Raw genomic sequence first — 57,671 nt, 5'->3', positions numbered from 1 at the left:
TTATGTTGATCACCGCTGGCTTGGTGGTATGTTGACTAACTGGAAAACACTTCGTCAGTCAATCACTCGTCTAAAAGAGCTTGAAAAGCAATCAGAAGACGGTACTTTCGCTAAGCTTACTAAGCGTGAAGCGCTAGAGCGTACCCGTGATATGGAAAAGCTTGAGCGTTCACTTGGTGGTATTAAAGATATGGGCGGCCTTCCTGATGCTATCTTCGTTGTTGACGTGGACCATGAAGCTATCGCTATTAAAGAAGCCAAAAACCTAGGTATCCCAGTTATCGGTATCGTTGATACTAACTCAAACCCAGATAACGTTGATTATGTTATCCCAGCAAACGATGATGCTATTCGTGCAGTAACTTTATACGTTACTTCAATCGCTGATGCGATCATCGCGGGTAAAGAGTATGCACAAACTCAAGCAGGCGGCGCGCCAACAGAAGCTGCGCCAGCAGCCGAAGCTAATGAGTCAGCAGATGCAGCTACTGAGCAGTCAACAGAAGCGTCAGCTGAAGCTCAAGCCGATCTATAATTAGTCAGTAAGCCGATTAGCAAGTCGGGTGGTCTAATCGCTTAGCAGTATGAATAAGCTGTTAGGCCTTAAGCCACTCGAACGTTAATTGTGACTACTGATCTGGTGGTTATTGATTGAAGTACTGTTAATTTAACTGTTATTAAACTAAGTACTATTAATACAGTAAGCCACGTTTTTATACGTTATGATGGGCATGATATAGGTAACTTATCATGCCTTGTCATTAATAGGTCATTAAGTAATTTTATACTTTGTAGTGCGCTTATCGCTAGCTATAGGGTTTAATTAGAAGAGCCAACGTGTGCAGTCAGTTAGCAGATATATCGCGCTCTTAATGACAGCCATATCAGTATGAAAAAACACTGTATACAATAATAGATATATTGATGCTATTGTTCGATTGCTTTTTAATGAGTAGCGCTCAAAGCTAACAGCGCTTAACTTAAATGGTGTAAACAGTACAAATATTGCATAGTTGCGATGGTTTATCCCCGAACTGCTATGTATCCCACATGATTTAAGCAATCTAAATCACCTAAGTAGCATCTCCCTTATTCTTCATAACAAAACAGAGGTATTCTCATGGCACAAATTTCTGCCAAATTAGTAAAAGAATTACGTGATCGTACAGGTCTTGGCATGATGGAGTGTAAAAAAGCACTTGAAGAGACTAATGGCGACGTCGAAATGGCGATCGACAATCTTCGTAAGTCTGGTCAAGCTAAAGCCGCTAAAAAAGCGGGTAATATCGCAGCTGATGGTGCTATCATCATCGCGCAAAACGACAAAAAAGCATTGCTATTAGAAGTCAACTGCCAAACTGACTTTGTTGCTAAAGATGCAAACTTCACTGCATTTGCAGAAAAAGTTGCTGATCTAGCTTTAGAAAATGACACTACTGATGTCGCTAAAATTGCTGAACTTCCTTATGGCGATGGTCAAAGCGTTGAAGAAGCTCGCGTGGCATTGGTACAAAAAATCGGTGAAAACATTCAAGTTCGCCGTGCCGAAACTATCGAAGGTGATAACCTTGCCTCATACCGCCATGGCCTACGTATCGGTGTGGTCGTGTCTTTCGAGGGCGGCAATGAAGAGACTGGTAAGAGCTTAGCGATGCACATCGCAGCCTTCAACCCAGTAGCAGTTGATGATACTGACGTTCCAGCTGACGTACTTGCTCGTGAAAAAGATATCATCGAAGCCAAAGCTCGTGAGTCTGGCAAGCCTGACAACATCGTTGAGAAGATGATCGAAGGTGGTCTTCGTAAATACCTAGACGAAGTAACGCTACTACGTCAACAGTACGTTATGGATAACGACAAAAAAGTCGGTGATGTATTAAAAGCTGACGGCGTAAAAGTACTTGGCTTCAAGCGTCTGGAAGTAGGCGAAGGTATTGAGAAAAAGCAAGAAGACTTCGCTGCTGAAGTTGCTGCGGCTCAAGCATCAGCTAACAAGTAAGCGCTTTATTAATTAAAGCTGATATAAAAAACCCACGATTATCGTGGGTTTTTTTATGTTGGCGAGCTTTTATTAAAAAAGGCTGATAGTCGTTAAGCCCAATGAAGTCTATAGAGTATCTAGGATGGTTTATACAGCCTAAGCCATTTATTAATTTAGCTGTTTAGCCACTTTATAACTGCTAGCCTATAAATGTAGCTTTGTCACTCAATTACCATGACATGGCAGATATTTAGTGATGATGGTGTGTTGGCAATGGCATAAAAAGGCCAACTTAATGATAAGTTGGCCTTTGCTTGCAGAGTATTGAATCAGATTTATTCTACTATAAATAGCAGATTAGCGGGGGTGGTTAACGCAGAGCATTATAAGCGGAGTTGGCATAGCTGGCACTGTTTCCTGAGCCAACGTTGTTGTTCATCGTGGCATAGCTAACCGGCTGCACATTATAGCTGCTATTATTAGAGGGTGTGTTGGTGCTACCAGTCATCAGGCCTGAGTCGTTCTTATACAGACTATGGTAGCGACTCATGACATTTTTGACATAGTTGCGTGTCTCACGAAATGGGGGAATACCGCCATATTTATCAACGTTACCCTCACCAGCGTTATAGCCTGCAACCGCGTATTCAACATTGTTATTAAAACGGCGTAATAACCAAGCGATGTACTTGGCAGAGCCTTCGATATTTTCGGCTGGATTCCACGGATTTCTGACAGAAAAGCGCCGCGCAGTAGCGGGCATCAGCTGCATCAGTCCCTGCGCGCCTACAGGAGAGCGGGCATTGGGGTTAAAGGCTGACTCAGTATGCATCATGGCTTTCATTAGGCCAGGATCAATGCCGTGTCGATTGGCAGAAGTACGAATCAGAGCATCGTAAGCATTACGCGAAGCGCTTTTACTTGCTGCGCTACTACCATAGCTGCTGCTAGCCCCATTATACATTTTAGAATCTGGGTAGTAAGTGACCTTAACCTTCTTGGTAAACTTCTCAAAGTTACCACTTGGGTTGACATTGGTTAAGAGTACTTGACCGCTTTGGTCTTTATAAATGTACATCTCTCCAGCTTGAGCACTAGCCATAGCGGTGATCGATAGGGTAGCAAAGAGGCTAATTCTAGGGATAAGTAAATGATTAGAGCGTACTCGTGCAAAACGGCGGCGAAGTATAGTCATAGGATTATCACTTATTAGGATTAGTACAATAGTGTCCGAGCGATCAAAACAGTAACATTATAGTTATCGGTTGGGATTAACGGGGATAAGAGGTAATAGTGAGTAATGAAATAACGCCTTCATATTCTGCTAATCATGAAAGAGTCGTAAAGTAGTCGTGTCAAATGGCAATAAGAGCGAAGGTAAAATATTGAAAATATTTACGATACCAGCGATATAGGAACATAAAAAATGAACAATACTTAAGACTCATTAATGATCCAATTTAGGCAAAATAAATATCTAAATCTCCCCATAGTTTAAGCATAATATACCATAAAAATTGACTTTTTTGCCAACCGACTGTCCTTTCAAAATGTCTACTAGCCATGTCAAAAGTCCCCTCAGAAGTCGAGACTGTAGCTAATACCAGTCGATTCAAGATTGCCGCTATTTAAGATAGTGACATAGCGGTGATAAAGATGGGGACCCAGACGGCGGTAATTAAACCATTAACAGCAAGTCCAAATGCAGCGTAACGACCTGCAGTTGTACTGATCTGCCAAGCTTCTACCGTGCCGAACGCGTGCGCGGTTAGCCCTAATGCCAAGCCCTTAGCTCGATCATCTTCTACTCGGCGAAATAAAAAGCGAGCGACACCTGCGCCCAGTAAGCCCGAGACGATAATAATAAGATTGGCCATAGCTAGAGGAGCTTTGATAATAGCGGCCACACTAAGACCAATAGGTGTCGTTACAGAACGTGTCGCAAAAGCCAAAAAGGTCTCGTGACTCATTGAAAATAAATAAGCCATACCCATAGGCAATAGTGCCCCTATGACGGTCGCTAAAGCAATGATAACCGATAGGCGCTTAAGCGGTAATCCTTTAAAATTCATCGCGGCTAAAGGAATAGCTAGTAATACGGTCACATAGCCTAGTAGGTGGTCAAAGACGGGCTTGGCGACTTGATAGTAGGCTTCATAATCCCACTGCAGGATGAATAAAAAGAGAATCACCAGCACCATGGCAGTAATGACCATCGGTAAACCAGGGATTCTCTTGGCCATTATCCGCGCAATAACGTGGGCGATAAGCGTTAAGATAAATGCAGCAATGGTCGATAATAATACTGAAGACTGAGCAATCATCATTGCTGCTCCTCCTGCGAAGGTTGGGAGATATCGTCTAGGCTATGCTTAGAAGCTTGAGAGGACTTGATTGTACTAGTAGAGCTGTGGCCGTTAGATTCAGTATTAGCATCTAGATTATGAGTAGCAGCCGCAGTAGCGTCTTCAGCCACGGGATTCAACCAGCGGTTAGCGAGCCGCGCAAAGCCCCATAATGGTATCAGCGTACTGACAATAATAGTGATTACAATACCCCAAAATTCATCGCCAAGCGCAAATAATAGCAATCCTGCACCCGCAGATACCGGTAAAAATGCAAAGCCACTGTCTACCAGCAAGGTGTTACTGGCCTGAGTCAGCCACTGCGGCAACCCTATGGTAAACCGCCATACCATGAGAATGACAAACATAACAATAAGACCTACGATATTGGCTGCACTAGCGATGCCAAAAGCTTGGCAAACAATCACCGCCCCTTCACGCACGATAATGACTAACGCTAAGGTAAGTACAATCGCGATTGGTAGTGACAAAGACGGTGTAGGGTGATGCGGTGGGCTAGTATTGGTCGTGGTCTTAGCAGCAGGCATGTTTCATCCTTGAAGGATAGATAATAAAAGAATAAACGCAATAGCAGTAGGCTTTTATGAGGGGGTAAGCGCTTATATCTATGATAGAGTCGGTTATGATTAATGGCAATAGCTCAGCCGTGGTTTTAGGGGTGTTTTAATAACTTATCTTCTAGGCAGTGGACCAAATAGAAGAGCAGAGGGATAAAGGATGATACTAGCAAAGCTAATGCCCCAATTCTATGAGAGTCATAGAATGAGGAAAAAAGCTGAACCGGTTTGTCGTGACAAGAATAGAATAGTCTACTTGCTTGAGTCGAATCCTTGTTATAGTCAATCCATTTTAGATTTGACACAAAATCGCTGGAATAGGTCTACGCTCGCCTCAGTCATCTTATGACTTCTAGCCAGTCGAATTATATCAGCGACTCTTTTACATATCAGTTTTAAATAGGATTAACCATAAGTATAGCTATTATACTGATGATATACGGCAGCTATCTTCCTCTATTGCCTCAATTCATAAAAAAACCTATTAAATCATATATCTATTAAGGCACAAATTGCAATAAAAATGGCATTGGCTACTCTCTAGTCGATCATAGCCAATGCCTACCCTAACGATGTTCAGTAGTCGTGAGGGTTATCTACTAATAGGGTCATCAAAGTGAGAGGGTAGCTCCGCTGAGATGTCTCCTTCCTCACTTAGCTGTTGGCTGTCTTCTTGGGCGGCTTGGATTTCTTTTTCAAAAGGCTCTAAAGTGGGCATTAGTAGTGTCGCTTGGGCAAGCGGTAAGACATCTAGTGGTGAATACCCCGCTTGACCCAATAGCTGCTTGAGCTTATCACTTTGCAGGCGAATGGTAAGCCGCTCGTGGCCTGTCTCGTCATAGCTCTCTTCTTCAATGACGCCCAATTCGTATAAAGCATTTTTGAGCTGACCAGCACCAAACGGCAGGGTCAAGTTAAAGACGGTCAGAGTACCGGTTAACAACTGCTGCACAGCCATGGATAACTGTTCCATACCTAGATTGGCTTTTGCCGAAACATAGACGCGGCTAGGCTTATCTTTTTCCGCGTAGCCAATATGCGCAGGTTCATCGGTTAGATCAATCTTGTTATAGACATTAAGTACTGGCACATCATTATTAATCTCTGCCAGCACGTTTTTGACGGCGGTAATCTGTTCATGCATATCAGGACTGGCTGAGTCAATCACATGCAGTAGCAAGTCAGCCTCTAGTGTCTCTTCAAGCGTCGCGTGGAAAGACTCCACCAACTCATGCGGCAAGTGGCGAACAAAGCCTACTGTATCGACCAATACGACGCGGCCCACACCTTGCCAGTCGAGACGGCGCAGCGTAGGGTCTAGCGTGGCAAATAGCTGGTCGGCAGCGTAGATATTCTCATCGACCAAGCGATTGAATAGGGTAGACTTACCCGCATTGGTATAGCCGACCAGCGAGATGGTCGGTACATCAGACTTTTGCCGTTTGGCTCGACCTTGCGCTCGAGTCTGCTTGACCTTTTCAAGCTTGGTCTTAAGCTGGCTGACACGGGTCTGGAGTAAGCGGCGGTCAGTCTCAAGCTGAGTCTCACCAGGACCACGTAGGCCAATCCCGCCTTTTTGACGCTCCAAATGCGTCCAACCGCGAACAAGACGAGTCGATAAGTGATTAAGCTGAGCCAGCTCCACCTGCAGCTTACCTTCGTAGGTTCGGGCGCGCTGAGCAAAGATATCCAAAATGAGTCCGGTACGGTCCAGTACTCGGCATTGAACCAATGTCTCTAAGTTGCGCTCTTGGGAGGGGGAGAGGCTATGATTAAAGATGACGATATCGGCTTCATGCTCGCGTACCAGCTCTGCAATCTCTTGCGCCTTTCCTGAACCGACAAAATACTTGGCATCAGGCTTGAGCCGTGAGCCGGTCACTAAATCTAAGCGCTGCGCGCCTGCAGAGTCGACCAATAATTCAAACTCTTCAAGATCATCTGGGTCCTGAATTTGCCGAATGTCTAAATGAACCAATATGGCACGCTCGCCACCTTCGTATCGATCAAAATATTCCAATGAATGTCACCTGTGTAAGTTAAAAGTTGAATGTGCTTAAGACTTAATGTAGTTAAAAGTATAAGAGGTAAAAAGTAAATATAAAGGTAATGTGGGAGCTTGTAGTTTGACTGTAAGAACGAATAATTACTAGAGAATAAGGGTATTAATGACTATAGACAATAGATGGTATTTTATTGTCAGTACCCTGTTACTATGGGGGCAAAGCTAAAATATTAAATACTTGGCGAATAATCTTTAGAATAATCAAAGAATTAAATAATTAAGAAATGAAAATAATAACGGTCCTCTTTATGCTTAGAGTCTCGGCAAATCTTGCTCTTAGACTAAGCTGCAATAAGTATATAGTCATATTTAGATACAACTTAGAGGGCGCATGTCATCAGTTTTCTATCGAATTGTCATCTGATAGACATACGAGTTTTTCATACTTTTGCTATATTCACTAATCCCAAGAGCAGGCATATGGTAGAGATTATAGCTCAATTATCACACCAGTCGGCAAGCCACTCCTTTAATGATCGTCATAGCCCAAAGTCGCTGTTGTTGCCGCATGGTATGGTCTGTCGATATGTCGATGGGCAAACGGAAGCGATCTTAGTCCCGTCAAGTGACAATGAGGTAGCGCATAGGGACAGTGTTAAAGACAGGAGTGAGGATTTATTAAGGCGCTCACAAGAGCTGTTATTGACTTCGCCCAATTTGGCCAGTGCAACCGCCCCCGTCAGTATGGATCAGGCTTTCTCAGCGCTTAGATGGGATGGTAGTCAGTTATTACATGAAGCCAAAAGACTCAGAACCCATTGCTTCACTAGCAGCTTTGGTGCTGTCTTCGAAGGTGATCTAGATAGTGATGAATATGATGAAGCATGCCTGCATATTATCTTGCAGGATAAAGGTAAGGTCATAGCCACGGCGAGAGTGTTAGACAGTCAGCGTGCGGCCTTGCTGGGCAGGTTTTATAGTGAAAATGAATTTTATCTAAGCCCCTTACTCAAGCATTATCCCTACCAAATCTTAGAGGTGGGCCGTACTTGTATTCATCCTGAATATCGAAATGGTAAAGTATTGCGTCAATTGTGGCAGGCTATTACTCATATCGCCAAATATTTAAAAGTTAATGCCTTTATGGGGTGCTGCTCAATCCCGATTGGGGCGGGAGATGTTGATGGTTGGCTTCGCCAGCTTGATCGCGCCCCTAAGCTAACTATTAAACCCAAATACCGCTTACCCGCCACACTACTGAGCACTGATATCGCCATTCCGCCGCTACTGAGCACCTATCTGAAGATGGGCGCTAGTGTCTCTGAGCAAGCCTGCTTTGATCTGGACTTCCACTGCGCTGATGTATTGGTCTGGCTACCCTTTGAGCAAGTCAATCCGCGCTATCAGCATCTCTTATAAGCGCTCGCAAAATATCGCTGACTGTTATCATGCACTTGTTATTAAGCTATCTTTAATCCTATCGCAATATCTATGTCTCAGTGAACGAATCGTCACTGGGATTAAAGTTTTGTTATACTAATCATCTTTTACATTTGGTATCTGACATAAATTATAAAAATAGGTAAGTTTAATGGCTGTCGTTGCCAGTGTAATGAGTAGTCTGCAATCTTGAGACGACTTTGCCCTAATCGTTAGGGTCATTAATAGCAGTATCGACAATACCATTGGTAAGAGTTTAATTGATAGCACTATAATCGGCAGGACAGTGGACAAGGGAACATTATGGGTAAGGCAATGAGAAAACTAGCACTCGCAAAACAGCTCAATCGTGGTAAGAAAGTCAGTGGTATGATGCGGACTATGGCAGGTGGTTACCGCGCTGCCTCTAAGATTGGCGCTTGGCAAGAACCCCCTCGTGAGATTCTACCGAAATATATTCAGGCCTTTTGCGGTAAGATGGCAGGGTCATTCGGTGTCAATATCGTAGAAGTTGAGCCTGTGCCGCAAACGCATGCACTTTGGGCATCAAATCATATCTCTTGGATGGATATCCCAGTGATAGGTAGCGTGAGTCCAGCATTCTTTTTATCGAAAGCAGAAGTCGCTGACATGCCTATCTTTGGCCGTTTGGCTAAGGCTGCAGGTACGCTATTTATCAAGCGCGGTTCAGGGGATGCTGACTCGGTCGCGCAGCAGATGACGACCTTTTTGCAAAAAGGCTATTCCATTTTATTTTATCCAGAAGGTACTACCACTGACGGCACACGTATCAAAAAGATTCATGGCAAGCTATTACAATCAGCTATTGATGCTGGCAAGCCAGTTCAACCTATCGTCCTGTGTTATGTCAATAGTGATGGCGAGCTTGATGATAAAGTCCCATATTTTGGCGGCTTGACCATGAAAGAAAGCTTGCTGCAGATTATGGATAGCTCAGCAGTCACCGCCTATGTCCTACCTCTAGAACCGCTAGCTACCAGTGGAAAGACCAAAGCAGCCCTTACTAAGGAGCTACAGGAGCGGATGCAAGAGGGGCTTAAAACTCTGCATAGCCGAGTATTAAAATCAGAGTCTGAAGGTGTGCCCAGTCCTACTAGCTCAACTGCTGAGCAAAGATTAAAGCAGCCGGCATAAAAGGTGGTTAGTTAAAACGAGTTTGATAAAAGAGTAGGCTAAAGGCCTATAGATGAATGACTTAAACTAAAAAGCGGGCGCTCAGATGAGTGCCCACTTTTTTGGTTCTATTTTTGGGTCCTAGCTTTGACGGCTAGTTTTTTAGGTTAAGGAGAAGGGTTGGGTTGCTTTGCGTGAACCTCATCAATAGCTGCTAACACATCTTTACTTAGGGTTAAATTAATACTATCGATGTTGGATTTAAGCTGCTGAATGGAGGTTGCCCCAATGATATTGGCGGTCACAAAATGACGAGAGTTTACGAATGCTAATGCCATCTGTGCCATATCCAGTCCTGCGTCGCTAGCAATTTTAGCATATTGTTCAGTGGCCCATTTGGCCTGATCATTAGTATATCGCTCAAAGCGATCATATTTGGTAAGTCTTGCTCCTTCAGGGCGCTTACCACCGAGGTATTTACCTGATAACACACCAAATCCCAATGGCGAGTAAGCAAGCAGACCGACATTCTCTCGATGTGAGATTTCAGCCAACCCCACTTCATACAATCGATTGAGTAAACTATAAGGATTTTGCACGGTAATAGGGGCGGGTAGATTATTTTTATCCGCCTCCCATAGATAACGCATCAGCCCCCAAGGGGTATCATTGGATAAACCGTACGCGCGAATTCGACCTTTTTTTATCTCATTGTTCAAGGCTTCTATGGTCTCCAAAAACGGCGTAAGATCGCTTAAATCTTGCTCCGCCATCTCTTCTGTATAGCCCCGAGTGCTAAAGTAGTTGGTCTGACGTTCTGGCCAGTGCAACTGGTAGATATCAATATAGTCAGTCTGAAGCCGCTGTAAATTACCATCTATTGCTTCACTAATGTGTTTGGCGTTAAAGCGAGTATTGCCACTGCGTAAGAAGCTCATGGGCGATATCTTACTGGCCAGTACTATCTCATCACGGCGACCTCTCGATGCCAGCCAGCTGCCTATAAAGCGCTCAGTATCCCCTTGCTTGTCCTCATCCGGCGGTGAAGGGTACATCTCGGCAGTATCCCAAAAGTTAACACCCTCTGATAAAGCAAAGTCCATCTGTTCATGCGCTTCGGTCTCAGAGTTCTGCTGGCCCCAAGTCATCGTACCAAGACAGATTTTAGATACCTTGTCCCCAAGTTGGGGCAGTTGATTATATTTCATAATTCGCTCTAGTTATGATAGTTGCTAACTATTATAAGAGCCACTATTGGGTGAGTATAGTAAATTTACCCAATCATGACACAGGTGATGATAAGAGCTTAGTTTAGACTTAATCGAAAATAAAGCAGATACAAATAAGTTCAGGCGCGATACTGGTATCAATTATTCTAGCTTGCTGCAAGCATGCTGATAGATGCTACAAAAAATCCACGCCAGTACGTTGTATGGTTGTTATAAAGAATTAACTACGATACAAAAGGAGGATGTTAACCAAGCAGTGTAATATTTAAGAAGTTACGAAAAGCAAGGCCGTCGAAAGCTACATAATCAGTACTTTTGTTATCAATAAGGGTTATATGCTTATCAGTCGCAAGGACTATAGTAGGTTACAAAAGTCTAATCATCACAACTAATACTGAATGATGATATTAACTATGACAAGATGAGCTATCAAATATTTTAAAGTTTAATTAATAAACGATAATCATGCCTACTATAGTTTTACACTGATAAAAACTATTGATGACTATACTGGTTGGCTTGTTTGTCTAATTAAATATTCACAAGGTTGATATTTAAGTCAAGTTTAGCCAGTTAAAATAATAGATCATAATTATATAAAGTCACGCATGAATTAGTAAACATAATTATTAATATAATATGTATGTTATTATAAACTATACTAATAATATTAAGAATAGACGGTATAAATAAATATATTAAAGGTTTATTCTTCTGCAAAAATCTAGTAAATTACGAAATTGATTACTTAGAAGATAAAACAGGTGTTTTATCTGTTGAGAAGTTCTTTCAACCTATAAGTAGTGATAAAAAAACCAACTTTGTCCAAGATATTCTCTTAAAAGAATAAGAATTCAGCATAGGTTTAGCAATTTAAAGAGATTTATTTCGTAAAAAAATTGCAATTAATTCGAATTCCTTATTTATTTTGTGGATTAATTCGTATATTCTACGGCAGGTTATCTTGATACCCCAAAAGTAGTATTAGAGCTCTAAAGTGACAGTTGGTTTTTTAATAATCTTTTTATATTCTGTTCACCCTATATGGAGATGAGACATGCGCACCGATATGTTTCAACAAACTTTAGACGATTTAAATGGGTCTTCAGCGGATGTAGAGGCTTCAGCCTTAATCTCGACTGATGGATTGATGATTGCTTCTGCATTACCGGCTGGTATTGACGAGGATCGGGTGGGTGCGATGTCCGCCGCTTTATTATCTTTAGGTGATAGAGCTGGTCGAGAGTTGGCACGAGGAAGTATCGATCGAGTTATGGTTCAAGGTGAAAAGGGCTATGTCATTATGACCTCGGCTGGCGAAGAAGCAGTATTAACGGTGATGGCAAAAGCCAATGCCAAGCTAGGATTGATTTTCTTAGATATTAAACGCGCCTCTGAAGCGTTATCAAAGTTACTCTAGCCAAGATTATGGTTAAAGGTGGAACAAGAGTCAGAATATATGCCTTGACCCTAGAGTGTTTAGTTTAACGATTAAGATCAATGGCTTTAATACATCGGCTTCAAAACTTCAGCTTTAATACGCTGGCTTCAATAAAAATACAGACTCGCCAAAAGCAGTATGATAATAAGTAGGTATCATACATTTAAGGGTGAAATCTGTTAATGATGATAATAAAGAGGAGGTTATTTTGGGTAACCAACTGCCAGACATGCCTAAACCTGACGATACAGCAACTGAGTATCAGCTTAAATTCTATGATGGTACGACTCGAACCGTGTATGACAAAGACGAAGAGCGACCTTATCCCGATGGCAAGCTTATCGTCTCGCGAACTGACCTAAATGGTATTTTGACCCATGCCAATGATGCATTTATCGAGATCAGCGGCTATGAGCGAGATGAGTTAATTGGTAGCCCTCACCATATTCTACGTCATCCGGATATTCCTGCTGCTGTCTACGCTGATCTTTGGAGCACTTTGAAAGCGGGTAACAAGTGGCACGGGTACGTCAAAAACCTGTGTAAAGATGGCACCCACTATTGGGTCTATGCGACGGCTGTGCCTAATGTTCGTCGAGGTGAGGTCGTTGGCTATACTTCGGTACGCCGCAAACCATCACGCCTAAAAATCGATGAGGCAGCTGCGATGTATGCTGAAATGCGGGCTCAAGAAACTAAGGAGGGTCAGTAATCATGACATACAATTTTTTAATCGCCCCTGACTTCTCTCCTGAACGCTTTGCTGGTTGGCACATGTTCAATACGCTATTGCAAAGACAGACAGAGGCAGGCGTCCATTTGCTTACCCCGTCATCACACGCAGAGCAAGAGGCGCTACTAGCAGAGCAAGATATCGACCTAATCTATGCCAATCCCTTTGATGCGGCGAAATTAATTCGTAAACAAGGGTACCGTGCTATTGCTCGGCCTATTGGTAAGTCAGATGAGATGGTCATTGCCTCATCGGCAAAAGGTGCTATCCAAAGCTTAGAGGACATAAAGGCTGGTAGTAAAGTAGCGATGGCTAATAATAGGGATGTCAAATTGATAGGGCTGCGCTTATTGGAGGCCGTAGATCTCGAAGAGCCTGACCTTAACTTTGAGATTACTGAGACTTACCAAGCGGCAGCTAGGCAGCTTATCCAAGGTGGCGCTGATATTGGTTTCTTTTTAGCTGAGGTGTTTGACAGCTTATCCAAACTCACCAAATCGCAGTTGACCCTACTTATTCAAAGTGATCTGGCAGATATTTGCCACGTTATTTTAGTTAAAGATGATCTAGAGCGAGCTGATCTTTTAGAAAGCGTTATTTTATCTTTGCAAGATATGGAAGAAGGCCAAAACGTCCTTAAAGAGCTAGGCATGCCATTAGGCTTTGAGGCGATGGATGAGGAGTCAGCAGAGTTTATGATTGATCTTATGGAAACTTTATTAGATTAAAGCTGATTTAGAGCATCAGTCAGCGAGCGACAGAACAGTCTACGGCAGTTTGGCTATGTTACTAAATGGCTAAACTGCTATTAGAGAATTGATACATTAATCTATCACCCAGCATAGCTATTGCTGGTATTGAAGAGACTATCACAAGCTAGGGCTGATTATCGTTTCTATGAGTTTTATAACCTATGAGTTTTATAACCTATGAGTTTTATAACCTATGAGTTTTATAACCTATGAGTTTTATAAGTTAGCAAACATTAAGAGCGTCTGCTATGACGGCATTATATTTTGATACCTCAGTATCAAGCGAAAAAGTATCGAGCGAAAAACAACAGTTTCGCTACTATTCAAGACAAATATTACAGCGCCCCAGTGAGCTGCAGTATCATAAGTGGCGAGTGCAGGTCGCAATGAGTTTTGTCGAAAATGAGCCATTACAAGGCGCACTCGCGGATATGTTTTACGGATGTTGGTATGAGATGCCCATTCAAGGCAGCTCAATATTGGCTGAAGTAGCAGGGCGCTTACCACCACATATTAGACAAGCTTTTGAGAGATATACTAAAAAACAGCTCTATATGAAGCGCATTAGTGAACTGGCCACACGCTGGAGCGTGCTGGTAGTGCCGTCTTTTAATGTGGCGTCGCATCGACTAAGGACTAGTAGCGATGACGCGCGGCAGCTCGCCACGCACATTAGTAATATTTTAGTAGAGCTGCAAACAGAGGGTGCGACTGAACAAATTGAGAAAATTGAAGCAGAGTTCTTCAGTCACTGCATCGCTTGTGTCGACCGTATTGCCTTCTCCTTGGTCTGGTTTCGACTGGCTAAACATGGTTGGCAATTTGATGAGCGCTGGGCACGCTGCCGCCAATACTTAGAGCAGCTGCCTAGCGAGAATGCCGGATAATTAGCATTAGCTGACTGATAAAAGCAAAGTAAAGACGTGGTCTATTGTCGTTATAGAGTACGGCGTATGAGTAAATGAGGTGTGAGATATATAATGAATCTATTGCTTATTGGTTTTTCTGATAAGGCTGGGACCGCTTTTAGTATGTTCTGCAGCAGAAATATGCCAGATATAAAATGCCATACAATAGAGCGCCAGTTTAACTCTCAGTTTACTTTAATGTTACCAAGATTGACTTCGGCAAGTTATCAGGCAGATGCGCTTATTATTGACCTAGAAGGGGTAGGAATGCCCAGTTATGACTCAAGTCATGAGCTGCCTTTGAGTCAGTTTATTCGTGATATACCAGTAGTCTTAATATCTAGACGCAATCTTGAAGAGTGGCAAGCGGCCGACTTTTTACCTGAAGCGACCACGTTGTATTTAGCAGCGCCTTATTCGATTGCAAGCGCCAAGATGATCCTAACAAAACTAAGTGAGATAGTTACTAAGCGACCAACCGAACCTACTCAACTAGAGCCTAAAGACAATAATAGTCTATATAACAATAGATCTGATCGAGCAAGGACAGAAGTTAACAGTACTCGACAAGAAGCATCACACATAAAAACAAGCAAAGTGAATGCTAGCAGTAGTAACGCCAAGTATAACAAGGCTGTAAACGCTACAGCTGCTCCTAGGCACACTAGTAGCGCAATTAGCAAAAATTCAGTCGCTACCCATCTAGATCCTATCTTAAAGCAATACTTTAACTCCCTATATGATACAGCGTTGGTCAAGAATATCTTGATGATCTTAGCTCAATCTCAGCCTTTTACTATAGGGTTTGGTCGGCGCGAGTTATTGATCAATCCTGCAGAGCAAAGCGTAATAAGTGATATTGGTAGTCGGCGCATCGTGGATTATTTTACCATTGTCGGTAGGCATGAGCAGACGGCAGTAAATACGCCTCAGCTAAGCTTGCTCTCTGAAGACGAGTACTATGATCGCTTGCAGCAGCTGTATGATAAAGGCGCTAAGAAGCAGGCATTAACAACACTACTTTGGCAAATAGCAGACGAGGTCATTCGGCAAGATGAGCCATCAGGGCAACACAATCTTGCTTTAAAAGTAAACTATATTCCCAACTTTAGCGCCATGCGTCAAGTGCCGAGCTATGTCAATTCTGTCATGTCGGCATGCTTATCGAAGCCGCGGCGTATTGATGAGTTGCAAGAATTATTTCCTCAGCTACGCTATCAGCATCTAAACCGTATCTTTATATTGTCGATATTGTCAGGGGTTAGTGACATCAGCGTATTGCAGTCATCTGCCGCTATCGATGCGACGACTCAAACAGAGCACTCAGCAATAGAGCAAGAGACATCAACCAATAATAAAGACATCAAAAAGGCCAATCGCACTGGGTTTTTTAAACGGCTATTAAGTAAATTAGCCATTTAATAGCGAGTTTCAATAGCCGCTGCTTTCAAGCGCTTAAGTCGTCTGTGCTTAAGCAGCTTTGGTAGCTAATATTATTTGAGCCTTAAAGTGTTGACATTAAACTAAGTTTAGCCAGACTTACTAGATTTACCAGACTTAAATGACACTTCTGTTAAGCAAGGATGACAGCTATGACTGCCACATCTGAATCAAAACACATCTATAAAATTATCGTCGCTGGTCCCGTGGGAGCGGGTAAGACCGAAGCGATTCGCGTGCTGTCTGACAAAGGGGTAGTGTCCACAGAAGCGCTTGCCTCTGACGAGGTCAAAAATATTAAGAAGACCACGACAGTAGCGATGGATTACGGCATTATGAAGCTTGACTCAAATGAGCAGGTTCGGCTGTATGGCACGCCCGGTCAAAAACGCTTTGATTTTATGTGGGAGATATTAAGTGAGAACGCGCTAGGGTTGATATTGCTAATCAATGCCGAAGATGAAGATCCAGTGGCCGATTTAAAAGAATACTTAGAGAGTTTTATGCCGTTGGTTAAAGGCAGTGCATTAGTGGTCGGTGTTACGCATGCGGAAAATATGGCGTGGGATCTGCATCAGCGGCTATCCGATTATCTAGTCTCAGTCAATGTACCTGCCAATGTCAGTGCAGTAGATGCAAGGGACAAAGAGCAAATGCGTCAGCTGGTGCGCTCATTAGTCTATACCATCGCCGATTAAGTCCGAGTATTATGCAGGTCTCTAATTCACATACTCTCTTAACATGCATATCCTAATAGTCGTACCAATTACATAATATAGGCCACGCTAATGACCAAACTACCCGTGTCTGCCCCTTATTTAATGCTAACGCCTGCTGGTGTCTTTGAAGCATTTGCCCATATCGATCCCAATGCTCAGCAGCAGTCTTTACAAGACTTATTGTCGGCCAAGTCTTGTCTTGAAGCTGATAGTTGGATAGATAAATACTCAAGTGAGTGGTTGGCAGACTTTATTGAAAAGGGCTGGGTAGAGCCGCTATCGATTAAGCTTGACGCGCCAAATATGCCCCTTGATCAATTTTTGCCTTATGTGGTGGCAAGCTTATCAGGTCAACGCCGTGCTGCTATCGGTTCTAATGAGGGGTTTTGTTTGGCCCGGACAGGGTATACTCAAGAAGAGGGGGAAACGCTAAGTGTCGCTGCCGCTGATTTCTTTGACTTTTTGACGCGGCAGCAGCAGCGTGGCTGGGCCGTTGAAGGTCAGGCAGTGTCTTTTTTTAACCAAATAGACTTGTTGATGCCGAGTACCAGCTTTGTGTTTTTATGGATTGATGGTAGTGGCTATGTCCTTATCTTGGACGGTGAGCCATTGACCAACAATCGCGCCTTTGTGGAGCTGATATGGGCCATCAAAACATCAGGGCTACGCTTTAATAGTGACCGTGACACTGAGCTAAATGGTGACAATTAAAGCACATAATGACGCAGCCGTAGCGGCAAGAGCTATAGTTAATCTACTTAAGATTAGGCACAACGCCGCTAGTATAAGTTCGCGCCTGCCTTGATCTCTCATAGCTGCCCCTGCCACCAGAACATTGATAGTAGTGATTCGCGGCGTAGCGGTTTTAAACAGGGTGGATTAAGTTGGTAAGGTGCTAGCGAGGATTGCGTTAGGCCTTTATATCAATTGCACTCGAGTAGCACCAGGCGGTGTCACTTTGAATACTTGAACCTTAAATAACACTGCTTGCCCGGCTAACGGGTGGTTAAAATCCACCTCAATTTCTTCGTCATCTACTGCACTAATCACGCCAGGTAAAGTATTCTTACCTTTGTCTTCAAACTCCATCATCATACCGACTTCCGGCTCGCCTTCTGCTACTGCAAACTGAGTACGGCTAAAGGTCTGCACATTCTCAGGATTCCACTCGCCAAAAGCTTGCTCAGGGTCTAGATGAGCGGTACGGGTATCGCCTGCGCGTAAGTTGATAAGTACTTTTTCAAAGCCCGGTAGCAAACTTTCATCACCGATGGTTAGACTTACCGGTTCATCGCGGCTAAAGGTTGAGTCGACCATTGTGCCATTCTCGAGGGACACCTCAAAATGCAGCTTGACTTCACTGCCTTGGGTGATTCGGGTGTCTTCATTGGGATTGATAAATTGTTGTTGAGTCATAGTATTGGGTCGTATTCTAGTGGTCAAGATAAGGTGATTTGCTAATAAGTTTAGCACAGTCTTTCTATAAACGATGTTTAACAGCAGTAGTAGTAGGTGATATTTAATATAAAATAACGTCGGTGGTCAATGATAGTAATTGCTTGCAAATTTTGCGGATAGAGTCTGACTTTTGAATTATTAGACAAGATAAACTGAGTGATTCTCATATTTGATAGATGAGCTGTCACATTAAATCTTTAGGTTTGAGTTTAGAGCTAGTGGCAGCATCATAACTACCTTCTAGATTAAAAAATCTATTAGGCGGACGTTATTAATTAATTGTTGGTAAACAAACGCTTAAAATGCCTTAATGTGATTATCGTTTAAGTTGATTTATATGAGTGAAGGCTATATAGATGAGATGTTAACAGGCTAACATTAGCAATAATAAAGACTACTAACTATAAGCGCTTTGAGTATTTAGAGACCTTGTAAAAAAAGTTTATTAGCAATTGGACTGTTTGCACGATTGTCTTAAGGATGTGCTACGCTGCACGTGGTTCAAACTAATCAAGTTACAGACATTAATCTATCATGGCTGCTAGCGCCACATTTAAGGGCTAGCCAGACCCAAATTATGGAGAAGTAAATTAGAGTGATCGCCGTAATATCATAAGCTCAATCAAAGTTAGGTAGGATAAATGACAGCAAGACAGCAAGGTACTATCAAAAAATGGCAAGACGATAAAGGCTTTGGTTTTATTGAAACTAAAGCCGGCGAGTCAGTGTTTTTTCACGTTAGCGAATTTAAAGCACCGCGGCGTCCTGACGTGGGTGAGCAAGTCGTCTTTACCATAGGTCAAGATAATCAAGGTCGATTGCAAGCTCAGCAAGTTCAAGAGCTGGGGTTCGTGCAGCAAAAAATGGCAGAAAAGAATCAACAGATTCGCAGGCGTAACCGAAGAAGAAACGCGCAAGCTGACTTTGAGGCAGGCCAAAAGAAGCGCCTGTTCCTTGGCATCGCATTTTACGGGGTACTGGTATTACTCGCAGTGATGCACAAGCTAAATTGGCTCGTCGTCGCTTGGTATGTGTTAATAGGCATCGTGACGTTTTTGCTCTATGCCAAAGACAAGAGAGCAGCGCAGAACAATGAATGGCGCACGCCAGAGTCGACTTTGCATCTGCTGAGTATCGCTGGCGGCTGGGTCGGCGCAATGGTTGCGCAAACTTATCTGCGCCATAAGTCCAAAAAGTCAGAGTTTCGAATGATATATTATCTGACTGTGGTGATTAATATGGCAGGATTGTTGTTTTTGCTAAGTGGCGGCGACTCATCTGCACTTCTCTAACAGTAACTGATAACGTGGGTATCATTGCGATACCCCACGCTTTGATAATACCAATTAGGCTGAGCCAAAGTAGACACTAAAGAATAGTCATTAGCAGTGGCTGTTAATTAGTTGACTACTGCGATTGCTGGTTATCCTGTGGAGCGGTTATGTTCATATTGACCTGCTGCTGCATGTCTGTCATTTGACGATCAACCTCAGCAGGGTCTTTGGTAATCTCTGTGGTCGCGCAGCCAGATAATAGGGTCAAGCCCGACACTAAAATGGCGGCTGAAGCAGCTTTTATTGATTTAGAAGTTATTAGAGGCTTGCAGTTGATATTATGCATAATACAAGTATTCCTTAAAGCTAATAAGATATTGGTTGTCTCTTGAACGGTGTACGCTTCAATATTCTAAACGAAACTAGAATAAAGTTGCTAAGCACTTGTGCCTCAACATATAAACTTTTGTAAAATTACGTTATTCAGATAATTTTTATAATTATAGACCATTGATACGTAGTGACCTGCCGATGAGGCGCTATTTAGAAAGCTATCTTTTCATGCTTCGCCAGTTTTCTTAAAGAAAAGCCGCTTTGATCAATATTATCTAGCTCTGTATTGACGCTAGCAAAGCATTTACCATCTTGGTATTTAGAGTAGACTGTCAGTGATTGAGGTTTTTTTGGGGTATGAATGACGTATGTCCACCCACATTTGCCACCCGCAACATGGCCTGAGCTTTGTAGCGCATAGTCTGAATCTGGCTTGAGGTAAGCGAATGACTCTTCAATACTTTTCATATGATATTGATGCGCTTTATTTGCAATAGGCACGCCAATATATTGAGTACCAGTGCTATAACCAAAAAGTTGCAGCTTGACTAAGTCTGGGCTTGCCTCTTGGGTATACTTATCTGGAAGCACTTGGCAACCAGCAAGACTTAACGTCAAAAACATAACTAAATAATTTAGCTTCATCAATGAGCCCTACCTGTTGAATTTTCTCTATTTTAAAAGATTTTACATAAAAAATTACTTTTGTTTAACGTTTGGATTGAGTAGGTGTTTCTTATTGTTTTGTAGATGGTGTTGTACCTGCAATGTTTAAGAGTCGCTAATTCTCGGCGACTCTTTGATGCTAATATACCTATTCGGCACTTTTACAGTTAACCAAACGCCATTGTCGGCTTGATAAAATTTATGACCGTCCTTAATCATTTTTTGGCTATTCACCGTCAATAGGACAGGTTTGCCATATCGTCTGCCCGTCTCAAGCGCCGTATCCGGATTGTCAGTTAAGTGGACATATTGTCTTTGCTGAGGAAGTAGTCCATTCAAAAGAATACTGTCCATAAAGCGCTCTGCCGTGCCATGAAATAGACGATCAGGCGGCAAGGTTTCAGTCAGATTTAAGCGCACAGACTTGAGCGAGTGACCTTGCGCCGCGCGGATAAATGTCTTATCTGGTGATAGAGAAAAGCGCTGTTTGGTGTCTTCTTCTACAATTGAAAATAGCTGCGCTAAGGTTAGGGGAGTCCCTGAGTGGTTAGCCAGTCGAATCAGCTCGTCGATATTGGCCCAGCCTTCAGAGTCTAATGATAGGCCGATAGCGTCTGGCTTATGACGCAGGATATAGCTTAGAAACTTACTGGCGCTAACGTTGGCTTTGGACATAGGGTTTTATTATTACTGTTGGGACGATAGCTCAATTTTATCATTGTTTGTTAAAGGGTTATTGATAGACTGTGCGGCGCTATGGCAAATTTCTCTTGCTACTAAATAAACGTAGCTAAAGCTGCCTAGTGATGCGTTTTAGCCCCGACAGTCGCGGTATCCTGCTCGGCTGGGCAGTCTGCGGACACTTGACTGAGGGTAGTCTCGCTGAGCAGGAATGCCATCAGGCAATAGGGTCCGCCCTGCCTAGCCGGGGAGATACAAGCAGTTGGCGGGAGCAGCTACAAAAAAGCGGGTTAGCATTGAGCCACCCGCTTTTTATTCGTCATCAAAAGTCAAAGTATTACTTACCGCTGCGTTTACCTTCCAAAAATAACATGTCGATGACAATCAAAGCAACACCAATACAGATGCCCATATCGGCGACGTTAAAGATGGGGTAATGCCAAGCGTCGGCGTAATGCACGTGGATAAAGTCGATGACATGACCATGCAATAGGCGGTCGATAAGGTTGCCCACTGCGCCGCCCAAGACTAAGGCAAGACCGGTAGAGAGTAAGCGTGCTTGGCGAGGTACTTTGGTTAAGTAGATGAGCAAGAATATCGCCATAATGAGCGCCAGTCCGGCAAAAAACCACTTTTGCCAGCCGCTTTGGTCGGCGAGAAAGCTAAAGGCTGCGCCGTAGTTATAGGCCAGCGTCCAGTTGAGTACTGGCTCGATAACGGGCACTGGCTCATGGAAGTTTAGTTTGGTCTCGGCCAGCCATTTGCTCCATTGGTCTAGTACCAACAGTGCAAGCGACAATAGATACCAGATAAAGGCGCGACTGCCGTTGCGAATGTGTTTGGGCCGTTTAATCAGCGCCGCACTCTCAGAGATGGCGGTCGTTGAGACGTGCTTGGGCGTAATGTCAGCCTTGTCCGTCAAATGTGCTCCTGTCATATGACTGTCCGCCCCAAGCTGGTCAGTTACAGAATGGTCTGTAACTGACTCAGTAGCGGCATTAGGCGTGGTAGACATTGCTGGTCTATCGAGCTTATTAGGCCCATTCTCAAGCCTGTCATTGTGCCCATCATTATGCATAGTGGCGTTCCTCGCCATCGCCTGCGACGTTGGTGACGCAGCGGGCGCAAAGCTCTGGGTGAGAAGCATCGACTCCGATGTCTTTGCGGATATGCCAGCAGCGTACGCACTTGGTGCCTTCGGCAGGCGTGACACTGACTCGTAAGTTATCAAGCTCGGTGGCGTCGCCATCGACCTGTGGCTCTTGATTAGATTCAGCGCCTGAAAGCGCAAGTAAAGTAGCGTTTGAGGTGATTAACACAAAGCGCAGCTCGTCTTTTAGCTTGGCAAGGCTGTCAAACATATCGCCGCTAGCGTACAAGGTAACATCAGCTGACAAGTTGGCATTGATAGTTTTGTTTTCGCGAGCGGTTTCGATTTGCTTGTTCACCGCGTCTTTGGCGTCAAGAATACGCTGCCAGTCCTCAGCTTGGATGTCGCTAAGCGTAAACTCAGGGAAGTCGTGCCATTCTTGAGTAAAGATGTACTTATTAGCATCGCTAAGCTCGCTGTCTTTATTCAGCACCTCCCAGCCTTCTTGCGCGGTAAAGGTCAAGATAGGGGCGATCCAGCGCAAGAGAGCATGAGCGATATGATAAATCGCCGTTTGCGCTGAGCGGCGCGGTTTGCCGTCTTTTTGGCTGGTGTATTGACGGTCTTTGATGATATCAAGATAGAAGCCGCCTAAATCTTGCGAACAAAAGGCAGTGACTTGCTGCGTGACTTGGTGGAAGTCCATCGCGTCATAAGCTTCGATAATGCTTGCTTGAACCGTCTCGGCGCGCTGCAAGATGTAGCGGTCAAGACTAACCAACTCATCAATGGCGATAGCGTCAGTACTGGCGTTGAAGTCATCGGTATTGGCCAGTAAGAAGCGCAAGGTATTGCGGATGCGGCGATACATATCGATAGCGCCCTTAAAGGCCTTTTGACCGGCGCTCATCTCATAACGGTAGTCGCTTGAGGCAATCCACAGTCGCAGCATATCTGCGCCGGTTTTATTAATCTCGTCTTGCGGAGTAATGATATTGCCGAGTGACTTACTCATCTTACGGCCATTCTCATCGACCACAAAGCCATGCGTCAATATTTGCTTGAACGGGGGGCGCTCGTACATCGCCTCAGAGGTGAGTAGGGAGGTCTGGAACCACCCACGGTGTTGGTCTGAGCCTTCTAGATACATATCAGCTGGGTTGGTCAGCTCATCGCGCTGCTCAAGGACGGCATAGTGTGTCGTACCAGAGTCAAACCAAACGTCTAGCGTGTCGGTTGCTTTATCATAGTCAGCAGCTTCAGCACCTAGGAAGTCTTCACAGCTGGCGTCAAACCAAGCTTCTACGCCGCCCTCGGCAATCTTTTGCGCGGCCGTTTCCATAAGCTCTAAAGTGTTTGGATGCAGCTCGCCGGTCTCTTTATGGGTAAAGAACGGAATCGGTACGCCCCACGTTCGCTGACGCGAGATACACCAGTCTGGACGGTCAGTCATCATCGCCTCAATGCGGTTTTGACCCCACGCAGGCGTCCAAGTCAGTTTAGGGATGTCAGTAAGCGCCCGCTCACGAAGGCCTTTGGCTTCCATGCTGATGAACCACTGCGGCGTAGCTCGGAAGATAATCGGCGACTTATGACGCCAGCAATGCGGATAGCTGTGCTCGATTTTACTGTGCTTGAACAGATGACCAGACTCATTTAATGCTTCAATGATCTTAGGGTTGGCTTTATAGATGTGCTCACCCGCGAAGACAGCAGCGCTGTCTAGATAGACACCATTACCACCGACTGGGTTTTCGACCTCAAGGCCGTATTGAAGGCCGACGATATAATCGTCAAGACCGTGACCGGGCGCAGTATGTACCAGACCAGTACCGCTATCGGTGGTCACATGGTCACCTAGAATGAGGGGCACTTGGCGCTCGCTAATAAGTGGATGCTGAGCAGTTAGGTTTTCAAGCTCACTGCCGGCAACTTCAGCGATAACGCCTTGATTGCTTAATTCAAGCGCGGCAAGGGCAGAGTCAACCAAGTCGCTGGCGAGTAATAGATTGCCTTTTTCGGTCTTGACGATGCTGTAATTATGCTCAGGATGTACTGAGATAGCTTGGTTAGCAGGTAGTGTCCACGGCGTGGTGGTCCAGATGACCGCTTGTGTTTTACCTTCGATGTGCTGTGCGGTGGCTAGTTTGTCTAAGTCGATAACATCAAAACCAACATAGATAGCATCTGAGACTTTGTCTTGGTATTCGACTTCAGCTTCAGCCAGCGCCGAGCTACAATCGAGACACCAGTTGACCGGCTTCATGCCGCGCGTCACATGACCATTGTCATAAATCTTGGCAAGGGCGCGCACGATATTGGCCTCTTGCGCGAAGTTCATGGTGAGATAAGGGTTGTCCCAATCACCAAAGACCCCCAGACGCTTGAAGTCAGCCTTTTGTAGCTCGACTTGGCTGCGGGCGTACTCACGGCACAGACCACGAAACTCAGTAGCTGAGACCTTTTGACCGACCTTTCCGACCTTGGTTTCGACCTTTTGTTCAATCGGTAAACCATGACAATCCCAGCCCGGCACATATGGCGCATCGAAGCCTGATAGGGTCTTTGACTTGGTAATAATGTCTTTGAGGACTTTATTTACCGCATGGCCTAAGTGAATCTGACCATTCGCGTATGGAGGGCCATCATGCAAAATGTACTTCTCACGTCCAGTGCGAGCTTGGCGGATTTTGCCATAGACATCGTCTTCTTCCCAAGCTTTTAGCCAGTCAGGCTCACGCTTGGCAAGGTTGGCGCGCATTGGAAAAGGGGTGTCAGCAAGGTTTAAGGTGTCTTTATAGTCTACAGATTCGGTCATAGTATCGGTCTTTGTCTCTATTAAATTACGGGAAAACAACGGTTGACGTTCGGTTGGGCAAATAGGGGATAACAAGGTAGTACTGGCTGCTAACAAGCGGATCAATGTATCAGTGATCTAGTTCAGTTGCGCAGCCTTTTAACAAAATAGGTTTAGATTAAGAAAATCAAAGCGTCCCATTATAGGATAAATAGGGGACTAAAAATAGGGCTGCTGTCGGTCTACTAGCAGCTGCAATAAGTCAGCACTTATATGTGTATAAATGACCCGTTTCAACAAGCACCATTTATTGAATTTGGTAATTTAACAAGGGGCATCACTACACTCAATTATCTAAACATAATAAAGGTGTTGTTACAATTAGAACCATAGAAAATAGTTATACTTAAATTAACTTTTGTTATGCATTCTACTTTAATCAGCTATTATCACCTACTAAAAGACGAAGGTTACTTATACTTAAAAATTGACCAAGGAGCGTTAGCACATGAAAATTGGAATCCCCAAAGAAATCAAAAATAACGAAAATCGTGTCGGTCTTACCCCCAGTGGCGTCAACGCCCTCATTGAGCAGGGACACGAAGTGGTCGTCGAGACTAAGGCTGGCGAAGGGTCACACTTCTTCGATGCAGACTACAAAGATGCTGGCGCGGTAATTGTCGATAATGCTAAGGCCGCTTGGGACGTGGACATGGTCATCAAGGTCAAAGAACCCTTGAGCGAAGAGTTCGACTATTTCTACGAAGGACTGACCCTATTTACCTATTTGCATTTGGCCGCAGAGCCGAAGCTCACCCAAGCATTGGTCGATAAAAAAGTCACCGGTATTGCCTATGAGACCGTGCAACTTGCCGACAACTCCTTACCACTACTGACCCCAATGAGCGAAGTCGCAGGGCGTATGAGCACACAAATCGGCGCGCAATTCTTACAGAGCTTCTATGGCGGCAAGGGCATTTTGCTTGGCGGGGTCCCAGGCGTACAAAAAGGCAAAGTAACTGTTATTGGTGGCGGCGTCGCCGGCACAGAAGCGGCCAAAATCGCTGTGGGCATGGGCGCAGATGTGACTATTTTGGACTTAAACCCTACTCGTCTCAAGCAGCTGACCGAACTGTTTGGCAATAGCGTCCAGACCCTGATGTCCACTCCGCTGAACATTGGCAAAAGTGTTCAGGCCAGCGACCTGGTCATCGGTGCAGTACTGATTCCGGGAGCGTCTGCACCTAAGCTGGTGACAGAAGACATGATAAAATCCATGCATAGTGGCGGCGTGGTTATCGATATCGCGATTGACCAAGGCGGCTGCTTTGAGACCACCGACCATATCACCACCCACGGCGACCCCACCTATACCAAGCATGGTGTTATCCATTACGCGGTGGCAAATATGCCAGGTGCTGTACCGCGCACCTCTACCATGGCCTTATCCAACGCCACTCTTGCGTATGCCAAAGCTTTGGCCGATAAAGGCGACCGCCAAGCTTGTCTTGATAACCCCGCGCTTATGAAAGGCATTAATACGTTGCAAGGTCATGTCACTCATGAGGCCGTGGCTGATTCGCTAGGCTATGAATTTGTTTCTGCACAAAGCTTGTTAAAAGGCTAAGGCTTAGCATAGACAGTGTTTGCTATGGTAAGGCGTTTAGAAGGTTTGATAGTTTTTGTCGTTGGAGCTAATCTTGCCTTCTGCTTGTATCTGCACACTTGAGCGGGGCGGTGACACGAGCTGAGACATTCCTGTTGTCTCGATACTATCTCAGACTCTAGTCACCGCAGCCCGCTCAAGCGTACAGGATACCGCGGCAGTCAAGGCTAAACCGCATCAAATGCCAGAGTGTTCTATTCGATAAAGAATCGCTAAGATTGATGACTTTTAGGAATACTTATTTAAATAATTCTGCTTGCGAGCGTTAAGGAGGAATAAGCAAAAAAATATCCCCCAACACAAGACAATAGCAATGTCCGTAGCAAGCCACGCAGTTTTCTGACAGCTCTTCTGTTAAGGTTAGCAGTAATTTCTTGTTATTTCTCGTTTTAGTCAATAGTTAGCGTGATTTAAGTTCCCGTTCCGTAAGGATTACTTCGTTGTATCTACACTACGCCTACTAACCTAAGGTTGGGTTATATAAAGTTAGCGAGTCTACAACGTCATTTTCAAAAGCAAAGCACAGGTGGGGACTTTCACATACAATAATTCTTGAGGTGGCGTTGCTATCATAGCCATCATAATCAGTAACGCCATTGTCTTTTATTAACTGCACAATGGTCTCATAAGCTTGACCAATAATCGGGACATTCCAGAGTGTATATAAATCTCTGTCAATCTCCAAGCTGTGGATCTTAAAGTGGCCATCTAGCCACTGAAAGACAATAGCGAGTTCTATTTCATCGTAATATACACGGGTTGTTCGGCGATGGCGTCGTCTATATCAGATGGATTGCCTAACAGTTTTATTACTTCCTCTTGCGTCATTGAGAATTTGATATCCTCAACTCCTACTCCTGGGATAATCTATTTTTTACTATTAGTCATGTGGTGTCTCCTATTAGATGGACTGTTTATTGCTATGTTGGCTACAGCCTTACTAGATTGGTTTATTAACTTAAATTATTAAAATGAATGTTGCTCTAGACTTCTAGTATTAGGGCTGTAGGTGAGGGGTAGGGGCGTTTTGTAGCCAAGACTGATATCTTGCAAGTTTTGCTTGAGCAATCGATCTAGCTTGTCATGCTCGTAGCTGTGGTTGATATTGGCCGAGCCGTCTAAGATTGAGGTAATACGATTGCCCGTGTCATAGTTATAAGCGCGGGTAAGGGCAGGGTCAGAGATTTTAGTGATTCGACCATCAAGGTCATAATCGTAGCTTACAGGCTGGTCGGTCTGTGACCAAGTAAAGCCAGTAATGCCATTGGGTCTTCGTAGCTAGAAATGATAAAATGGTATGTTTGCAAGAGGTTTATCCTCCTTTGCTTTGGAAAAAATTAATAAGCCAATTTTCACTATTCTCAAATTTGTCTAATGCATAATTTATAGGGCATATCATTTCAGGTGAACTTCCATCATGCATCCAGTAATACCATTCGTATATAGCGATATGAATTCTATATATTTCTTGACCATCTTTAAAAAATATTATATCAAACGCGTATCTTTTAATTTGTTTCTGATAGCTAATTTCACTCTTTGATAGGTTAAATGCTCCCATTCCAAAGTCTACAAAAATAAAACCATTGTTCTCAAAAATAACAAATAACTTCTCCTTTGAGAAAATATTTTTTTTATATTTGAATAGCCATCCTTCGAAGCTACTAGCATTAATAGGTTTAATACTTAAAATATCATTTTCTAAGTATGAATAGTATCGGATATAGTCACTTAGATAATAGTTTGGAGGTATAAAATACAGTATTTTCATTGACAACCACACTTTTCATTATCAGAAATGTAACTTTGCGATGCTCTACCTAAACCTATAGCAGGACCTATAGATACTAACCCAGCAGTCCACATTTTATTAGTTCTTGATGATTTAGCTACAATATCAGCATTCGAAAAGCCTTGGTTTACTAAATCTTTATAGCTAGTGACGTGCTTGTCTTTAAAGAGCCAATTCAATGGTTTTCTATGGTTATATTTATAAGTATTTCTTAGAGCACTCGCCACTTCACCCGAATTGGTGATATTTGGAATATTTCTAGCTTGGTTAACATAGCTTAATCTGGCAGCAGGTCCTGTTAATGCGGTTACAGCAATACCAGTATAATTACCCCCTTTATAGTTCGATGAGCAATAATCCACACCAGCGTCCATATTAATTAGGTTTCTAATGTCATCACCAAAGCCTAGAAGTAAAGCATCTCCATAACCTACTAACACTTCATATGAGTCTTGAGGGATTGACGGCGGTAATGGAAGGCTTGACCTACTATAGCCGCCTCTTTCACTTGGTGCCCAATACAATCCATAGGGATCAACCAAACCAAGCGCATTCCCCCCAACATACCCATAAGTATTCATCCCACCACCTAAACCAATAGGATCACTCGTCACATACCGACCCGTCTTAGGATCATAAAACCGATAATAGTTATAAAACAGTCCAGTCTCATCATCAGCATATTGACCCGCCATTCTAAGTGGCATCTCAATGGTAGCTATACTCGGTGAATTCGTACCAAAGGCATCACCTTCCCATCTCCAAAGCACCGCACTATCTTGATCGGTAACGGCTCTAGGCGTTCCCAAATGATCACTATGAATCTGTAGTATCTCATTAGGTTGTTCACTGGTCATCATCGCAATGGGCTGACCACCGAGATACACATACTCACGGATAGCCGCGCCATTAACGCCGTACTCACCAATTAATAACCCTTGCTCATCATAGCTAAAGTAAGTCTTCGCATTACCACTATTCTTTTGAATGCGTTGCCCGATAGGGTTGTAGACATTAAACACACCTACCGCGCCATTTTGAATACGCTCAATTCGACCAGCAGGGTTATAAGTATAAGTCCTGCTACCATCGTTTAAGATACGCCCTGACGCATCGTAGCTGACTCCCTTGATGCGATTGCTACCAGCCTCATAGCTGATGTTATTGACATCAACGGCACTGTCTTTAGTAATCTTACTTTGAGTTCGGTTGCTATTGGCATCATACGCATAGCCAATACTGATATCTTGCAAGTTTTGCTTGAGCAGTCGATCTAACTTGTCATGCTCGTAGCTGTAGTTGATACTGGCCGAGCCGTCTAAGATTGAGGTAATGCGATTGCCCGCGTCATAATTATAAGCTCGGTTAAGGGCAGAGTCAGAGATTTTAGTGAGTCGACCATCAAGGTCATAATCGTAGCTTACAGGCTGGTCGGTCTGTGACCAGTTGAAGTCCGTTATGCCATTGGGACTGTAAGTGAGGAGTAAGGGTATTTTGTAGCCAATCCCGCCATTCGCTATTATCTACTCAACTGAGCGAGGCGGGGACATGGTTTGGGTCGTTCCTGTTGCCTCGATACCGCCCCAATACTTAGCCCCCGCAACTCGCTCAATCGAGTAGGATAGCCGCTGCTGTCGGGGCTAAAACGCTCCTAGGGCTAGGGTTGCGACAATGATGTCTTGATGTCTAGTTAAAAATCAGACTACGTAATTAGCAAACAGGTTTATATTGAGAGATAAATGAATATGTATATTTATCTACGTAAAGACCTGTGGGATACCAGAAGTCTTCGTTTTTTGGGCACTCGTTATTGATTTTACAAATAGCTTCGCTGTCAGTAAAACAATCTAATAAACCAAAACGATTGACCTTAATAGAAATACTTTCATCAAAGCATAGTCTTCCTGAAATACCACTTTCTAAATAAATTGGGTATAAGCCATCAGTAAATGCCGAACCTGTTTCCATTCTTGGATTCCATCCTATAAATATCAAATTCTCTAAAACATCATCCATAATTAACGGCTTACAAATACTGCTATCATAAGATAAGGATATTTTATCAGGTATAAAGTTGTATATCGCATAGAAACCACATTTCTTCATACTCCTAAAAAATTGAATATCTTTAATCATTAAAAACTCATCATTTGCATATGTTTCGCTATCAAACTGACTTTCAACATAAGGTAAAATATTCTTAGTAAAACAACCATCATCCCAATCTAAAGTGTTCCATAATTCAGGAATAGCTATTACTGATTTATTGGAGGTGAATGGTTTATAAAAGATTTCAAAATTTGATGCTTTCATTCCTTAACACTCCAGTTATGGATAAGGTAAAAACTTGGTTCGAGTATTACCAGTAACTTTATGATTTAAATTTACAGTTAGAAAGATATTAGGTTGCCACATATAATGGTGTCCTGCAATTTTTTTGTCCTCTTGCCAATAGCAACCACAACCACGAGCTTTGCTATTTTGACCTACCCTATATAAAATATAATGTTCTTCTCCCGTTCCTGTTTGCGTTCCGTGAACACCATATACGGAGAATTTCGGACCAATATAACCTACCGTTCCCTTACGATAAGGTGTACAAGGCGGACACTCGTCACTTTCACAAGTATTCTCGTCAGTCGTAGCCTTAGTATCATCTTGAGCCGTATCACTAGGCGTAGATAGTATCGCTATAGTTGCTACTGCTCCAACTAAACCGCCTATAGCTGCGCCTGCTCCACAACCTAAAGGTCCAACAAAAGAACCTATAGCACAACCCACTCCCATAGCAGGGTTTAATCCTCTAGGATCAACCAAACTTAAAGGACTTCCCCCAACATACCCATAAGTATTCATCCCACCGTTTAAACCAATAGGATCAGAAGTAACGTATCTACCTGTAGATGGATCATAGTAACGATGCCAGTTATAAAACAAACCAGTCTCATCATCGGCATACTGACCAGCATGTCTTAAAGGCAACTTTACCTGTTCAACACTAGGCTGAACATCACCAAACTGATCGCCTTCCATCCGCCAAAGTATTTTATTATTAGCGTTACTAACCGCCCGAGGCGTACCCAAATGATCACTATGAATCTGTAAAACCTCATCAGGTCGTTCACTGGTCATCATCGCAATGGGCTGACCACCCAAATACACATACTCACGGATAGCCGCGCCATTAACGTCGTATTCACCAATTAATAGCCCTTGCTCATCATAGCTAAAGTAAGTCTTCGCATTGCCACTATTCTTTTGAATGCGTTGCCCGATAGGATTGTAGATATTAAACACACCCACCACGCCATTTTGAATACGCTCAATTCGACCAGCAGGGTTATAAGTATAAGTCCTGCTACCATCGTCTAAGATACGCCCTGACGCATCGTAGCTGACCCCGACAATGCGATTGCTATCAGTCTCGTAGCTGATGTTATTGACATCAACGGCACTGTCTTTAGTGATCTTACTTTGAGTTCGGTTGCTATTGGCATCATACGCATAGCCAAGGCTGGTATCTTGCAGGTTTTGCTTGAGCAGTCGATCTAGCTTGTCATGCTGGTAGCTGTAGTTGATATTGGCCGAGCCGTCTAAGATTGAGGTAATGCGATTGCCCGCGTCATAATTATAAGCTCGGTTAAGGGCAGAGTCAGAGATTTTAGTGAGTCGACCATCAAGGTCATAATCGTAGCTTACGGGCTGGTCGGTTTGTGACCAGTTCAAGCCTGTGATGCCATTGGGGCTGTAGGTGAGGGGCTAAGCGTAGTTAGATCTAATCTTATCGTCCGCTATTATCTACTAGCCTAAAGCAGCAGGATAGCCTTTAAAAAACCCCATTAAGTCTTTTTTCCTTGCGATCCTAAAAAAGCCAGTGATGCCGTTGCAGAAAGTCTGGGGCATCACTTTGTATCGGCTGAGAGCTTGCTTAACGGGTAGGGCTAAAGTGAAAGTGGTCTTAACGGTTATGAGTATTTAAGTAGTTAGAATCAGCCCGTCATAAAAATTATAGATATTCACGATCATCATAAAGAATAGAAATTATGCTAATACTTTAACAGTTACAGCTTAATAAAACTCAATCGATATAATAATGAATAAATCCTTCCCCATCAAAAGCTCCAATAATTATTTCCTTTAAGTTTTCTTTTAGATTAGAAGAATTAATAATATTATCTATAACTTCCTTTTCCGAATGTGTATTTTCACAAATTATACCTATGAAATGCCATGCTGTTTTCGAAAAGTTAATACCCTCTACTATGCTTTGGGGATTTGTATTTTTAAAATTTTTATAGAAGTAAATCTCATTATTTATACATACGTATGGGTATTTATCAATAATGCTGTCTGTGGCTTCGGCCATAACATCATCCCAAATTAAAATGCATTCAGTATTTATATATCTTCTATCAAAATAATCATATATATATTTTTTTTCTTTATTAGAAATACCACCGCTTTTAAAATTTTTGATATCCACAGCTTTATTAGAAGGTATGGTGACATAAATTTTGTGTTTTAAATTTGATACATTAGAAAGTAAATGCGAAAGTGTCATGGCTAAAGTGTTTTCATAGGAAAGTACATCTTCTAAATATTCTATGATATATTTATCATGTTTCATTGCAGATAACCTCTTTATTTAGGATTTATTGTTCCATCTGGAGCTATTCTATAACCGTTGCCTTTTCCTCTATCGTTAAAATCCCAATGTGGTCCTATGGGAGCAGGATGGTCTAAGTCTGGATGAATACTTTCATTTCCATTGGGGTTTTTATAACCTCCTTTATCTCCTCCTTGAGGAGGCTTTCCATGCCAAGGCCAAGACTGTCCATCAGCGCCTATGGGAGTTTGTCTTGGATCATTGAAATCAAAATCTGGTATTTTGTCTGGAAGATTTAAAGGACACGTCTCACCTTCGGGAATACTTGAAATTTCATCATTTGAATTGTTTATTGCTTCGCTAAGGATATATATACCTAGAGAATTAATAGCTAGTCCAATGGCTGCTCCTACTCCACAACCAATAGGGCCTGCCCAAGCTCCAGCGGCACAGCCTAAAGCAGGATTCAACCCGTAAGGATCAACCAAACCAAGCGCATTTCCCCCAACATACCCATAAGTATTCATCCCACCATCTAAACCAATGGGATCACTCGTCACATACCGACCCGACTTAGGATCATAAAACCGATAATAGTTATAAAACAAACCAGTCTCATCATCGGCATACTGACCAGCATGTCTTAAAGGCAACTTTACCTGTTCAACACTAGGCTGAACATCACCAAACTGATCGCCCTCCATCCGCCAAAGTATTTCATTATTAGCGTTACTAACCGCCCGAGGCGTTCCCAAATGATCACTATGAATCTGTAAAACCTCATCAGGTCGTTCACTGGTCATCATCGCAATGGGCTGACCACCCAAATACACATACTCACGGATAGCCTTACCATTAACGTCGTATTCACCAATTAATAGCCCTTGCTCATCATAGCTAAAGTAAGTCTTAGCGCTTCCACTATTCTTTTGAATACGTTGCCCGATAGGGTTATAGACATTAAACACACCCACCGCGCCATTTTGAATACGCTCAATTCGACCAGCAGGGTTATAAGTATAAGTCCTGCTACCATCGTTTAAGATACGCCCTGACGCATCGTAGCTGACCCCGATAATGCGATTGCTACCAGCCTCATAGCTGATGTTATTGACATCAACGGCGCTGTCTTTAGTGACCTTACTTTGGGTTCGGTTGCTATTGGCATCGTACGCATAGCCAAGACTGATATCTTGCAAGTTTTGCTTGAGCAGTCGATCTAGCTGGTCATGCTCGTAGCTGTAGTTGATATTGGCCGAGCCGTCTAAGATTGAGGTAATGCGATTGCCCGCGTCATAGTTATAAGCTCTAGATAGAGCGCTATCGTTAATCGCTGTCAATCTACCGTCTAAGTCATAATCGTAGCTTACAGGCTGGTCGGTCTGTGACCAGTTGAAGTCCGTTATGCCATTGGGACTGTAAGTGAGGAGTAAGGGTATTTTGTAGCCAATCCCGCCATTCGCTATTATCTACTCAACTGAGCGAGGCGGGGACATGGTTTGGGTCGTTCCTGTTGCCTCGATACCACCCCAATACCTAGCCCCCGCAACTCGCTCAATCGAGTAGGATAGCCGCTGCTGTCGGGGCTAGCGGTAGCATCATGTTCTTGCTAGTATCTGTGGTGGGTTGATTTATTGAGTCTTATTGCTAAGCTACATTCATTTTAAAGATTTAATGTTTTTTAAAGATTTATTTAAAAAATGGGAATTTACTTTCCAAATGACTAAATTTATGACAGTAAAAATAAGCACAAAAATTAAATAAGAGATAGATATTTTATTTTTATCATTTATAAAATAATTGACGAATGAAAAAATAGATACTATCGTAAATAAAAAGCTTAATAATAAGTAGAATCTAATGATCAGTTGTAAAGTTAGAGAATAGTATAATACCCATTTTTTTTTAAACATTATAGACATCCACACTTATCGTCAAAAACAGGAGTTGTACCAGATAGGTTAGCGGTCAAACCTAATCCCCCAAAATAACCCATCCCTTGACCAACTTTTAATGGCGGCGCTAGAGACACTGAACTTATAGGATCTTTTTTGATGGATTGTGGAGACAGTACTTTAGAAAAAAAGTTCGCTGAAGCTAGATTTTCTTTACCTTGCATACCAATACCTAATGATATAGGCCCCACACCTACTGCGCCCTCTGCATACCTATGTACACTAGCATTAAAACCAGGTACAAGCGGGCCTTTATTTTCAGAATATATGAGGTTTATACCATATCCTACATATTGTCCCAGACCTAAAAGAACATTTGCATTAGTACCTGCGGTAAGTTGGTAACATTTGATATTTTGCCAATTATCAGGGATAGATATGCTTATACTTACTCCTCCACCTGCACCAACAGGGCTAAATCCCATGAGTCCTGATAAACCCAAGCCAAATTGTTTCGATAAACCATAAGGATCAATCGCCGATAAAGGACTTCCCCCAACATATCCATAAGTATTCATCCCACCATCTAAACCAATAGGATCACTCGTCACATTCCGACCCGTTTTAGGATCATAAAACCGATAATAGTTATAAAAAAGCCCAGTCTCATCATCGGCATACTGACCGGCATGTCTTAAAGGTAACTTAACCTGTTCAACACTAGGCTGAACATCACCAAACTGATCGCCCTCCATCCGCCAAAGTATTTCATTATTAGCGTTACTAACCGCCCGAGGCGTTCCCAAATGATCCGAATGAATCTGTAAAACCTCATCAGGTTGTTCACTGCTCAACATCGCAATGGGCTGACCACCGAGATACACATACTCACGGATAGCCTCACCATTGACGCCGTACTCACCAATTAATAACCCTTGTTCATCATAGCTAAAGTAAGTCTTAGCACTAACACTATTGCCACTATTCTTTTGAATACGTTGCCCGATAGGATTGTAGATATTAAACACACCCACCGCGCCATTTTGAATACGCTGGATACGACCAGCAGGGTTATAAGTATAAGTCCTGCTACCATCGTTTAAGATACGCCCTGACGCATCGTAGCTGACTCCCTTGATGCGATTGCTATCAGTCTCGTAGCTGATGTTATTGACATCAACGGCACTGTCTTTAGTGATCTTACTTTGAGTTCGGTTGCTATTGGCATCATACGCATAGCCAAGGCTGGTATCTTGCAGGTTTTGCTTGAGCAGTCGATCTAGCTTGTCATGCTGGTAGCTGTAGTTGATATTGGCCGAGCCGTCTAAGATTGAGGTAATGCGATTGCCCGCGTCATAATTATAAGCTCGGTTAAGGGCAGAGTCAGAGATTTTAGTGAGTCGACCATCAAGGTCATAATCGTAGCTTACAGGCTGGTCGGTCTGTGACCAGTTGAAGTCCGTTATGCCATTGGGACTGTAAGTGAGGAGTAAGGGTATTTTGTAGCCAATCCCGCCATTCGCTATTATCTACTCAACTGAGCGAGGCGGGGACACGGTTTGGGTCGTTCCTGTTGCCTCGATAACACCCCAATACCTAGCCCCCGCAACTCGCTCAATCGAGTAGGATAGCCGCTGCTGTCGGGGCTAGCGGTAGCATCGTTTTTCTTGCTAGTATCTGTCGTGGGTTGGGTTAATCTTTATTGCATAAATTTTTACACTGATACCTTTTTGCTATTTTCCAATATTAGTTGGCGAACAATTGATTAGGGTAAGGTTATGAGTCTCTATCTCTGATAAATCACAATTAACCCATCTACAGTTTATGAACTCACTACTAATAAACTGAGTATTTATGAATGTACAACCTTCAAAAGTTATATCTTTAGCATATACAGCAATAAATTTTGCATTGTCGAAGTTACAACTTTTAAAAGTCGAGTTGTCAAAAAAAGCACTTCGTAAATTAGTATTGCTTAAATTAGCTGAGCTACTTTCCAAATTTTCAAAGCGTATTCGATGCAAGTTCATATTTGATAGATCATATGCGATCATATTATCAAGTTGTATATTTTGATCTACATTTGGTTCTTTGACATAAGTTAAATTTATCATCTGTTTCCCCAGTCGAATGAATCAACTTTAATATTTTTAATTGGATACGCTCTATTAGGGTTTGCTCCTTTTCAATGACTCGGCCCGCACTGTCATAAGTGTAGCTCGTGGTGCTATCAGGATTGGTTAACGTGATCAACCGTCCCAAGTCATTATAGCCATATTGAGCGATGGTTAGGTTATCGTTGCCTGTGATGGCGACCAGCCTTGCAAGCTCATCATAGCCATAAGCTTGCACTCGGCCTGTGGCGTCCGTTTGCTGTACCAGTTGACCGTTATCATCAAAGTCAAAGCTTGTGAGTCCTGTATCAGGACTGTCTATCTGCGTGGTCTCACCAAAGGCGTTAATGATGTAAGTCGTGGTATTGCCTCGGCTGTCGGTCACTGCAGTGAGCTGACCTAAGGCGTTGTAGGTGTAGTTGGTTTTATTATTTAAAGCATCTGTGGCTTGTGTGGTGCGGCCAAGGCTGTCATTTTGTTGTTTGTTGACACGGTTTAGCGCGTCTTGGGTCTTAGTGAGGTTGTCACGACTGTCATAGCTAAAGCGGGTCTGCTGACCGTTATTGCCTTGCTCTTGGCTGAGACGACCGAGGGTGTCGAAGCTTTGCTGGCTACTTTGCGCCAGTACCCCTTTTGGATCATAGCTGTCAGTTTGGATGATGTCGCCTGCGCCGTTTAGCGTATAGGCAATACGGTTGCCTAAGCTGTCGCTGGTGGCGATAAGTCGATGCGCGTCGTCGTACTCATAAGTGATGGTCTCACCATCTGGCAATTGGGTGCTGATCAGCTGACCTGCTTGGATCATAGCTATAAGTAGTGACTGCTGTCTGGGTAGGCGTTTGCTTGATGTCGTATTTGACGGGATTGGGAAGCAGCGGCATACCAAACAGCTTACGCCACCAGTTCCTAAACTTGATACCGCCGTCTTTGTCTTTGGCGAGACTCTCAAGGCTCGGCGTAGTGATAGTGGTAGATTGAGTGGTGATGCGCCCTGCGTCATCATAGGCGAGGGTAGTCACTTGCCCTGATGGCTGAGTGATGGTTTGTGTCTTGCCACCGCTAGTGTGATTGCTATAAGTGGTGATCAAGCCTTGCGTATCAGTGACGCTTAACAGATTGCCATTACTAGGGTCATATTCCCACGACTGCGTCAGCCCTAGTGGATTGGTCTCGCTGGTCTTTTGGCTATAGTCGTTATAGGTATAAGTCCAAGTTCGTGATTTGCCTGTTATAGGGTCGGTAATGGTTTTGGTAAGCGTATTGCCGCGCTCATCATGGGTATAGCTCGTAACTCGCAGGGCTTGTTTTAATGTACCGTCTGTATTAGCGCTGCCTTGGGTGACTTGAGTTTTAACAGGTAGATCATCTGCCCATTCGATTAGGGTGATGGTGCTCTCATCTGTGCCAAAGGCGGTGACTTTTTGAGTGGGTAGATTGCGCGTCTCATCGTAGCTGAATATGGTGATTAAGCCGTTATCGCTTTGACGGATGAGATTGCCCGCTTGGTCGTATTGATTGCTAGTAGATTTGCCATTACCAGATTGGGCGCTGACTCGGTTAGCGCCTGAGACCAGCTTGAGGTTGTAGCGGCGACTGCCACCGTGCGGCATAGTGACTTGAGTGTAGCCATTGTGAAAGCTTAGAGTATATTTTTGGCTGCCATCGGCATGTTCAGTACTGATACCACGGTTTTGATTATCGTACTGATACGTGGCATAGCGATTGCCGTTAGCATCAATGATACCGGTGATCAGGCCGTTAGGATTTGGGGCATAAGCAGGCTCATCGTAGAGATAAGTCTTGGTACCGAAGCCTGGGCGACTGACTTGTAGCTCTTTTGTATTGTCATTATATTGATACTCAATCTGTTTGCCGTTTGGAAGAGTGATAGCGCTTAAGTTGCTACTTGAGCCATTACTATCGTAATGATATTTGAGCGATTGCCCAAAATGGTCGGTGACACTATCAAGATTGCCATCTTGATAACCTAAGGTGACAAACTGACCGTTTAAGTAGTCGATGCGCGTCAGTTTAAAGTCAAACGCTTCTGTCTGAGTATCGTTGTTTAAAGCTTGATAAGTCTCGACTGTGCCTGCCTTAACATTAGTGACTTGCCAAGTGCGATTATTAATTTGAGTGAGCTTTAAGCTATCATCACGATTAATGAACCAACCATCATTTCCTGCAATCGTACTGTCGGTATAGTTGCGTACAGCTAGGACACGCTTGCCATCGCCTCGATAAAAAATAATGGCGGTATTGGGTTCATCAAGGGATTGCGGTCTTATATTGAGTTGGGCATCTCGCACTTCACCAATGTTAAGGCTAATATTGTAGTTGTGCATCCACCCAGCGGCGCTGCCAGATTCGCTATCGGGTAAGCTATTATAAAAACGCTGTACCTTTAAGGGACTGTTTCTAGCTGACCAATCGGTTTCAGAAAGGAATTTATTGCCTGTGGTTACCGAGCAGGGGTTGCCTACGGAGACGGAACAGCCTAAAGACTGAGTTTTTTCAATGCCACAGTAGAGATTTCCATTTAAATCAGTGAGTTCATAGGTATCTTTAGGGCAGCTCAGATCTCTGAAGTTATGTAAAGTAATACTTTCAGTAAATATTCCTGAGTGTTTTATACTTTGCAATCTATAATTTAGCTTTTTATAATCGCGTGTTAAGATGTTATGTCTACTAGAAGAGAGTTCACAGTGTTCACTATCAATATTATCTTGATTTTGCCATTGAGTTTCTTCAAAGTCTATTTTGTTATACCATCTTAACCAGTTAGCGGAAATATAGTTGTCTGCTCTTTGTTTATAGTTTTGTAGTGTGTCTGGAGTATCACCATTACATTTATATCTGTAGGGAATTCGTTGTAACGTACCTCCTTTAACTCTACAAAATGAAACGGTAGAATCTTCATCTTTACAATTATGTAGTCAATATCTCCAGTTAGAGACTTGACTAGGAATACAGGAAAATCCTCCTCCATCTTTAATACATTGTTTAGCAGCTGAACTGCTTTGACTAAACAATGTGAGCACCACACTTAGAACAATACAATTTAGAATTTTCATAATACAGAATTCTTAATATTTGTTAAATTCTGTATACCCTATCAAACACAACAAAATTCCACAAGCGATGGCGTTGGCTTTCAGATAAATGACCACCATTCAGAATATAGGTAAGGATTTCAAAACACCGACGACAACCAAAGGCGCAGTCTAAGTGACCACTCCGGTTGTACCCCAGTTAGTCCTTGCGTCATCTCGCCGTCTTTTAAAATAACAAAAGAGGGCGTCACCTGACCCTGCCAAGCTTTAAAAATATCGCCCTCTTCATCATTAATTGTGGTGAAGTTAAAGCTCTTTGCCTTCAGATATTGCCTCAATTCTTGATTGTCACCAGATTGAATGGCAATAGTTACTACAGGGTAGGGGCTAGATTGCGCTAAAGACTGCACCGTCGGCGACGTGATTTTACAGACCGCGCACCAACTACCCCAAAAGTACACCAATACTGGGGAATCATGGCTCATCGCTGCAATATCGACTGTCTGACCTTGATAATCCGTCAGTTGTAAATCAGGATTGGCAGGCATAACTGGCTGACGCCACCAATTAATAGCCGTATAAATAACTAAAAATACGGCTAAATATTTAATGGCAGTCCAGCCCCAAGATAGCCCTTTTGTCATTATTGAAGGCTTTGCTTGAGGCGTCTCAGTATTTGTTGTCTCTATCACGATGGTTTACGCGCTCGATCTTGCAGCGGTGCACCCTCACGCACACTGCCGCTATTGTCTTTAAGCTCAGCGTCACTCGATTTTTCAACAGAGGTTTTCGCCTTCTTCTTCCACTTTAGCGTAAATAGATCATCGCGGCGGTCTTTAAGGTTATGGACTGAGCCTTCGTTACGCACATGGGTGAGCTTATCAAGATTGACATCAGAGAAGAAAATCATCTCCGTGTTTGGCGTCGTCTCAGCCATAATGGCATCGTGTGGGAAGGCAAAGTCAGACGGTGAAAATACCGATGACTGGGCGTACTGAATGTCTAAGCTCTCAACTTGCGGTAAGTTGCCTACTGAGCCGCATATCATCACGTAGCATTCGTTTTCGATAGCGCGGGCTTGGGCGCAGTGACGCACGCGCAAGTAGCCGTTTTTGGTATCGGTCCAGAAGGGCACGAATAAGATATCCATGTCCTCAAGCGCGAGCAGGCGAGCCAGCTCAGGGAACTCTACGTCATAGCAGATTAAGATACCAATTCGGCCAGCATCAGTGTCAAAGACTTGTACTTTGTTACCGCCTTCAATAACCCAAGCGCTGCGCTCATGTGGGGTAATATGGATCTTACGCTGTTCTTCAACTGTACCATCACGGCGACACAGGTAGCTTACGTTATATAAGGTATCGTCCTCATCGAGCAGTGGCATTGAGCCTGTGATGACATTGACGTTATAGCTGACCGCTAGATGCGAGATCTCATTTTTGAACCATTCAGTGTAGTCCGCCAAAAAGCGAATCGCGACATTTTGGTCAGTAGATTCACAAAGGCCCATTAGCGGCGCATTGAAAAACTCCGGTAAGCAAGCGAAATCAGAGTTGTAGTCTGCCATGACATCAACGAAGAACTCCACTTGCTGAAGCAGCTCTTCAGGTGACTCGACCTCACGCATCTGCCACTGAATACCACCAATGCGTACCTCAGATTTGCGCGTATTTGGCTTATAGTCCTGAGGTTCGTAGTAGATATTGGCCCACTCAAGTAGGGTGGCAAAGCCTTTGGATTGGGCGTCATCAGGTAGGTAGCCTGTGAGGATTCGCTTGACGATGAAGCCATTTGACAGCTGAAATGACAATGCTGGGTCGTGAATCTCACGCGCCTCAACGGCATCGATATACTCACCAGGGGTTAAGTCTTGGTGGTTATGATAATTGGGGATTCGGCCGCCAGCGAGGATAGCGCGGAAGTTCATCTGACGGCACAGCTCTTTTCGAGCGTCGTAGAGACGGCGACCCAGACGATAACCCCGATAGTCGGGATCAATTAGGGCATCGAGACCATAGATAGCATCACCCTCAGGGTTGTCCTGAATAATCTCGCGCTGACCAAGAAGGTCGTCATAAGTATGGGGATTAGAGAAGCGCTGATAGTCGACACGCATTGACAATACAATACCGATGAGCTGCTCGTGATCAAATAGGGCGATTTGTCCTTCAGGAAAAGCATCAATTAGGGTATGAATTGTCGTCTTGGACCATGCTCCGCCCATATTGGCATAGACTTTATCCATCAGTGTCTTAAGCTGAGGGTAGTCTTTCTTTTTAATCTGTTGAATCTTTAGATGAAAGTCATCAAGTTTGTTCATAGCTTTGTCTCTTTACAAATTCAAAGGGCAATATTATACGCATCTTGGTCAGGTATAAAGATATGTTACTTAATTCAGTATTAGCCGCTATGCTATGTAACGTATCGGCTCAGATGTGCTACTATAAATAAATAGCAATAGAATTTTTGCTATAAACTGCATTAATTTGGTAACTAAGTTTCGAGGTAACGTTTGGTCATTCGGCTATAAAGTAACTTTAGCAAAGTAACTTTAGCGCAATAGGATAGTGAGCGCCCTTGGTCATACTGAATAATCATGAATTTCGCTAAAAGAGGGTAAAGATACGCTGAGTAGGCAAACGTTTGTTTTGATAATTGCAGTAGGCAATTGAGATTATTTGCAGTGTCTTGCAACTATAGAGTTGTCAATAACCTCTATAGCTACTCTTACTTCTTATTAAGTTTAATAGGGACTAAATCAGTCTCGGAGTAGCCAATGTGTAGCAATAGACTAATGCAACTGACCTATATCAGCAAAATTAGCTGGGCAGGTAAGCTCAACCCTAGGACTTTAGCTGATATTCAGCAGCTCGCCACAGCCAATAACTACCAGCACGGTATTACGGGCATTTTATGTTATGGCAATGGGTGTTTCTTTCAATGTATCGAGGGAGATAAAAGCGAATTATCGGTATTAAAAGACAATATATGTATCAGAGACCATCGGCATAAGGATGTAAGGGTTCACCATTTCACCCCTATTGAGCAGCGCCACTATCAAGGCTGGACGATGCATTGTCTTTTTTTAGAGCATGGACTTATGTCTAAAGCCCATAAAAAAAGGTTAACCGCACTTGCTAAATTTATTCCATTTAGCTGGTCAACAGAGGATTGGCATGAGTTTATGAGTATCATCGAGACCTTGGGTCAAGAGCCGCAGCAATCGTTAGCCGCTATCCGCTTTAACGCGATAGGAAGATGGCTTAGTGCTATTGCCGCGCCGCATCAAGCATTTTTGCTTGTTCAGAGCATATTGCTCATCGCTATCATTGTGTCTTTGCTACGGCTGCTGCAAACCTAGCCATCTATTGTATATAGATTCAATATAGCTCTTATATACAGAGTAGCCAATAATAGACTGGCTAATAACCAAGGAAACCCGCTACCGTATTAGGATGTCATTGACATAACGGTAGCGGGATCGCTTTGACATTTAGGGTTAAATATCAAATATTTTGCCACGGTTCATAATACCATTTGGGTCAAATACCTTTTTGATGGCTCGTAGATAGTCAATCTCAGTCTCACTACGGCTATAGGCCAGATAGGGCTTTTTGGTCATGCCCACGCCATGCTCTGCCGATACAGAGCCACCATAGTGCTGAACGATGGCGAACACATGATCATTAACGCTCTGACATTTGGCAAAAAACTCATCTTTAGATAAGCCTTCAGGCTTTAAGATGTTTAGATGCAAATTGCCATCACCGATATGACCGAACCAGCAGATTTCAAAGTCTGGATAGTTCTCATTAACGACGGTCTCGATGTCGTGGATGAAGTCGGGAACATAGCTTATGAGTACCGACACGTCGTTTTTGTAAGGTGTGAATACTGAGATAGTCTCGGAGATATACTCACGAAGCTTCCAAAGCTCAGTCGCTTGCGCGATACTTTGACTCATAACCCCATCGATGACCCAACCGTTTTCCATGCACTGCTCGAATATCACCATCGCCTTGTCCATAATTGGCTCATAGGGCGCTTCAAACTCGATCAGCGCATAGTACTTAGTTCGCGCTTCAAATGGTTCTTGCACGTGTCCAGTTGCCATTAACTTATCGACTGCCACACTGTCAAAAAATTCAAATGCCGTGAGATCAATCTGCGTTTGGAAGGCGGATAATACCTGCATGACATGATCAAACTCGTCCATACCCAGTACCATGACGGTAAGCTCTTGTGGTGGACGCTCCAGCTTAATCTGTGCGTGAGTCACAATACCTAGTGTCCCCTCTGCACCAATAAATAATTGACGTAGATCATAGCCAGTCGCATTTTTTATCATACCGCGGTTTAAGCGTAAGACATCACCTTTGCCCGTCACCACCGTCAGACCTAAGATCCACTGCCGCGTCATGCCATAGCGGATTACCTTGATGCCGCCTGCATTAGTGCCAATATTACCCCCAAGCTGACTCGACCCTGCTGAAGCAAAATCTACGGGATAATACAGACCCTGCTGCTCTGCGAACTGTTGGAGCTGCTCAGTGATGACACCTGCTTCAATCTCAACCATTCTGTCAGCTGGGTAGAATTGACCGATTTTGTTCATTTTGTCGAGACTGACTACAATCTCACCATTACTGGCGACAGCCCCTGCCGAAAGTCCCGTTCGCCCCCCACTTGGCGTTACGACAATGTTGAATTCATTAGCCAGCCTGACGAGTGCTTGTACTTGCTCGGTACTCTTTGGAAAGACAATCGCAGAAGGTGCGGGCGCAAAGTGTTTGGTCCAGTCTTTGCCCCAGTGCTCAAGGCTTTCGCTATCAAGCTTAATCTGCGTATCTTCATAACCATGCTGCTCAGTTAAACGGCTCAGTAGCTTTTGTACTGCCTCAGTATCTAGGCTGCCTGTCTTTAGAGCCGGTTCATCGGCTTGGGATTGACCAGCAGCGTGGGTGCGCTCATGTGCAGCGATAGGATTTTGATTAGAGTTAGTGGCGTCGGCGTTGTCAGTAGGAGTAGGTAATTGGGTCATGGTGGTCTCAGGCTGGCGAAGTCAATGGATCGATAGGTCAATATAATAAAGGCTTTGCAATAGGCAGCCTCTACGGTTTAAGCAACTGCTTGTTTTTAGGGACTAAAAATAGATTGGCTTATAATGGCTACTAGTGAATGGATTTATCCTTTTCTTCCATGAGAAGAACTTGGTATTCAGTCTTTATGAAAGCAAAGATTCAAGTAGGATTACTAAGCATAGTTATGTTATCAGGTTTCAGTTATGCTGCAAACCTTCCTAGAAAACCCCACGGGATTAAGGGCTGCGGACTTGACAATGTTTACTAGGATATTGACTGCTGTGATAAAGACAACCAAAGGCTGATTAATGAGTGAAATGGACGCTAGCGCCAGTTGCAACAAGCTGCCTGATAGCGACTAGGGTATAAAGAAGGCGGACTATATCGAGACCCTTACGGTATCACAAGTAGCATGGCAAGACTACGTTGACATTAATTGCGCCATGCTAGGACTAGCTAATGGGGGTGTAAGGGTAAGGAAGCGGGGTAAGCTTGGCCCATAATGGGCTAATTAGTAATGAATTCATACCATAATTTAATTAGAAACAAGTTTTGTTAACCTAGTGACCTAAAATCTTAAGGTTGTTTAGTTTCAAATGTTAGCAGCATCGCTGAAAAATATAACATTACCGCACCTGCCAAGCCATTCATCCATCTACCGACTGAGGTGTCTTTAAAGTAGGGTAAGAGCTTCACGCTGACAGTTGCCAAAAGGACGAACCAGCTACCGACGATACTAGCATGGGTCAGTGTTAATATTAGCGTATCAACAGTCGCCGTAGCGGCGGTAAAGTCGACAAAGCTAGGAATGACTGCTAAGTAAAGGGCAGAGACTTTAGGATTTAATAATTGTGTTAATAACCCCACTTTCATAAAACTGCGTAGCCTAGCTATTGTGTCATTAGGGTTAGTAACGCTGACTTTTGTTTTGTCGCTAATACTGTCACTAATAGGGGGCTTTTGAGCGTTAAAGAACTGTTTAAGAGACTTCAGTCCCAAATAGCAAAGATAAATAGCGCCCAGAATCTTAATTGTCAGAAAAGCTTGAGGAATATAGATTAATAATGCGGATAGGCCGAATAATACAAATAGGCCATGAGCAAATGTTGCACAAAATAGCCCTAAGATGACGGCTAAGGCAGGCCTATAGCCATACTGTCCAAGCGTCTTTAGCACGATAACGCCATTTGGACCGGGAGACATGACAATTAACGTTGCCATTATAGTAAAAGTAAACCACGTAGAAAAATCCATACCCGTCCTTAAGTTTTATAGATAAACCATTAAACCATAGCGTAACGACATCCGATGATATCAAGATAGTATATTCACTATTTACTTTGATAATACAGAGTTTTAATAACGAATATTCTCCTAAGCTAGCCTTGATAGTTAAGCGCGGATAACCAATATTTCTTATAATATTTCGCTAGGATAATAGAAGGGTTAAGCACCGATTGGCTTTTGGATTCAGGCAGGTTTAAATTTGCACCAAACGAATAGTGTCTCTCATAGTCAAAATTGGCACGCATTTATTCGGTAACCCCTCTAACATCAATTGCAAATTTTGTGTAATATAAACGCCATTATTTTCTCATTGTTATTCTTTATAATAGCTATTCATTATCAAAATTTCTGATGAAAACCTTTCTTTTCATCACTATTCTTAACCGATAGTTCCCCTAGAGGTTCTGACATAAGGTGTAATTCACATGGCGTTATCACTACCAAAAGATAAAATCCGTTTTTTACTACTTGAAGGCGTGCATGATAATGCGCTAAAAGTGTTAAATGCGGCAGGCTATAACAATATTGAGTATCTGACTCATGCTCTCGACCAAGATGAGCTAATCGAAAAGATTAAAGACGCGCACTTTGTGGGCATTCGCTCACGAACTCAGCTGACACGTGAAGTGTTAGAGCAGGCAGAAAAGCTCGTCGCTGTTGGTTGCTTCTGTATTGGTACCAACCAAGTAGACTTAGATGCGGCTCGTGAGCTGGGTATTCCAGTCTTTAATGCCCCGTACTCTAATACTCGTTCAGTAGCTGAGCTGGTACTGGCTGAAGCCATCATGCTGTACCGTGGTATCCCTGAGAAGAGCGCGGTGGTTCACCGTGGTGGTTGGGGTAAGTCTGCCAAAAACTCACATGAAGTCCGCGGTAAGACGATGGGTATCGTCGGTTATGGCTCTATCGGCTCGCAGCTGTCAGTATTGGCAGAGAGTCTCGGTATGAAAGTTATCTATCATGATGTCGTTACCAAGCTGCCACTAGGTAATGCCACGCAGGTGGGAAGCTTAGAGGAGCTATTACAGACTGCTGATGTGGTCACTTTGCATGTGCCAGATTTACCGAGTACGCGCTACATGATGAAAGCCGAGCAGTTTGCACAGATGAAAGAAGGCAGCTACTTTATCAATGCAGCTCGTGGCACCTGTGTTGAGATTGATGATCTGGCAGCTGCACTTGAGTCAGGTAAGCTATTGGGCGCGGCGGTGGATGTGTTCCCTAAAGAGCCCAAATCAGCAGATCAAGAGTTTGAATCACCACTGCGTAAGTTTGACAATGTTATCTTAACACCGCATATCGGTGGCTCAACTCAAGAAGCTCAGGCCAATATTGGGCTTGAAGTGGCTGAGAAGTTTGTCAAATACTCAGATGCCGGTGATACAGTGACCGCAGTGAACTTCCCTGAGGTTAGCATTCCGGTCAAAGAAGGCTCACATCGTCTGCTACATATTCATAGAAACGTGCCTGGCGTGCTATCGCAGATTAACAGCTCATTTGCTAAGGCTGGTATCAATATCTTGGCACAAAGTCTAATGACCGAAGGTAATGTTGGTTACCTAGTCATGGATGTCGATAATAGAAACTCACAAGAAGCGCTTGAGACACTTAAAGATATCGATGAGACTATCCGCGTTCGGGTATTGTATTAAGCCGTTGGCTTTACGCCCATTGCCGTGCGGCGATTGGTTTAGCTTCGATTAGTGAAGTAACTGATAGTCAAACATGGACCTCGGTCTGTGTTTGGCTTTTTTATGGCCTAAAATAATCACTCTATACCTATGTGTCCAATCACAATCAAAACATCACTAGCTGCATGAATTGACTTACTTTTAGCCCATATTTCTGATGCGATAAAACCTCAATAATGAGTTAATCAGCTTATTACTACCTTTACGCCAGAATTTAAAGTTTTATTTGGTAATACTATGTATACTCAGTGTCAAGATCAATAATAAATGATACGATTATGACGCAGCTTAGTTATGTTGTTTATGTCAGTAAAATTACACTAAAAGCCTTGGTGACACCGGATACTGTTTGTGAGATTGTGACAGACTCCAAAGTACGGAATAGGGGAGCTGGAATCAGTGGGTTTTTATGTCATGGTAATCAGTATTTTTTACAATACGTCGAGGGCAGTCACTCTGAGATAGAAGCGTTATGCTTACAACTGGAGCAAGATAAACGTCACCGCAGTATGCGAATCTTGGATAAAAATACCCTTGAGAATCGGCGCTTTACAGACTGGAATATGTTTGCGATTACCTTTGACAGTTTTGTCACATGCTATGCGAATGCTTATTCTTTTATGCCATTTGCCCCCTATGATTGGAGTCAGGCGCAGACTGCTGAATTTGTGACCATGTTTAAGGATTATTATCAGCATCATGGTAGTGATCATACCCAAAGTACACATAATGACTGCATGGAGTATAACCGAGCAGGATTGTGCCCTGATATGTCGTCAGGTCAACATCGCTGGCTGACGTTTAACTCGGTAATGTCGTTATTGGCGGTGTTAATAGTGGGGCTGATGGTGTATAACATTAAGCTACAATCATAGCTCCTCGTGTCAGCTTACCTGTACTTTACACAGGTATCCTCCGACATGGCTTTAATGAAGGTCTTGGATAAGTCATCATAAAAAAGAGGCACTAGGCCTCTTTTTTATGGTAAATCTTGAGCTGAATTTACCGGTCGCTATTTTTTGCCTTGCTCAATCTGAGCTTCACGTTGGGCAATTTTCTCAGCTTTACGCTTTTCTATCACCTCATTGACCTCACTGCCGATGTGCGACTCACCGCGAGCTTTTGCCAGCTGAATTTGACGTTCACGCTCACGAAAGCGCTCTTTTTGTTCTGGTGTGGCTTTGTCGATACAATGCGGACAAGACTCGCCTTTGACATAAGCAGCGCTTTGTTTGTCTGCTTTGGTAATCGGCATTCGGCAAGCAAAGCACTGATCGTACTCACCTTTTTCTAAGTTATGATTGACCGCCACGCGATTGTCAAAGACAAAGCAATCCCCTTGCCAAAGCGACTCATCGCTTGGGACTTCTTCTAAGTATTTTAAGATACCGCCTTCTAAATGATAGACCTCATCAAAGCCTTGCTCGCGTAGATAAGCAGTTGATTTCTCGCAGCGGATACCGCCAGTACAGAACATCGCAACTTTCTTATGCTGCTTGGGGTCTAGCTCTTTTTTGACGTAGTCAGGGAACTCACGGAAAGTATTGGTCTTTGGGTTGACGGCATTTTTAAAAGTACCAATCTGCACTTCGTAATCGTTACGAGTGTCGATCAGTAGCACATCTGGGTCGCTAATCAAATCGTTCCAGTCACTGGGCTTAACATAACGACCGACCGACTCTAATGGGTCGATGCCCTCGACGCCCATAGTGACAATCTCTTTTTTTAGCTTAACCTTAGTACGGTAAAATGGCGGTATATCGGTATAAGACTCCTTGACCTCGAACTCACCGATAGCGGGCAGCGTTCTTAGGTAGGTCAGTAGCGCATCGATACCCTCACGGCTACCTGCAACAGTACCATTAATCCCTTCTGAGGCTAGTAGTAATGTACCTTTGACTTGGTGCTCTAACATCTTATTTAAGATAGGCTCGCGGTATTGTTCAAAGTCATCGAAACGGATAAATTTGTAAAGAGCAGCAACGACGATATTATTCGTTACGCTATCGTATTCAGTCGCCTTTTTTGCGGCGATAGGGCTATTCTCTTGAGTGCTACTCATGGTGCTCTCCTGCTGGCTAGGTCGTAAACCTAGTGCATTGGGTAAAGTTTAGTGACCTTTAGACTCTGGTAGATTCTGGCTAAAGGCCGTGGCTATTTTATAAGATTTGCTAAGGTTTAGTAAGGGCGGGAACGAGTGGGTCGTTTATAGAAAATCTGATATAAGACGGTGCATATAAAAAGGCATCACGTGCCCCTTTTACTGATATAAAGTGCGGGCGCGGCTAGTAAGCTTTGGTAGATTAAAGCAAAAAACCCAGCTTAAGGCTGGGTTTGCGGCGATTAGATACATCTAGGGCTTATTTATTTTGGAACCAGCTGTCAGCTTCTACGCGCGCTTTAGCGATATCGGAGTTCGATAGGTTCAGAGCCAGCTGACTAATCTTGCCACGAGCTTTGCTGCGTACTTTTTCATCAAGCATGCCGTCGCGAGCGGCTAGGTCATACCATTTGTAAGCATCGACCAGCTTCTTCTGCTTCTCATCTAGAAGGGCTAGGGTATAGCTGGCACGGTTATCACCGAGTGCTGCTGCTTTTTCTAACCAAACACGGGCTTGTTGCAGGTTAGGCTTAACCCCTTCACCGCGAAGGTACATGATCGCAAGGTTTAGCTGAGCAGGGGCAACGCCTTGCTGAGCTGCGCGAGTATACCACTGGGCAGCTTGTTGAGTATTCTTAGTGATGCCCATGCCTTTTTGCAGGCGTTTGGCCAGATAAAACTGGGCATGGTCATTGCCTTGATTAGCACGTGAAGTTAGTTCACTAATACCCATTTGTTCAAAGCGAGAGGTATCCAGTGGGACATTAGCGATCAGTTCTGCATTGGCAAGACCAGTAACAGATAAGCAAGCCGTCAATAAGGCAGCTTTTATAATTTTCATAACAGCTCCGTTCAGTCTCTTTACAGTAAGACAGATGAGGAAAAAGGGGTAGCAAATTTAGAGGATTCGTATGATTGGAATAGCTTACCACTGCCATTTACGAAACTCAAATATAAATGTCCTACTCTTACTAAGGTAATAACAGATTTATGCATAATAAAGGGCGAAAGCCGCTTATGGTAAAACCTCGTTACAATATCGTGATTCATAAGTACTATTTATGCAGTACTCAAGATAAATATCTCTTTATTAAGTGGCTGAATTTAATGGCAGATTAGCCTCTAAATTTACCAGTAACCTTTTAGCAGTAAATTCATCGACGCTGCTGACTTTTTAATCAATTAGGCTGGGTGGGTAAGCGTACTATGAACCGCGCTTGGTCACGCGATAAATAGCGACATCAGCCAGTAAGTTGGGTGCTTGGCGGATGAGTGAGGTCATTATTGGTGTTCGAATACGAGTAGAGTCGCTAACCGCGAAGCGATTCATAATGCGGATATCGTTATCCAAGCATAGCTTTTCGAAGTCTTTAAAGGTACAAAGGTGGATATTAGGGGTGTCATACCACTCATAGGGCAATGCTTCTGATACCGGCATTAAGCCCTTCAACCCTAGGTGCAGCCGATTTTGCCAATGAGCGAAGTTTGGAAAGGTAATCACTGCCTCACGGCCGACGCGCAGCATATCCAGAAGTAGGGTGTCGGGGGACTTGACCGCTTGCAGCGCTCTGGCCATAACGACGGTATCAAAGCTGTCATCATCAAAGCGGGCAAGGCCATCATTAAGGTCTTGCTCAATGATACTTAGGCCCTTAGCGATACCTTGGTTAATTTTGTCACCGTCAAGTTCAAGACCATAGCCAGTCACGCCAAGAGAGTGCTGCATGTGCGCGAGTAATGAGCCATCGCCGCAGCCTAAATCAAGGACTCGAGAATGTGGTGCAATCCAATGTTTGACAAGTTTTTGGTCGATTCTCATGCCGTTACTTCCTTTGAATTACTGTCTTGGTGGCGGGTAGAATGGTCGCTTTGAGAGGCAGATTGCGTCAAAAACGGTGCATTTAAAAAGCTGCTAACCGCGCCCATGTAGCGAGGAATATCAAATAAAAAGGAGTCATGACCATGGGGGGCATCGATATTGACATAGCTGACGGGCTTGTCATTGGCCATGAGCGCCTCGACAATCTCCTGAGAGCGCTCAGGGGCAAAGCGCCAATCGGTAGTAAAGGAGACGACGAGGTATTGACACTTGGTATGCGCTAAGGTTTGTCTGAGGGCTTCAAGCTCGGTGAGCGACTCATCATCGACATAGTCGCGGGTAGGGTCAAAGTAGTCGAGGGCTTTGGTCATGAGCAGATAAGTATTGGCGTCGAAGTTTTTACTAAAGCGCTCGCCTTGATAGCGTAGGTAGCTCTCCACCTGAAACTCGACATCATAGCCGTACATAAACTTGCCCGATTTAAGATCACGGCCAAACTTCGACTTCATTGCATCTTCGGTCAGATAAGTGATGTGTCCGACCATTCGCGCGAGAATAAGACCACGTCTGGGATAAGTACCTGCTACCAAATAATGACCATCTTTAAAGTCAGGATCGGACAAGATAGACTGACGCGCGACTTCGTTAAAAGCGATATTTTGCGCGGACAGCTTAGGGGTACTGGCGATAATGACGCAGCGTTTGAGCCTGTCTGGATAGTCGACTGACCACTGCAAAGCCTGCATCCCGCCCATAGAGCCACCGACAATGGCATGCCAAACCTTGATACCGAGGCGGTCTGAGAGCAACGCTTGGGTTGCGACCCAGTCTTTGATAGTAATCAGCGGAAAGTCAGGACCATAAGGCGCTCCGCTAGGGCTGTCTGGATTGGGGCTTGTGGGGCCAGTTGAGCCATGACAGCTACCGATGTTATTTAGGCACACCACATAGTAGCGCCGCGTATCAATAGGCTTGCCTGGTCCAATCATGTTGTCCCACCAGCCAGGTTTTTTATCATCGATACTGTGATAGCCTGCCGCATGGTGACTGCCAGATAAGGCATGACAGATCAGTATCGCGTTTGATTTGTCAGCGTTTAGGGTGCCATAAGTCTCTATGACCAGATCAAAAGCAGGTAAGGTGCGATTGCATTCTAAGGTCAGTTCGGTATCAAAGTGTAGGGTCTCTGGGGTGACAATACCGACAGAATCGGCAAATTTAGGATCGGTTAGCTGGGGATGTGGGCTCAAATCCACCTCTTTTCTATCAAATCAGGGTGAGGTGATATTGTAGGCGGATGTAGGCGTAAGTACAACTTCCATCGATAAGTTGGGCAGAATTAAGAAGATATTAATTCTCTAGTAGCGCCGTGAGTAAGAAAAATATACCGTTAAATGCTACACTAATACCGTTTTAAGCGTGATTTTGACCTTGATATCAATAGAGCAAGACAAAAAGTTAAAATTAACGCTGATACCAAATGCCGTTATAAGGATAGAGCCTACCAATGAGACCTTCTCAGCCACCTCGCATTGCCGTATTACTCGTCAATCTTGGTACGCCAGACGAACCGACTGCACCAGCTGTCCGCCGATATCTAAAGCAGTTTTTATCTGATCCTCGAGTCATCGAGATTCCGCAGTTTCTATGGGCGATTATTCTCAATCTTTTTGTGCTACCAAGTCGCCCAAAAAGAGTCGCTCAAGCCTATGCCAGTATCTGGGAGGGTGACTCACCGATTCGTAAAATTTTGAGTACCCAAGTTGAGCTATTACAGGCACGCATTGCTGATAGCGCCGCTCCATTTCCGGTTACCGTAGTACCGGCAATGAGCTATGGCAACCCAGGACTGCCCGATGTTATGGACAAGCTTTGTAGCGATGGCATTGAGCACTTTGTTATATTGCCATTGTTTCCGCAGTATTCAGCTACCTCAGGAGGTGCCGTTTATGATGCGCTTACCAAGTGGTCGCTAAAGCAGCGCAATTTGCCTAGTTTCACTATTGTCAAAGACTACTTCGCCCATCCGTTATATATCAAGGCACTGGCGGACTCTATCCGCCGCTTCCAAGCGGAGCATGGTAAGCCTGATAAGCTGATGTTTAGCTTTCATGGTATCCCGCAGCCTTATGCCGATAAAGGCGACCCTTATCCCAAACGCTGCAAATGTACGGCAGCGCAGGTGGCTCAAGCATTAGGCCTTGGTGATGATGAGTGGATTATTAGCTTCCAGTCGCGCTTTGGCAAGCAAGAGTGGGTTAAGCCTTATACGGATGTGGTATTACAAGACTGGGGCAAGTCCGGTGTGCGTTCGGTGCAGGTGGTCAGCCCCGCATTTTCTGCTGATTGTCTAGAGACGCTGGAGGAGTTGGCGATAGAAAACCGTGATAACTTTATTAATGCGGGCGGCCAAGAGTATCACTATATCCCAGCATTAAATGCCGACGAAGCTCATATTGACTTGTTAGAAGCTTTAGCGACACCGCTGGTGCAAGGCTGGGCCTGTACTTTAGATGGCTGGGCTTAGGGGAGCAGCGTTAAGCTTAATTCGCGCTATCATTTAGGCATAAGCGGCAGTGCTTGTGGCACTAGCCACCGAGGTTATTTTTATTAGAGTCATTAGCGGCCCCTTGAATGTTCAAGGGGTTTTTATTTGCTCAAGCGATTCTTAACGACTTACTTAAGAGGCTGTTCTGTCACTCTTATACTTCGTGGGCTTTTTGATTGCTTTTATTCCGATGTTTATCGCATTGGGATGCATGGCATTTTATATGTTTACCGGTGATAGCGCCCAGTATTTATGGCAGTATGGTTCGCCCCTTCACTCATCGTACTCCATGATGTCGATGCTATATCAGCCGTTATCTGCCACTTAGAGTATGATGCTATTAGATGACTTGCTGCACTGCGCAGTAAAAGGTAATTCACGGTTACTACTGTATGAGCGTCAAAAACCCCCTCAGTAGGAAGTTATTGAGGGGGTTTTTTGATCTATGGTCGTTCGACCTACATTGTTTAATTTAAAGTAGCTTTTCTATAGTTAATAGCTCATTTGCGTCTCTGCTCTAGGGTCACTTAAATTAAGTATTATAAGTCATCTTCATGGCTGTGCTGGACGGCATCATTATCTGCAATGTCACGAATGCTAGGATAATCTTTGTCATCTAAGGCATCTTCTACCAGTACCTCATCCACACGCGCTTCATCGATATTTTGACGATGCATTGGGGTCAAGCCCTCTGATACACCTTCTGACTCAGTCAAGCCCTCAGTGACAGCGCTATCATTATCAATGATGTTATCGGTATCTAATGGGCTATTTTCTGTTCCCATAGGGTCATTCATGGGCTTATCGACGCCCTCATGAGCGACCGAACCACTAACAGAATCAGGCTGGCGAGTATTTGGATTTTTCATTATGCTATCCTTGTTTTTAACATGTCAAAATCAGTTTTAAGATTAAAATTTACCCTTATAGTGTGTCAATTAAAACGGACGACTACCAGTAGCAAGGTGTCACTAGATGTTCAAAAAGTGTAAGAAGCTCTGCATCACACCGAGCGCATATCCTTATCCGTCTTATCTGCTGCATCATGGCAGATTCAATATTTTATTTAGCGTACTGATTGGCGCGTGCGTCACCACTTTATCAGGTTGTGAACGGTTACCTCGCTCCCCCATCTCAGCGCCAGCGACCAGTAATAATGAGCTAATAATCAATAAGCCCGTCGTCGCTACCGATCTACCAAAATCCACCCAGCAGCTAGCATGCGAGCAACTGCAAGCTGGCCAAGTCGTCACTATCACCGGGCACACCGTCCTTGCGCCGCAGTGCGACCTGACCGGTAAAGGTGTGCAATTCGTGCTCGACAGTTCTGACACCTCACTGAACTGTAACGGCGCGATACTCAGTTCTAATGCAGCTACTGACAGTAAATCAGCGATTACCATTCGCCCCAGAGCTGATAAAGCTATCAAAGACATTACCGTTGCCAATTGCCACATTCAAGGCTACGGTCATGCGCTTCATATTCGGCAAAAGACCAATCCAAATAGCCGTTATTCCAAAGGTTTGACCAATCCAGATAGTAATAGAGCGCTGGCACCGCATGACATTCGAGTTATCAATGTCACTAGCAATGGTAGTAAAAATAGTGGTATTTTCGTCGGTGACCATGTGCATCATGTGAGCTTTGATCAGCTACAAGTGGTACGCTCGGGGACAGTAGGGTTGTATTTAGAATTTGGCAGCCAGCATAATACGATTCAGAACTCCGTATTCGTCGATAATGGCTTTCGCAGCTTCAAGCCCAATCGTGAGGCCATCGCTGTGGATTCTTCTGCCTTTAATACCATTCAAAATAACAAATTTGTCCATAATGGCGCGGGCAGTATTCACCTGTATCGTAATTGCTTTGAGCACGCCAATGACCCCAGCCGTAGCAATTACTTTAAACGTACCGAGTCTGCTAGTGACAACATCATAGAGGGCAATACCTTCCGCGATGAGCCAGTCGCTGTCTGGGTAGCCTCACGGCAATCACGTAACCTTAAAGGCTTTGAGTGTGGTGCTTACCCACTGGCTAAGACTGCTTTTGCCAGCTATCACATCGATAGTGCTAAGCATAACCTTATTAAAGACAATACCTTTATTCAGGTAGAATCAGGCATCATCATTGAAGATGATGGGACTCAGATTAGCGGTAATGACTTTAGTCAAGTCGGTGGGGTAGCCATCAAAGTTGGCTCTGAGATTCGTGAGCGATATGCCAGCGATCAAAAGGGCGAGCAGGCAGGACTTCATGCTGGGATACAGCATACCGTTATTCATAGTAATGTGTTTGATGCTACGCAGTCTAGAGACGATCAAGTTCGAATATCTAAGGCCAGTCAACAAGGTACTCAGTTTAAGTAAGGCACTCAGTTTAAGTAGAGTTGGTTTGATGAGATGCTTTGAGGGGAACTGGTCAGCTCAGCAAATTCTAAGCACAAAAAGACCCTAACCGAGGGGACAGTTAGGGTTAAAGTGAAACAATCAGTAGTAGCTAAACGAAGCGTTCAGCACAAGAGCGTTATAGCTTTTGCTCACGGGGCAGCTCTGCCTCTTGTGAGGCATCTTGCATATCGCGATCAAGCGAGTAAAAGTTGGCATTATTGACCCTATCTTCTGATGCCAAAGCAAACTTATCGCGAAGACCGTCAATCAACGCCTCTTCTTCAATTTGCTCTTTGACGAACCACTGCAAGAAATTAAATGTCGGCCAGTCTTTTTCTGCCATTGCCTTATCGACTAAATCATAGATTTTGCGTGAGTTTTCAAGCTCATGCTGCCAGACATCTTCAATACACTCTTTAAGATTGCTTGGGTTGTCAGCGGGTGCGGCTATTGCGCCGATTTTCGCTTCACCACCACGCGTATTGATATATTCTAAAAACTTAAACATGTGCTGGCGCTCTTCTTCTGAATGCTTATAGAAGAAGTCAGCAATGCCACCGTAGTTATTGGATTCAGCCCAAACACCAAGAGCCAGATAGGCCTGAGCCTGTTGAGCTTCTTGATTC

Annotated in this window: 50 protein-coding genes (2 of these 50 only partly in view); 18 read left to right on the top strand and 32 right to left on the bottom strand. The window is 43.8% G+C overall.

Annotation, left to right across the window (positions count from 1 at the left end; translation table 11 throughout):
• Positions 1 to 535 carry the 3' portion of a 30S ribosomal protein S2 gene (gene rpsB, locus EGV92_RS05800; RefSeq protein ID WP_131668293.1) on the top strand. The gene continues 284 nt to the left of window position 1, outside the view, so the window shows 535 of its 819 coding nt (coding positions 285–819); its start codon lies beyond the left edge, outside the window; the stop codon is at positions 533 to 535.
• A gap of 585 nt (positions 536 to 1,120) precedes the next feature.
• On the top strand, positions 1,121 to 1,999 hold the full coding sequence (gene tsf / locus EGV92_RS05795; RefSeq protein ID WP_207401747.1) for a translation elongation factor Ts: 879 nt from the start codon (positions 1,121 to 1,123) through the stop codon (positions 1,997 to 1,999).
• A 352-nt stretch (positions 2,000 to 2,351) separates the two neighbouring features.
• Here tsf and EGV92_RS05790 read toward each other — a convergent pair whose 3' ends face one another.
• The 4 genes from EGV92_RS05790 to hflX form a co-directional block, all read right to left on the bottom strand.
• Complete coding sequence (locus EGV92_RS05790; RefSeq protein WP_165525570.1) at positions 2,352 to 3,176, bottom strand: lytic transglycosylase domain-containing protein; 825 nt, start codon at positions 3,174 to 3,176, stop codon at positions 2,352 to 2,354.
• 433 nt (positions 3,177 to 3,609) lie between these two features.
• A complete protein-coding gene (locus EGV92_RS05785; RefSeq protein WP_423227893.1) occupies positions 3,610 to 4,308 on the bottom strand; it encodes an LrgB family protein in 699 nt (232 codons plus the stop codon).
• Complete coding sequence (locus EGV92_RS05780) at positions 4,305 to 4,874, bottom strand: CidA/LrgA family protein (protein WP_131668291.1); 570 nt, start codon at positions 4,872 to 4,874, stop codon at positions 4,305 to 4,307. Before EGV92_RS05780 ends, EGV92_RS05785 begins: the two co-directional genes overlap by 4 nt.
• 622 nt (positions 4,875 to 5,496) lie before the next feature.
• A complete protein-coding gene (hflX, locus tag EGV92_RS05775) occupies positions 5,497 to 6,924 on the bottom strand; it encodes a ribosome rescue GTPase HflX (protein ID WP_131668290.1) in 1,428 nt (475 codons plus the stop codon).
• Positions 6,925 to 7,389: 465 nt separating this feature from the next.
• Between hflX and EGV92_RS05770 the strand changes: the two genes are divergently transcribed.
• Both EGV92_RS05770 and EGV92_RS05765 read left to right on the top strand, forming a co-directional pair.
• A complete protein-coding gene (locus EGV92_RS05770; RefSeq protein WP_131668289.1) occupies positions 7,390 to 8,328 on the top strand; it encodes a GNAT family N-acetyltransferase in 939 nt (312 codons plus the stop codon).
• A gap of 324 nt (positions 8,329 to 8,652) precedes the next feature.
• Positions 8,653 to 9,504 (top strand): lysophospholipid acyltransferase family protein, encoded by an 852-nt coding sequence (locus tag EGV92_RS05765; RefSeq protein WP_131668288.1) that lies wholly within the window; start codon positions 8,653 to 8,655, stop codon positions 9,502 to 9,504.
• Positions 9,505 to 9,650: 146 nt separating this feature from the next.
• Here the strand turns inward: EGV92_RS05765 and EGV92_RS05760 are convergent, their stop codons facing one another.
• A complete protein-coding gene (locus EGV92_RS05760; protein WP_131668287.1) occupies positions 9,651 to 10,691 on the bottom strand; it encodes an aldo/keto reductase in 1,041 nt (346 codons plus the stop codon).
• Between the two features lie 1,078 nt (positions 10,692 to 11,769).
• Here EGV92_RS05760 and EGV92_RS05755 point away from each other — a divergent pair.
• The 7 genes from EGV92_RS05755 (at position 11,770) to EGV92_RS05725 (ending at position 17,416) form a co-directional block, all read left to right on the top strand.
• The gene (locus tag EGV92_RS05755) at positions 11,770 to 12,132 is read left to right on the top strand and encodes a roadblock/LC7 domain-containing protein (protein ID WP_131668286.1); all 363 of its coding nucleotides are present in this window, start codon (positions 11,770 to 11,772) and stop codon (positions 12,130 to 12,132) included.
• Between the two features lie 229 nt (positions 12,133 to 12,361).
• The gene (locus EGV92_RS05750) at positions 12,362 to 12,865 is read left to right on the top strand and encodes a PAS domain-containing protein (protein WP_242678631.1); all 504 of its coding nucleotides are present in this window, start codon (positions 12,362 to 12,364) and stop codon (positions 12,863 to 12,865) included.
• Between the two features lie 2 nt (positions 12,866 to 12,867).
• Positions 12,868 to 13,614 carry a PhnD/SsuA/transferrin family substrate-binding protein gene (locus tag EGV92_RS05745; RefSeq protein ID WP_131668285.1) on the top strand — a complete coding sequence of 249 codons (747 nt, stop codon included), beginning with the start codon at positions 12,868 to 12,870 and terminating at the stop codon, positions 13,612 to 13,614.
• Positions 13,615 to 13,886: 272 nt separating this feature from the next.
• The gene (locus tag EGV92_RS05740; protein ID WP_131668284.1) at positions 13,887 to 14,525 is read left to right on the top strand and encodes a hypothetical protein; all 639 of its coding nucleotides are present in this window, start codon (positions 13,887 to 13,889) and stop codon (positions 14,523 to 14,525) included.
• Between the two features lie 162 nt (positions 14,526 to 14,687).
• Positions 14,688 to 15,968, top strand: coding sequence for a hypothetical protein (locus EGV92_RS05735; RefSeq protein WP_131668283.1), 1,281 nt, complete (start codon positions 14,688 to 14,690; stop codon positions 15,966 to 15,968).
• Between the two features lie 170 nt (positions 15,969 to 16,138).
• Positions 16,139 to 16,684, top strand: coding sequence for a GTP-binding protein (locus EGV92_RS05730; protein ID WP_131668282.1), 546 nt, complete (start codon positions 16,139 to 16,141; stop codon positions 16,682 to 16,684).
• A 90-nt stretch (positions 16,685 to 16,774) separates the two neighbouring features.
• Complete coding sequence (locus tag EGV92_RS05725; RefSeq protein ID WP_131668281.1) at positions 16,775 to 17,416, top strand: hypothetical protein; 642 nt, start codon at positions 16,775 to 16,777, stop codon at positions 17,414 to 17,416.
• A gap of 207 nt (positions 17,417 to 17,623) precedes the next feature.
• On the opposite strand, the gene fkpB is transcribed toward EGV92_RS05725, so the two are convergent.
• The gene (gene fkpB / locus EGV92_RS05720) at positions 17,624 to 18,121 is read right to left on the bottom strand and encodes an FKBP-type peptidyl-prolyl cis-trans isomerase (RefSeq protein ID WP_131668280.1); all 498 of its coding nucleotides are present in this window, start codon (positions 18,119 to 18,121) and stop codon (positions 17,624 to 17,626) included.
• 683 nt (positions 18,122 to 18,804) lie between these two features.
• Between fkpB and EGV92_RS05715 the strand changes: the two genes are divergently transcribed.
• Positions 18,805 to 19,455 carry a DUF1294 domain-containing protein gene (locus EGV92_RS05715; protein WP_131668279.1) on the top strand — a complete coding sequence of 217 codons (651 nt, stop codon included), beginning with the start codon at positions 18,805 to 18,807 and terminating at the stop codon, positions 19,453 to 19,455.
• A 115-nt stretch (positions 19,456 to 19,570) separates the two neighbouring features.
• Here the strand turns inward: EGV92_RS05715 and EGV92_RS05710 are convergent, their stop codons facing one another.
• The 5 genes from EGV92_RS05710 to ileS all read right to left on the bottom strand — a co-directional run bounded on the left by EGV92_RS05710 (position 19,571) and on the right by ileS (position 25,025).
• Entirely contained in the window at positions 19,571 to 19,783 is a 213-nt protein-coding gene (locus tag EGV92_RS05710) for a hypothetical protein (protein WP_131668278.1), read from the bottom strand.
• Positions 19,784 to 19,980: 197 nt separating this feature from the next.
• Complete coding sequence (locus tag EGV92_RS05705) at positions 19,981 to 20,415, bottom strand: hypothetical protein (protein WP_131668277.1); 435 nt, start codon at positions 20,413 to 20,415, stop codon at positions 19,981 to 19,983.
• Between the two features lie 126 nt (positions 20,416 to 20,541).
• Positions 20,542 to 21,111 (bottom strand): RNA 2'-phosphotransferase, encoded by a 570-nt coding sequence (locus EGV92_RS05700; protein WP_131668276.1) that lies wholly within the window; start codon positions 21,109 to 21,111, stop codon positions 20,542 to 20,544.
• A 343-nt stretch (positions 21,112 to 21,454) separates the two neighbouring features.
• The gene (gene lspA / locus EGV92_RS05695) at positions 21,455 to 22,195 is read right to left on the bottom strand and encodes a signal peptidase II (protein WP_423227892.1); all 741 of its coding nucleotides are present in this window, start codon (positions 22,193 to 22,195) and stop codon (positions 21,455 to 21,457) included.
• The gene (ileS, locus tag EGV92_RS05690; protein WP_131668275.1) at positions 22,188 to 25,025 is read right to left on the bottom strand and encodes an isoleucine--tRNA ligase; all 2,838 of its coding nucleotides are present in this window, start codon (positions 25,023 to 25,025) and stop codon (positions 22,188 to 22,190) included. The genes lspA and ileS overlap by 8 nt, the downstream gene beginning before the upstream one ends.
• A gap of 487 nt (positions 25,026 to 25,512) precedes the next feature.
• Between ileS and ald the strand changes: the two genes are divergently transcribed.
• Entirely contained in the window at positions 25,513 to 26,631 is a 1,119-nt protein-coding gene (ald, locus tag EGV92_RS05685) for an alanine dehydrogenase (RefSeq protein WP_131668274.1), read from the top strand.
• A 499-nt stretch (positions 26,632 to 27,130) separates the two neighbouring features.
• Here ald and EGV92_RS05680 read toward each other — a convergent pair whose 3' ends face one another.
• The 13 genes from EGV92_RS05680 to EGV92_RS05620 form a co-directional block, all read right to left on the bottom strand.
• The gene (locus EGV92_RS05680; RefSeq protein WP_131668273.1) at positions 27,131 to 27,355 is read right to left on the bottom strand and encodes a hypothetical protein; all 225 of its coding nucleotides are present in this window, start codon (positions 27,353 to 27,355) and stop codon (positions 27,131 to 27,133) included.
• A 627-nt stretch (positions 27,356 to 27,982) separates the two neighbouring features.
• Entirely contained in the window at positions 27,983 to 28,441 is a 459-nt protein-coding gene (locus EGV92_RS05675) for a hypothetical protein (protein ID WP_131668272.1), read from the bottom strand.
• On the bottom strand, positions 28,438 to 29,766 hold the full coding sequence (locus EGV92_RS05670; RefSeq protein ID WP_479725187.1) for an RHS repeat domain-containing protein: 1,329 nt from the start codon (positions 29,764 to 29,766) through the stop codon (positions 28,438 to 28,440). Before EGV92_RS05670 ends, EGV92_RS05675 begins: the two co-directional genes overlap by 4 nt.
• 406 nt (positions 29,767 to 30,172) lie before the next feature.
• Positions 30,173 to 30,775 (bottom strand): hypothetical protein, encoded by a 603-nt coding sequence (locus EGV92_RS05665; protein WP_131668270.1) that lies wholly within the window; start codon positions 30,773 to 30,775, stop codon positions 30,173 to 30,175.
• Positions 30,776 to 30,790: 15 nt separating this feature from the next.
• Positions 30,791 to 32,188, bottom strand: a complete 1,398-nt coding sequence (locus EGV92_RS14085) for an RHS repeat domain-containing protein (RefSeq protein ID WP_131668269.1) — start codon at positions 32,186 to 32,188, stop codon at positions 30,791 to 30,793.
• Between the two features lie 352 nt (positions 32,189 to 32,540).
• Positions 32,541 to 33,089, bottom strand: coding sequence for a hypothetical protein (locus tag EGV92_RS05655; RefSeq protein ID WP_131668268.1), 549 nt, complete (start codon positions 33,087 to 33,089; stop codon positions 32,541 to 32,543).
• Positions 33,090 to 33,103: 14 nt separating this feature from the next.
• Positions 33,104 to 34,408, bottom strand: coding sequence for an RHS repeat-associated core domain-containing protein (locus EGV92_RS05650; protein WP_131668267.1), 1,305 nt, complete (start codon positions 34,406 to 34,408; stop codon positions 33,104 to 33,106).
• 572 nt (positions 34,409 to 34,980) lie between these two features.
• Positions 34,981 to 36,273 carry an RHS repeat domain-containing protein gene (locus tag EGV92_RS05645; protein WP_479725186.1) on the bottom strand — a complete coding sequence of 431 codons (1,293 nt, stop codon included), beginning with the start codon at positions 36,271 to 36,273 and terminating at the stop codon, positions 34,981 to 34,983.
• Between the two features lie 423 nt (positions 36,274 to 36,696).
• Positions 36,697 to 36,993, bottom strand: a complete 297-nt coding sequence (locus EGV92_RS14340; RefSeq protein ID WP_165525569.1) for a pentapeptide repeat-containing protein — start codon at positions 36,991 to 36,993, stop codon at positions 36,697 to 36,699.
• Positions 36,994 to 37,021: 28 nt separating this feature from the next.
• On the bottom strand, positions 37,022 to 37,882 hold the full coding sequence (locus EGV92_RS05635; RefSeq protein ID WP_165525568.1) for an RHS repeat domain-containing protein: 861 nt from the start codon (positions 37,880 to 37,882) through the stop codon (positions 37,022 to 37,024).
• Positions 37,836 to 39,719, bottom strand: a complete 1,884-nt coding sequence (locus EGV92_RS05630) for a DUF6531 domain-containing protein (protein ID WP_131668263.1) — start codon at positions 39,717 to 39,719, stop codon at positions 37,836 to 37,838. Before EGV92_RS05630 ends, EGV92_RS05635 begins: the two co-directional genes overlap by 47 nt.
• A 551-nt stretch (positions 39,720 to 40,270) precedes the next feature.
• The gene (locus EGV92_RS05625) at positions 40,271 to 40,774 is read right to left on the bottom strand and encodes a protein disulfide oxidoreductase (RefSeq protein WP_131668262.1); all 504 of its coding nucleotides are present in this window, start codon (positions 40,772 to 40,774) and stop codon (positions 40,271 to 40,273) included.
• 44 nt (positions 40,775 to 40,818) lie between these two features.
• Positions 40,819 to 42,450, bottom strand: coding sequence for a carbon-nitrogen hydrolase family protein (locus EGV92_RS05620; RefSeq protein WP_131668261.1), 1,632 nt, complete (start codon positions 42,448 to 42,450; stop codon positions 40,819 to 40,821).
• Positions 42,451 to 42,906: 456 nt separating this feature from the next.
• Here EGV92_RS05620 and EGV92_RS05615 point away from each other — a divergent pair, with 456 nt between their 5' ends.
• On the top strand, positions 42,907 to 43,491 hold the full coding sequence (locus EGV92_RS05615; protein WP_131668260.1) for a BLUF domain-containing protein: 585 nt from the start codon (positions 42,907 to 42,909) through the stop codon (positions 43,489 to 43,491).
• A gap of 138 nt (positions 43,492 to 43,629) precedes the next feature.
• On the opposite strand, the gene EGV92_RS05610 is transcribed toward EGV92_RS05615, so the two are convergent.
• Together EGV92_RS05610 and EGV92_RS05605 are read right to left on the bottom strand one after the other, a co-directional pair.
• Complete coding sequence (locus EGV92_RS05610) at positions 43,630 to 45,171, bottom strand: FAD-binding oxidoreductase (RefSeq protein ID WP_131668259.1); 1,542 nt, start codon at positions 45,169 to 45,171, stop codon at positions 43,630 to 43,632.
• A gap of 616 nt (positions 45,172 to 45,787) precedes the next feature.
• A complete protein-coding gene (locus EGV92_RS05605; RefSeq protein ID WP_131668258.1) occupies positions 45,788 to 46,465 on the bottom strand; it encodes a LysE family translocator in 678 nt (225 codons plus the stop codon).
• Between the two features lie 452 nt (positions 46,466 to 46,917).
• On the opposite strand from EGV92_RS05605, the gene serA reads away from it, so the two are divergent.
• Positions 46,918 to 48,150 (top strand): phosphoglycerate dehydrogenase, encoded by a 1,233-nt coding sequence (serA, locus tag EGV92_RS05600; RefSeq protein ID WP_242678660.1) that lies wholly within the window; start codon positions 46,918 to 46,920, stop codon positions 48,148 to 48,150.
• A gap of 317 nt (positions 48,151 to 48,467) precedes the next feature.
• Positions 48,468 to 49,064 (top strand): BLUF domain-containing protein, encoded by a 597-nt coding sequence (locus EGV92_RS05595; protein WP_131668256.1) that lies wholly within the window; start codon positions 48,468 to 48,470, stop codon positions 49,062 to 49,064.
• Positions 49,065 to 49,201: 137 nt separating this feature from the next.
• On the opposite strand, the gene trhO is transcribed toward EGV92_RS05595, so the two are convergent.
• The 4 genes from trhO to metX all read right to left on the bottom strand — a co-directional run bounded on the left by trhO (position 49,202) and on the right by metX (position 53,359).
• Positions 49,202 to 50,251, bottom strand: a complete 1,050-nt coding sequence (gene trhO, locus EGV92_RS05590; protein WP_131668255.1) for an oxygen-dependent tRNA uridine(34) hydroxylase TrhO — start codon at positions 50,249 to 50,251, stop codon at positions 49,202 to 49,204.
• A gap of 298 nt (positions 50,252 to 50,549) precedes the next feature.
• Positions 50,550 to 51,131 (bottom strand): tetratricopeptide repeat protein, encoded by a 582-nt coding sequence (locus tag EGV92_RS05585; protein ID WP_131668254.1) that lies wholly within the window; start codon positions 51,129 to 51,131, stop codon positions 50,550 to 50,552.
• Positions 51,132 to 51,494: 363 nt separating this feature from the next.
• Entirely contained in the window at positions 51,495 to 52,109 is a 615-nt protein-coding gene (gene metW / locus EGV92_RS05580) for a methionine biosynthesis protein MetW (RefSeq protein WP_131668253.1), read from the bottom strand.
• Positions 52,106 to 53,359 (bottom strand): homoserine O-succinyltransferase MetX, encoded by a 1,254-nt coding sequence (metX, locus tag EGV92_RS05575; RefSeq protein ID WP_131668252.1) that lies wholly within the window; start codon positions 53,357 to 53,359, stop codon positions 52,106 to 52,108. The genes metW and metX overlap by 4 nt, the downstream gene beginning before the upstream one ends.
• 257 nt (positions 53,360 to 53,616) lie before the next feature.
• On the opposite strand from metX, the gene hemH reads away from it, so the two are divergent.
• On the top strand, positions 53,617 to 54,636 hold the full coding sequence (gene hemH / locus EGV92_RS05570; protein ID WP_131668251.1) for a ferrochelatase: 1,020 nt from the start codon (positions 53,617 to 53,619) through the stop codon (positions 54,634 to 54,636).
• 560 nt (positions 54,637 to 55,196) lie between these two features.
• On the opposite strand, the gene EGV92_RS14180 is transcribed toward hemH, so the two are convergent.
• The gene (locus EGV92_RS14180) at positions 55,197 to 55,526 is read right to left on the bottom strand and encodes a hypothetical protein (protein ID WP_242678630.1); all 330 of its coding nucleotides are present in this window, start codon (positions 55,524 to 55,526) and stop codon (positions 55,197 to 55,199) included.
• Between the two features lie 106 nt (positions 55,527 to 55,632).
• Between EGV92_RS14180 and EGV92_RS05560 the strand changes: the two genes are divergently transcribed.
• Positions 55,633 to 57,024: a right-handed parallel beta-helix repeat-containing protein gene (locus tag EGV92_RS05560; RefSeq protein ID WP_131668250.1), complete on the top strand. Its 1,392-nt coding sequence runs from the start codon at positions 55,633 to 55,635 to the stop codon at positions 57,022 to 57,024.
• 157 nt (positions 57,025 to 57,181) lie between these two features.
• Here EGV92_RS05560 and EGV92_RS05555 read toward each other — a convergent pair whose 3' ends face one another.
• On the bottom strand, positions 57,182 to 57,671 hold the 3' portion of the coding sequence (locus EGV92_RS05555) for a ferritin (protein ID WP_131668249.1). It continues 53 nt past the right edge of the window; only the last 490 of its 543 coding nucleotides appear in the window; the start codon falls outside the window, past its right edge; the stop codon is at positions 57,182 to 57,184.

Source organism: Psychrobacter pygoscelis (genome assembly GCF_004335015.1).
In the GTDB taxonomy this organism is placed as follows: Bacteria; Pseudomonadota; Gammaproteobacteria; order Pseudomonadales; family Moraxellaceae; genus Psychrobacter; species Psychrobacter pygoscelis.
Note: the sequence above shows the minus strand (reverse complement) of the source record. Positions and strands in the feature narration are given on the sequence as shown.

Bases quoted from the DNA above. Each gene is read 5' to 3' on its own strand.
- tsf (WP_207401747.1), top strand. From the start codon at position 1,121: ATGGCACAAATTTCTGCCAAATTAGTAAAAGAATTACGTGATCGTACA.
- EGV92_RS05790 (WP_165525570.1), bottom strand. From the start codon at position 3,176: ATGACTATACTTCGCCGCCGTTTTGCACGAGTACGCTCTAATCATTTA.
- EGV92_RS05785 (WP_423227893.1), bottom strand. From the start codon at position 4,308: ATGATGATTGCTCAGTCTTCAGTATTATTATCGACCATTGCTGCATTT.
- EGV92_RS05780 (WP_131668291.1), bottom strand. From the start codon at position 4,874: ATGCCTGCTGCTAAGACCACGACCAATACTAGCCCACCGCATCACCCT.
- EGV92_RS05770 (WP_131668289.1), top strand. From the start codon at position 7,390: ATGGTAGAGATTATAGCTCAATTATCACACCAGTCGGCAAGCCACTCC.
- EGV92_RS05765 (WP_131668288.1), top strand. From the start codon at position 8,653: ATGGGTAAGGCAATGAGAAAACTAGCACTCGCAAAACAGCTCAATCGT.
- EGV92_RS05760 (WP_131668287.1), bottom strand. From the start codon at position 10,691: ATGAAATATAATCAACTGCCCCAACTTGGGGACAAGGTATCTAAAATC.
- EGV92_RS05755 (WP_131668286.1), top strand. From the start codon at position 11,770: ATGCGCACCGATATGTTTCAACAAACTTTAGACGATTTAAATGGGTCT.
- EGV92_RS05745 (WP_131668285.1), top strand. From the start codon at position 12,868: ATGACATACAATTTTTTAATCGCCCCTGACTTCTCTCCTGAACGCTTT.
- EGV92_RS05740 (WP_131668284.1), top strand. From the start codon at position 13,887: ATGACGGCATTATATTTTGATACCTCAGTATCAAGCGAAAAAGTATCG.
- EGV92_RS05735 (WP_131668283.1), top strand. From the start codon at position 14,688: ATGCCAGATATAAAATGCCATACAATAGAGCGCCAGTTTAACTCTCAG.
- EGV92_RS05730 (WP_131668282.1), top strand. From the start codon at position 16,139: ATGACTGCCACATCTGAATCAAAACACATCTATAAAATTATCGTCGCT.
- EGV92_RS05725 (WP_131668281.1), top strand. From the start codon at position 16,775: ATGACCAAACTACCCGTGTCTGCCCCTTATTTAATGCTAACGCCTGCT.
- fkpB (WP_131668280.1), bottom strand. From the start codon at position 18,121: ATGACTCAACAACAATTTATCAATCCCAATGAAGACACCCGAATCACC.
- EGV92_RS05715 (WP_131668279.1), top strand. From the start codon at position 18,805: ATGACAGCAAGACAGCAAGGTACTATCAAAAAATGGCAAGACGATAAA.
- EGV92_RS05710 (WP_131668278.1), bottom strand. From the start codon at position 19,783: ATGCATAATATCAACTGCAAGCCTCTAATAACTTCTAAATCAATAAAA.
- EGV92_RS05705 (WP_131668277.1), bottom strand. From the start codon at position 20,415: ATGAAGCTAAATTATTTAGTTATGTTTTTGACGTTAAGTCTTGCTGGT.
- EGV92_RS05700 (WP_131668276.1), bottom strand. From the start codon at position 21,111: ATGTCCAAAGCCAACGTTAGCGCCAGTAAGTTTCTAAGCTATATCCTG.
- lspA (WP_423227892.1), bottom strand. From the start codon at position 22,195: ATGCATAATGATGGGCACAATGACAGGCTTGAGAATGGGCCTAATAAG.
- ileS (WP_131668275.1), bottom strand. From the start codon at position 25,025: ATGACCGAATCTGTAGACTATAAAGACACCTTAAACCTTGCTGACACC.
- ald (WP_131668274.1), top strand. From the start codon at position 25,513: ATGAAAATTGGAATCCCCAAAGAAATCAAAAATAACGAAAATCGTGTC.
- EGV92_RS05675 (WP_131668272.1), bottom strand. From the start codon at position 28,441: ATGAAAATACTGTATTTTATACCTCCAAACTATTATCTAAGTGACTAT.
- EGV92_RS05665 (WP_131668270.1), bottom strand. From the start codon at position 30,775: ATGAAAGCATCAAATTTTGAAATCTTTTATAAACCATTCACCTCCAAT.
- EGV92_RS05655 (WP_131668268.1), bottom strand. From the start codon at position 33,089: ATGAAACATGATAAATATATCATAGAATATTTAGAAGATGTACTTTCC.
- EGV92_RS14340 (WP_165525569.1), bottom strand. From the start codon at position 36,993: ATGAACTTGCATCGAATACGCTTTGAAAATTTGGAAAGTAGCTCAGCT.
- EGV92_RS05635 (WP_165525568.1), bottom strand. From the start codon at position 37,882: ATGATCCAAGCAGGTCAGCTGATCAGCACCCAATTGCCAGATGGTGAG.
- EGV92_RS05625 (WP_131668262.1), bottom strand. From the start codon at position 40,774: ATGACAAAAGGGCTATCTTGGGGCTGGACTGCCATTAAATATTTAGCC.
- EGV92_RS05620 (WP_131668261.1), bottom strand. From the start codon at position 42,450: ATGAACAAACTTGATGACTTTCATCTAAAGATTCAACAGATTAAAAAG.
- EGV92_RS05615 (WP_131668260.1), top strand. From the start codon at position 42,907: ATGTGTAGCAATAGACTAATGCAACTGACCTATATCAGCAAAATTAGC.
- EGV92_RS05610 (WP_131668259.1), bottom strand. From the start codon at position 45,171: ATGACCCAATTACCTACTCCTACTGACAACGCCGACGCCACTAACTCT.
- EGV92_RS05605 (WP_131668258.1), bottom strand. From the start codon at position 46,465: ATGGATTTTTCTACGTGGTTTACTTTTACTATAATGGCAACGTTAATT.
- EGV92_RS05595 (WP_131668256.1), top strand. From the start codon at position 48,468: ATGACGCAGCTTAGTTATGTTGTTTATGTCAGTAAAATTACACTAAAA.
- trhO (WP_131668255.1), bottom strand. From the start codon at position 50,251: ATGAGTAGCACTCAAGAGAATAGCCCTATCGCCGCAAAAAAGGCGACT.
- EGV92_RS05585 (WP_131668254.1), bottom strand. From the start codon at position 51,131: ATGAAAATTATAAAAGCTGCCTTATTGACGGCTTGCTTATCTGTTACT.
- metW (WP_131668253.1), bottom strand. From the start codon at position 52,109: ATGAGAATCGACCAAAAACTTGTCAAACATTGGATTGCACCACATTCT.
- hemH (WP_131668251.1), top strand. From the start codon at position 53,617: ATGAGACCTTCTCAGCCACCTCGCATTGCCGTATTACTCGTCAATCTT.
- EGV92_RS14180 (WP_242678630.1), bottom strand. From the start codon at position 55,526: ATGAAAAATCCAAATACTCGCCAGCCTGATTCTGTTAGTGGTTCGGTC.
- EGV92_RS05560 (WP_131668250.1), top strand. From the start codon at position 55,633: ATGTTCAAAAAGTGTAAGAAGCTCTGCATCACACCGAGCGCATATCCT.